The organism is Leptolyngbya sp. CALU 1928 (assembly GCF_056784215.1).
Genome location: NZ_JBXBCE010000006.1, coordinates 56,167 through 113,837, shown reverse-complemented (window position 1 = coordinate 113,837; position 57,671 = coordinate 56,167). Strand labels below are relative to the sequence as shown.

Below are 57,671 nucleotides of genomic sequence, written 5' to 3'. Positions count from 1 at the left end.
AATACTCAGCAAACTTCGTTAAAATTTAACGAAGCTGCTTTAGCATAGGCTTCCCATAATATTCTACTTTTATAGATTTTCTAGACGGGTAAACCTCTTTCTTCTCGAACAAGCCTTGCCAAAGATGCAAGTACCTCCAATGGAACCTCAACTGAGTGGGCTGCCTCTGAAACTGTCATATTTTCGGTTCGCATCAATTCCAGAAGCTGTCGCACTTTGGCAACAACAGGATCATCGATCGACGTGTAACCTCGCAGAATGGCAATGCTTAACCCGGTTTGAATGTTGTCCAGCGTTAAGTTGAGATTACCAACAGTGGGATAAGCTTGTGAACGGGCGATCGCAGGCAAAATCTGAACACCGACATAACGCGGATTACTGCTGTGAATAATATCAAACGTGTAGAGCCGATTCTGCCCTCTAGCATCTACCGTTTGCACCATCAGGTTGGTTACAGGCGTAGTGGTCGCTCCTGGAAAGCGAAGTGGTTGAATCACTCTCAAGAAAATAGTCTTTGCCCGCCCAGTCTCTAACTCAGCATCAGTGCTGTAGACTACCCGCGAGGCATCTGCCAGTAGGATATAGGCGATCGTTTCATCGGTCTGGCTCAAACTAATCGAGGTTGCCCTTCCAGGAGCCACCTGAACTTGAACCGCACTGGTGGTCGCTCTGTTGCGATCGACAACCTGATAGGCTGATGTTTGTGCCTGAACGGACAGCCCAGGAGATACCAAACCAATCAATAATGCTGTGCTAACTAAGGTCAGAGCAGGCAATCGTCTCATCGGTCTACCCTCAAAAAGCTATTGACCACCACAGAAACTTCGGTTCCTTCAGGAACAAACTGCACATTGGGTCGTTGCAAGAGTTCTTGCATCGTTTGATCAGAGCGGCGGGATATCCGTTCAGCAATAGGATTGAAGAAACCTTCCAATGCAGCCGCCCAAATCTGAGGTTCAGCACTCGAAGTGATCACGCTTTGATTAAAGTTACCTGCCGATGTGGTGGTGCTGGACTGGGTACGCGGTTGATTTATAATGGTTCCCACCCGACCCAGGCTGCTGAGTAATCCTGTAAACAGGTCTTGGCGAGCGATATCAGGTCCCACATCATTGAGCTTTTGGGCTATTAATGGTCGATTGTCTTGCCCCCGAATCTGAAGGCTATCGGGAGGTAAGGTTTGCTGACGAATTTGACCGCTGCGATCGCGATACACAATGGCGATCGCACTTGCCGATACTAAATTATTACCTCGCCCTACAGCACTGGTACGAATCACCAAAACCGTACCCGTAGGGAGTGCTACTGTGCCATTGGTGGCTTTCATATCTTCAACCAACTCTACGGCAAAGCGATTTTCTTGGGCAGATGCTGTACCACCTGTCGAATTATTGCTACCCTCGTCCCAAATCATCGGCATAATCACCCTGGCTTTAGTGAACGTTCCAAGCGCGACTTCCCTGAAACCACCCATTTGTCCATCAAGCTGCCCCGCCGGAGTACGGTTCAGAATGCCAATCATGCCAGGAGTCATGTCAGCACTAAACGTGGAACGCAATTCTGTAGGCGAAGCCACCCCAAAGGAGCTAGGAAGCATATCAGAACTGCTTGTCAGGCTAGATGATTCTGTTTCCGTCCTACCAATAGAGACTACGGGAATAACCGGGTTTTGCTGAGTTACTGATGCAGATGGATTAGACTGATCACCAAGGACACCAGAAGCTGTTCTCGAAGGCTCCATAGCACCGGGACTCACTCGTAGTTGTCCAACATTTGCCAGTTGTGCCCAACGCTGAAACGGATCGACTCTTTCGACAGGTTGAATCCTCTCTGGCGGAGTAACAGGTGATCTTACAATCACTGGATCTGGTCGAGAGGCTGTGATAGGAGGAGATACCGCAGTCGGAGTCGGGGCTGGAGCCGTTGACCTCGAAGCCACAGGTCTGGATGGGGCTGGAGCTTGAGATCTAGCAGCAGATTCAGGCTGGAGTTGTTGCTGCTGATCCTGGAACGCTAGACGGCTTTTCAGTTCAGCCGTCTCATCAAACGTTGGAGGCGTTGTCGGGGTTGGGGTGGGCGACTGAGTAACTTGTCGGGTTGGTGGGCGGGGTTGAAGGAAGCCAAACCACAAGACAGCTCCGGCTCCCATCACTGTTCCAACCACTGCCACGACGGAACCCAATCGAATGCTGGCACGTTCCGCCAGTGGACGCTCTACTGCACTTTCTTGGTCTTGCTTCAGTCGATATTCTTCTGAAATTAGCTGCGGAGTGGCAGGATTAAAACCCGCTAGCTGCTGTTCCTCCTCTGGAGTCAGATCATCATCAGCTTCCAAGCCATGCTGAATTGATGTTGTAGAAGTTTTGCCATTTCCGTTTAAATGATGAGTCGGGTTGGAAAATGCCTCAGACACCTCATCAAACTCATGGGATTCAAACTGCCGATTCGCATTCGTCATGATCATCCTCGCTGCACTACCGCTGTTGCTGGGGGTTAAACTCGACAATTCGGGTGATTTGCAATCCCGCAGCACGCATTTCGTAGATTTTGCGTTCTACCAGAGGTGCATCGGCTCCGAGGGGCGATCGCGGTACTTCAACCGCCTGCAACGTAAAGGTGCGATTGAAAGGAATGCGCTCATCCTTACCCGTCGTGCGATCGATTAGCACCCGCGTCGCCACCAGATCCACTTCCCATTCTCCGGGTCGAATTTCCCTCGGTTCCGACAGGTAGGAAATGATCGTCGTGCTACGAATTTGCCCTGAAAAAAGCGCCGGAGGAACCAATTCCGCAACCTTGGGCAGAGACGCTTTGGCAAACTCCGATTCCAGCAGTAAAGAAGCAAACCAAGCATTGGTCGGAATCCGTTTGTTATTACCAACTCGAACCCCCTGATCGGCTTCATTCGTGCCAGGAATCTTTTCATCCCAGTTGAAGGTCAAGGTCGTCCAATCACTGACGACTTTCTGGATCACCGATGGATAGCGCCAGTTCCGCTCTTGCTCCGAGACATAAATCGTTTCACCATTCACCAACTGAGCAAAGGTTGTCTTCCGTTCGGCAATGCGGTTCACTCGAAAGGCAGTGAATAGCGTTAAGACAAAAATCAAGCTGTTGAAGACAGTCAGGCAGATAAAACACACTGCCAGCAAGTTTTTTGCCTCTGGTAAGAGTGGAGCTTGAAGTCGTTTAATCTGCATAGCTACCCCCGTCGTATCAGCGCAATGCTGGTGACTGTACCGATCTCATTACTAAAAATGTCGATCAAACTTTTCACATTGGATGAAATGCCGTTGTAAAGCGCAAAGCCCCCACCACCCGCAACCAGAACCGCCAGTCCTGGTGCAAAGATGCTGAGGAAAAAGAGAAATGCCACATCCGACACCAGTTCTGCCCCAGACTTAACCAACACAACGGCGGTTAAGCCGACCACAATGTTGTAACCCAGTTGAATCCCGAACAGAGTGATGAACCCAGTTAGCCATGCCCAGATCGGACGACCTTGCAGCGGTAAAAGCGAGAGTCCGATCGCAATTGGTGCAAACAGCGCCGTTAGCAACAGTGCCGCTTCCAGAATATTGACGAATCCCCATTGCAAAGCGTAGAGAATAAACCGGATGATGGGAATCGCAGTATCTCGGAATACGCTACCAGGGTCCGTTGTTAATCGCACGGCTGTGCTGATTTGACCGGGCAATGATGCATTCCATAACGCCTGACCAAAGGCACGTAACGGTTCCAGGGGCGATCGCGCTTGTCGCTCTGCTTCAGCTACGATCGCTTGTGCCTGCTCTTGCTTTGAGTTCCAGCATTCCACCAGTTCAGTGCCAACCTTACCCTGACATTCGCTATAAAGACTTTCAAGCTGTTGTTTGGCGATGCCAGTGATCGTCACATTGGAAATGGCATCCCGAAAAGTCAGCTCACCCACCTGAAGTTGCAATACATTCTGCACTTGCGTATAGGAAAAGCCCCGGATAAACTTGATCGTACCCGCCAGGACATTGCCATTCGCACCCAAGAAAATCATAATCACCAACGGCCAGACGAAGATTGAAGCTAGCTCTGACCAGGACTGCTTATCGATAATGTCTTTACCCGTAGTCATCGCAATAAACAGAATGCTGGCAGCTCCCAGGGTAATGCCCAATTGGATCAGCCCAATCCAGAGTCCAGACGCAAGCGGGTCTAGCGTTACTAGCCAGACCGTGTTCCAGGACTCCACCGTGGCACGGGACAATTCCAGCGAACTGGTGATAATGTCCAGGGCATCGGATTCTCCGCCTGTGGTTGGAAAGGATTGAGCAATTAGGGACATCATGAGCATTAGCCGTCAAATCAAACCATTAAAGACATTACGATTGTTTCGAGTTGGGTTATTGATCGGAACCCAGCGTCACTCCACCTGGCATCATCAACAAACCACCTTGCTGACTGGCTGCATTGCCTGCGGAAATATTTTTGCGACGATCGGCAGTGGTAATCGCTGAAAGTTCACGGGCAGTTTGAGCCGACAATGTATTGCCGATCGCCCGATCGACCCGCGCTTGCTGTGCCTCTTGCAGCACCCGCTCATTCACCTGACTGTTAAGTGCAGTCTGTTGGGAAAGGTTTTGCATAATCCGTTGAGTCACGTCCAAACCCTGGGATTCCTCACCCAAACGCACACTTTCCTGCGTGTTCTGCTGCGTTGCTTGCCGTACTTGAGCCATCTGGGTTTGTGCTTCCTGACTCAAGGTGGACTGATCCGCTACTCCTGTAGCCGTGGATCTAGCAGCATATTTGCTCAGATCCTCGCGAATGCCGTAAGAACTGCGCCCAGTAGTCTTATTCTCTAAAGTCTCAGACAGAACCGCCCCCGGATCACGGCTGGCTGAACCACCCATAATTTGACTCCAGAGTTGAGATAGATCTGGAACCTGAAACGCACCCAGAGTCGATTGAATTAAATTGTTAACCGGACTCAGTAAATCGTTTTGCACAAAGTTTTGCACATCTCCCAAGAAATCATTGATTTGATTGCCTGTATTCGATACGTAAACATTGCTGCCATTTACCTGATCACGAATTGCTGCCTCAACCGGGTCCCTGCCCGTATCTTGAGTGCGTGCAAATGCCGAACTATTTACAGACCCAACACCTACGACTAGAAACAGCATCATGAGTCGAATTGTCATCCACTTGAGTCGCATAGTATATACCTCCTTAACGTGCAATAAGTGAGCGTTGATCATGTTCAACAGGATCACTGGGATAATCCTCCTGTTGGGGCGATCGCCCTGATTTCTCTACAGATAAACCCTGCCCGATATGACTAAACCCTTTGCCTTCCCGCAATGCTGGAATATATTCATCTGCAAACGCTTTCAAACCTATCAATCGACCTTTGGGAGTAGGAGAATACTGTGCCATGACTCGATCGCGCGCCTCGCGTTCATCCTGATTGTTGGCAACGCTGGCAAGCATCAATTCACCGGGATAGAAACGAGTCCTCCAGAAGCGACCACCCAGTTCTAGTAACCAGCAAGAGTAGAGATCACTGCTACGAGGCAAAAAAGCTTCTGTGGCGTTCTGACTGATGATGTTAGGGGGATAGCCAAGATACCGTTGAAAAGAGTTAATCCCACTGCTGGTAATACGTCCAGTAATCCGATAATTAATGTTCTGCATGATTTGCGAACCGGCTGAACACTCGCAAATGGTATCTGGATCTTGAGAGAGCAACAGCACGGCAATACCGTCTTTACGTCCCGTTGCACAGGTCTCTCCGACAATCTGGGCAAATCCATCTCTGCGAAGCAAGACCGAAAGCTCATCCCCTATGAACAAGCTGCGGGGATAGGAAAGTGCATTGCGGATACAGGCAGCGTGGGCATTAATTGCCATCAGATAAGCATCCTGTTCATTGGTCAAACCACTGAGGGCGAAGAATTTGATCGCAGGTTCAGGTGAGAAAGTGCTGGGACGGGCGATCGCCTTGCCCAAGCGTGAAGACAGCAACGCACTTACCTGGCTCTGAATCTGGTTAAGCGAGTGTCGATCCAAATCCTCAAACGAGCGGAGATTTAATCGTTCACGGGTACAGAATTTGATGAAGTCTGGCAAGGTTGGGATCTGTTGCCATTCGGGCGATCGCCAGCCCATTTCAAACGCTCGGTTATAACGAGTGATGATTTCTGGGTCACGCAGAAATACATCCAACGCTCTAATCAACAACGCATCTACCCGTTGTGCTAAGTGAGGATTATGGATTTTCCCCATGGCGATCGCGCTCAATGCACGGCGAATAAAGTCCTTCCAGGACTCCATACGGCGATCACGCTCCAACTTATCAAATCGGCGCAAGTCAGGAGGTTCCAGCAGGTTGCTGCTACCACTGGAGATGTCGTAATACGCTCCTTGATCACCTAAGAGTTCGATCGCCGTTTTGAATGTACTATTACCACTGGAAGAAATGTCCATCCCAACCACTGGAATGTTGTTCGCCAGAGCTTCCATGGCAAAGCGCCAGCCCAACACACTCTTGCCTGAACCTGACGTTCCGGTAATCAGCGCCCGTCCAATCTGATGATGAAATAAGTCAATGTAGATCGGCTTGCCACCGCGTCCGGTCAAAAACTCTACACCGCATCGATCGATATCCTTCGGCATCGTCAGGGGTAGAATTCCTGCCACTGTATGCGTATCGAGGGTCAGTCGGCGCTCATTCAGGTTGTTGCCATGCAGCAGACGCTTACAAGTAATCGGTAATGCCTGAAGCCAGATTTCCCAGGCAATATGGCGCTCTCGAATCACCTTCGCCGTTTCAAAACTGTTCGCCAGCAAATTGCAGGCATGGGTCAACTCCTCAGCACTGTTGCGATAGACCAAAAAGACTGGCGCACAGTGTAGCGCTTTCGTACCCTCATAGAGACGGCGCTGTGCCTCAAAGGACTCTTCCTGCTTAATTTCAGCCCCTACATCTCGCCCCTGCCCCTTCGTAACCGCAATAGTGCGAGCTGCCTTAGACTGCTTTGCCTGTCGTGCCAGGTTGTCCTGAATAAAAAAGTCGTTGCCACGGCTGATCTCAATCCAGGCTTCAGTATCATGCACATAGCTCGAAGAGAGAATTTTCCAGACCCATTTCAGATGTTCTCTGGTACTCGTCCAGCCCATCGGTGGATCGGTCATCGTCATTACGCCGCAGACCTTACCTCTTCCCGTCAGGTAAATCCGATCGTGATCACCTCGATGCTCCGGACAAGCAGAACGCCCTTGTGTTCCTTCAATAAGCAAGGTACACAGGTGCTTGTCCGTCGTCACAGTTTCGGTCAGTTCCAGTCCTGCTTCTGTCTCCTTTAAAGTAATGACCTGCGGAATGGGAGGCGCAACGCCCTGATTGAATCGGCTCCAGAGCCACTGCCACAGATCTACTGAGCTACAGGGCGTTACCTCCAGCCCCACTTTAGTATTGAGCAATACTTCCCATTGAATAAACCCCTGTTGAAACCCTTGTAGTAAAAGCTTTTTGAAAAATACTTCTTGATAGACCCGCTTATTTCCTGTAATCTGCTCGACTACCCAGGAACCCGTTTTTCTTAACCGCTCGATCAGTCCGCCAACCAAATCTTTGTGTTGTGTACCTGCTTCGTCATCACTCGTCCAGGTACAAAAAGCAAGTTGATTCCAGTTCTGCCGCGTCCCTCCCTGAGTAAGTTGCTGTACTCGTAATTGCTCATTGCGAGTCAGCACGGAAACAGGTTTTAATTGGCATTCCTCTGCCAGGGTAGACAGTTCTTCTTGTCGCGCTGCATCATCACTTGAACAACCTGTGCAGAAGGTAATCCGTTCCCCGATCGGCAACTCTTTCATCCCTTCTTCAATCGCATGAGCAAACGCATTCACTTCACTGTCGTACAGCACATCGTGCAGTCCAGCAACACGAAATCCAAACACAAGCTGATACTGAGATTTACCTTTCTCTAGCAACAGTGCTGCGACTTCACGATCATCTTTTTTGATTTCTGCAATACAGCAGATATTGACTTCATTCTGGAATGGCATAAACGTACTTTTGCCTCCATACTGATTGGGCACTTGCACTGGTTTCAGTCGAATGTTGACCCGTGCATCACCATAACGTTTGCGAATCCAGGTTGTTCTATGTTCTGGGATAGGCGAAACATAGATGTTGTTGCCGTTACACCACTCGGTTCCCGGTGGATTACGCCAGCGATCGAGAAATTGATGGGGTTGATTTCCAGTCAGAATCCACCAACTCGCAATCAACCAGAATGATGCTCCAAAGAACCAGCCAAGACCCAGGCTGAAGAAACCATTTGTGATGACATAACAAAGAATAACAATGGCAACCCAGGGACCGAGTTGATCTGCTGGAATGGGACCAATACTCGCTTGCTTGCCTAAAATTCGATTGACTTTGATGAATTCTCGATTGAAATCTCGTTCCATAATGCTTGCAATTCACGTTACCAGATCAACCACCAGCCGTTCCTGTACCATTCCCCACGAAGATAAACGTGACCACATCAATCGCAATCACGATCGCAAATGCCAGTCCTACCTGGGTTACGATCGGTCGCCAGTCGTTTCCTTGCTGCGCCTGGTTGTAAGCAAAAAGTGACGCAGCCGCCACCAGCAACAAAAATACCCCCCGAATTAAGTTGAAAATTAGCCCGATCACATTGGCATCCAGCGTGGCAGTGCCGCCACCTGCCTGTGAACTTTGCTGAGCCAGATTGACGAAAAATTGTTCTAATCCGCTGAGAAAGATAGCCTGGGCAGGTGCCGCGAAGGTGTTGAGCAGCGCCGTGATCGCAATAATGAGTGAGGCAATATGCCAGAAACGAATTCTGGCACCCAGGTATTTTTCCAGAATGGGTACTGTTTTGATCAAGTGCCAGAGACTGAGGAATACCACACTGGCACAACCCAGGATCGTTATAAGCAATGGCTCTTTGAGCAACAAATAAATAACAACAACTAGACAAAGCCCAATGAACAATAAATCAGGTTTGGTAAGGTTGAAATGCCCCCATTGTTGAGTAGAGGAACGACGTAGTTGAGTTAAGTGAGACTTAGTAACGGGAGTTTTAATGTTTTGCATCATCGGTTCTCCATCAATACTGATCCGGCTTGTTAATTAAACTTGCAATTCTTCGCGATTCGGTTTGGCAGACGCTTTACCAGAACGGCGATTCAGATGCTTTTCATCCGTTTGTTCAGGTATTTGCTCATTGATGGCTGACTCCATCTCTCGTATGGGAATACTGCAATGCAGGATGTCTGGCGATTGACCGGGCACCAACATGGCATCAAAAACCTGTTCATCCTTGTGGTTCGGGTCAAACCCTTGTAGCAACTGAGTCCCGTTCGGTAACGTCACAACTTCAAACTCATACTTAGCTTTGCCTTGATCTGTCCAGGTGAATACAGGTTCAGCCTCCCCATTGAATCGATCCGATAAGCGTTCCTGGAAGGTGGCAATCAATGCCTGGGCACTGGCTTTGGTAGCGTATTCCTGCTTGGACTGGGGAAGTTTAGCAATGGTAGCTTTCTCATCAGAACTGAGGTGATCTTCCGCGATCGCCCACTGTCCATCGGTGCGGTTGCCTGCAAAAAGGGTATTGCCCCGGTTGTTGTTAAGCGCGATCGCTACTTGATTCCCTTGCTCTTCAATTTGCAGCGTTTTGTTACTGGAAATCGTAATTCCGGCATCATCCAAGTCTGCATGAGCCGCTCTGGCAAACCCCACTAATGATTCTGCACAGGCAATTTGCTCAGGATCAGCTCGTCGCGCCATCAGTTGTTCCAGCACTTTAGACTCTGCGATCGCTTGTGCGGGTGCCGCAACCTGACTTTCTTCTGTATCCACCTCTGGCTCAACCATTGCGGAATTGGTTTGTTCTGCAATTTGCTTCTCTAAACGGCTCACCGCAATTTCTAACCGGTCAAGCCGTTTGGACAGCCCCTTCAGGTATGCCTCAATCTGGTCAAGCTGTTCGCTAATGCTAGCTTCCCGATCGATCTCCAGGGGTTGCCCTTTGTAAGTGGGGTCTAGTTTTACACCCAGCGTGTCTACCTTACTCCCCACTGTTGCAGCCGCATCTGCTAGAGGATTTTCACCCGCAACTGGTTCTGGTTCCGCCGATGGCGTTACCGTTAAGCGTCCGGTTCTTGCCTCTTGCAAACGGCTGGTTAGATGATCAACCTGCTCATTCTGCCGCTGAAGTTCTCGAACAATTCGTTCGACCCGTTCTTCGTCATCCTGAGCTGCCAGGTTCTCTAACACGCCCTGCCCAACCACAATGCCCAGGGCTGCCAGTTGCCCTGCCAGCCCTGCCACATTGACCCCATTTGTCTCGCGTCCATTCACAGCCGCCGAGGCACTCAGACGAGACGCTTCCTCTATCGGGTCGCGGTAGCGGAAGTCCCGACCATTAGCTTGACTAGCTTTGCCTTGAGTCTGCGCCTTAGATTGAGCATTGCTCTGAGCTTTCGATGATTTAGCTTGATTTTTAGCTGTCGGAACTGGAGCAAGCTCTTCATCCCCCAGATCCTCTAGATCCTCATCAAGGTCTCCGTCCAGCAGGGCATTCAGTGCCTCGTCTGGCTCTTCATCCAAGTCATCGTCCAGATCAAGGGCATCATCCAGGTCGGTATCCAAATCACCGAATTCTGCCTCTTCAAACCCAAACATCTCAGCAATGTTAGAGGGCGTAAAGTAGTTTTCATCCTTATCCGTAACGCCTTCCAGGTTCTTGATCAGATACTTGCCGCTAGTTCTTTGGCTGGGGTCGCTGGTGAGATAGAAACGGTAGCCCCGAATTTCATCATCACTGCCACCACCTTCACAAAGTTCAACGGTAATGGGAGCCTTGCCCGATCGCTCACTAAATGACTCGACAGAAGCCTTGAAGTCCTCATGAGACTCAATTCCTCCTTCCTGGAGCGCCTTAGTGATGGCTTTATCCAGGGTGTTTTCAAGATGGCGGAGTTTGCGGCGATCGGTCAGGTTCTGCCAAGATCGCTTTTGGGTACTTTGCCGCTGCTTGGGTCGGGTGGGTGTTTTGGTAGCCATAGGCAGCCCTGGAACACAAGTTAAGGTTGCTGTAGATGTCACCCTAACAAGGCGATCGCTCAGGTTACCTATATCCAATGGCAACTAATCAACTGTCCAGTTGGCTAAAATGTAGCAATTTAGAGAAGCATTCTTAGCAAGGAAGGAAATTTTGGATTGGTCTAGCTTTGATCTTCATGGCGATGCTCCTACACGTGCCTTTGAGTCCTTAACAGGGATACTATTTGAGCGCTGGTGCTACCAGGAATATTCCTCACAGATTAATCAGGTGATATTTGTTAATGGCGCTGGAGGAGACGGAGGTGTTGAAGCTTACGCAGAATTGATGAATGGTGATCTAATTGGGCTGCAAGCGAAGTGGTTTAGAGAATCGCTCCAATCATCTCAAATCAGTCAAATTAAAAGCTCTCTTAACACAGCTGCAACTCAAAGAAGCAGGTTAGTTCGATATGTAGTTGCTGTTCCCCGTGACTTAGGCGATGTGAGAAGAAGAGGACAGCAAGTTCATACGGAACGAGATCGCTGGAACAACTTTATTAGAGATGCTCAGGTAGAGCATACCAGTATAACTATTGATTTATGGGACGAAACCCGTATAGCTGAATTGCTGGCTGAACTAGGGAGCGAAGGGTTAAGACGCTACTGGTTTGAAGGTTCCGTTGCTGATCTACAATACCTCAGCATCCGACTCAACCAAGCACAGAGTGGCTGGCTAAGCACTAGATATACTCCTGATCTACATCAATCAGGGCAGATAGAACAGGATTTAGGAATTCGGTTAAATGGTCCTAGCAGCTATCCTACATGGCAACAAGAGGTTCGAAGAATTCTGTACCTCTTAGAGGAAGCAGATATTGCAATACAACGCCTAGAACGTTACCCAGAATTCATAGGTCTATCAGATGCTGAAGCCCTCATTCAGTCTGCTGAAGCCTGGTTGGCAAAAGCAATTGAAGAAGAGGTAGAAATAGAAAATTGTTTATCTTCAGGTAATGCATTCCCAATTCGTGCTTTTAGGAACGAACTTAATATCAATACTTCAGGCATACAGGATTTAATTAACATATTGTTAGCTGACGACGGATATTCTTCTCGTCATAATGCAGTTGAACCCATTGGCAAACAACTAGAGATCTTGCTTGAACACTGGTATAGGCGAAAAGCTACTCCTGAGAAGCTGCGAGTCTTTGGGTATCCAGTTATATATATTGGTGATCCTGGGGTTGGAAAAACTCATGCCTTAGCAAATGCAGTACAGCAACACTTGTCATTGAAAAAACCTGCTATTTTAATTCGAGCTAGAGACATTGACTTAGTGCAAAGCTGGGATTCCTTGTTAGCAAGTGCAATCGGTGAGACCGGGTGGAATTTGCGACAAGTTCTTGATGCCCTTGAAGCTACGGCAATTCAATCTGAAGTTCGTTCAATCAGTGAAATCGCTGGCGTGTCAAAGCAATTACCTGTTCGGGTGTTAATTGCAATTGATGGTTTAGATGAGACGACCAGAGCGGAGCGCTGGGCAGAAAAACTTGGGGAGCTAGTTGCAGTGGCGCTTCAACATCCACGGATTTTATTTGCATTCTCAGTTCGACCGAGTCTGATCCGGCAAATTTCTCTGCCTACCAACATTTCTCAGATCTGGCTGAGAGGCTCCGATGCACCAATTTCACAGATTTTTGAAGCATGTTGTCAAGTGAGCCGAATCCAGTGTCCACCTCTTTTAAGATGGGCATTGCGAACTCCGTTAGCAATTCGCCTTTTCGCTGAATTGTACCGTGAGCAGCATATTGGCACCTTTTCACTGCAAGAGTTTTCCTTGGTTGCATTAATTAACCAAAAAATTGACCATGCTGAGCAATCTATCAGAGAACGTGACGCGGAAGGCTGGCCCGCATCTATCAAACCAATCCGTACTTCCCTTCGTTCGATCGCAAAAGCCTGTTTTACCAAAGGAACAGCTTTGCTTGAAGAAGAAACGATACAAATTGTCGAATCAGCCCAATCAACTTCAGGCATTCTGACTCGTTTACAACTGCTGCAAATTCTCCATCAATGCCGTGATCAAGGACTGCTTTTGCACCGTAGCTTACCTTCAGATGATCCACTAGAGGAAGAGAGTTATACCTGGGAGCCAGCTTACGAAACATTAACAGATTTTCTCTTGGCATTGGAAGCACACAAAGATGCCGAAGCATCCCCCACTAATCCTGATTTGCCTTCATATTTGGTAGATCGGTTAGAAGCTGTTACGCTTGCAGTCTATTTACTTGGAGAAAAGAGCTTCAATTTCTTTACTTCTGAATTATGGAGCAACGATCTGAAAGGGCAAGGGCGTGAGGAGGTTCAACTCATAGCACTTTCGATGATGTCCTCTCAGCAGAGTGAAGCCTATCGGGATTGGGTACTTACCTTATTCAATCGAGATATGCCTAGTTGTCGAAGAGTTTTAAATGCTCTGATTGTTCCTGGACTGAGAATTCCTGAATATCCTTATGGCGCTAGATTTGTTCACGAGGCTCTTCTTCCACTGAGAGTAGCAGAACGCGATCTTTTCTGGTCTGGACCTTATCAGATACCTCATAATCATGGTGCTCAGTGGGAAGGCTACGCTCTAGGAGTTTTAGAAGCACTGGAGTTAGCTATCGATGATCCTTGGGATTCAGCCCCCTTGCTTTTAGCTTGGGCAACCACTACAGTTAATAATCGAAACAGACGGCGAATCCGCTCTGCTCTCGCAGTTTGGGGACATAGCAAACCAAGCCAACTTTTAACCCTTCTAGAGACTACCTTTCAAACAAATGATCCTCAGATGAAGGAGGATCTCTTAACAGCAGCTTATGGTGCTTCATGTCTTATTCGACCCACCGAAATATGGGTATCAATATGTGAATGGATTATTAACAGCTTCTTTATTCCTAATGCATCATATCAAACACACAATCTAATCATCAGACACTGCGCCCGTAGTTTGATTGAGAGGTGCCTTATATGTAATATCTTAATCACAGAAGATCTTTTAATTCATCTCTATAAACCATTTATAAATGCAGAAGAGTTACTTCCAATTAATGAAGAGGTAGTTAATCATGTCGATGAACATCACGGGATTGAGCCAGCTACCAGTGATCTTGCTTGGTATGTTGTACCTCAAGCAATAAAACCTTTTTTTGAGAATAGTCATTTTGCTCATGTGATTCACTCAGAGCAAGAAGAATCTTGTGAAGAGAGCCACAAAAACAACAAACTTCTTCAAGAGGTAGAGATTCAAGTGAATTTGTGGGATACAGAGAATGATCCTTCTGAATTTGAGGAAAAATCACAGTCTTCTCTAAACTACTCTAAATCGGCTCAAGCTCTCCTGGAAAAATATGCCAAAACTTATAATCTCCCAAATTTAACACCTAGGCGTCTTGCTTTTGGCTTTGTTAGAGCCTATGCCTTAAACCTAGGCTGGTCTGAAAATATTTTTATTGGAAATCCTCAGGGTGGAAAGCTTGGTGAAATTTTAGGGGCAGACATTGCTATTTTGCGCCAGCATGGCCCAGCATCACATGGAGAACAAAGTTCGATCTCGACTTTCGGTGAAAAATACGTTTGGGCTGCAACTCATGAACTTGCCGGTTTTCTAGCAGATCGCATCACAGCTTATGATTGGAATAATGAGCCTCACGAACCTCCCGTACACTTGGGGCTTTTGGCTGAAGTCAATAACCCAGCAACTGATATTGGGTATGGTCAGATACCTTCAAATGAGGCTTTAGAATTCTCAGAACTTACTCCAGATGTTGACTTAACTCAACCACTCCAGATCGATCGGGTTAATGAGTGGGTACAGGAAGCTCCTCTACCATCCATCGAGCCATTACTCTTAATTGAATCAAGCCAACTTCCCGACTGGGCAAAAAATCATGAGTGGTTAGTCTTAAGGGCATATGTGAAAAGACGCCATGTGGATAGTCAGGCTGAATCTATTTTTTGGACATCTAGTTTTGCGTTTCCCTCAGTTGCTATTCCCTTTATAGAAGATTGTGCACATAGTGGACAAATGCGGGATTTACATGAGTTCCGGGCGATCGTAGATTCACTGGAAACTTATCAAGATCCCTGCGAGGTGGTTTGGGCACCCTGGATTCGAGAAGCAGAAGGGATATTCTACTATAAAGTGCATGGTGCAGCCGAGAAACCAAAATTGATTCCTCTTCTAGCAACTACTTGTCAAATATATTGGCGAAGCCCAGAGGGAGAAACAGAAGAATGGGTCACTGGCAAGTGGCTTGGGAAATTGTTGGGGGTCGTTGACTTCCATGCAGGACGATTTTTAAATGCTTATGGAGAAGTTATAGGCTTCACAATTAAACAAGCGGGCGAAGCTTGGGAGAAACATCAGTGTCATCTTCTTCTTGCCCGTCGTGACATAGTTCTCTCTGCTCTAAACTCAAAGAATTTAAGTTTGGGCTGGGGAACTCGGCTGTACCGAGAACCATCCTATCCCCTCGTTATGTTATCAGGTGAAAAGAGACTATTCAGGGACTGGTGCACCACTACCTATTTTTCAAATAACAAGCTAACAACTTTTACACACAAAGATCTATTAAAACCTTGGTCTTAAAACGGAATCTATTTTCATAAGTTCCACTGATCCATCAACATAATTCACTAGCACCATAAGTATGGTGTTTTAAAGCTTGTCTTTTAAAATTTTTACCTACTCCTTCTTGCCTTAAAATCATAGTTTCTAATTCTTCCGCGTTTTTTTCTATAAGAGGAGCTATCTCCTCTCCAGAGTAAAGATTCCCTCGACATATCGTCCGCCTCGCTTCATTCCGAACAATAAAGTCACCTGTGGGTTGAACGTAAGCAGTCCACTGGTCACCCACCTTAAACTGAGCAATTTCAGCAGCACCTGACCGCCGCTGTTCATAGGTTGTGGCTACGGCTGTCACCAGTCCTGAAAACATCTCCTTACGCCATTGATCTCTATCCAGTTCAAAACTTTGAACAGCTTCCGCACCAGGGAGGACTGGCTCAGGCAGTTGAATGGAATCAGGGTTCAACTTCAGCACTACACTGGAACCTTCAGGACGTAGATTAGCTTCAAAAAAACTCCCGATCGGCAGCTTAGGGGTATCCGGTGAGAAGGTGCCCAGGTTCTTATCGTCGATCTGGACGATCGGGGTGCCGTTATAACGGTAGTACTCTGGATGCGATTCCGGCAGTTCAAACTCCCCTACCTGAATGCTCACAGTTTTATTGCGCCATTGCTTACTGGCAAAGTTCTCCCCGGCAAAGTCATTGTGGCGGATACCCAAAACCTTAATCTCATCGAACTGAAATGCCTGAAGCTGCTGACAGACTTCCTCAGTCAACAGGTTGTATGCCAGCGCCCCCACGCCTGAATCCTGCCGAGATTCCGCCCAAGTATGATCAGCGGGAGGAATAATCCGCAAATCATCGGGCACACGAAGCGTATCCAGCTCATTGACGTTCTGACCGAACTTAGCTTCTAGCTTTTCAACCAAACGGGGCGGCAGATCTTTGAGCGCAAACTCAATCATCGGTAGCTGCGGATGAATCATCGCATCAAATTGAATACCTTTTTGCTCTAAGGTTTCCTTCCACCGAATCGCATCTGCCCCAAACGGTACACTCAACACATAAGCATCTCTGGGTAGCGCTTCACTGGGTACTTCATAGCCATGCTGAAGGGCAAAGGTGATATCCATTTGCTCTGCCAATGCCAGACAATCCCGACGATGCCGATCCATTTCCGGGCGCGTGTGCTGGGTATACCAGAGTGCAGCGGCTCCCTCAAACCGTTCCTCTGGGGTCGGAAACAACTCATTAATTTCAGCACGATAGCTGTCGTAAAGCTTGCCCAATTCCTCATTGAAAGCATCCCGATCTTCCCCAACCCGCTCCTGAATTTCATCCCTGGCTTGCTGGAACCGGGTCTTCAGTTCCTCTGCCCACTCCAACGCATCCACAGACAAATCATCTTTCGGAAATAAATAGCGGAACTCGTGGCGATCGCGGCTCCGAATGCGGGTCGGCTCCCACAAAGGGTTGACGACTTCTCTGGCAAGCACATTGATCGAGCCAGGAGCATCGGCAGGCATCGCAAAACTCCGATAGAGGCGATCGTCCTTCTTAAAGTCAAAAAAGTGGCTGGGATGAGATTCTGACCAGCGTTTTGCATCCGAAAGCAGATTCTCCCCTTCGATCTCTTTGATATGCTCCAACCGTTCTGCACTTTTGGGTGAATCGACCTCGACCTGAAGTGCTTGAAACAGACGGTTAAGCAGTTTTCGTTGACGGCGCTCAAACCGCTCGACATTCTCCCCTTCCCCCGGCATCGACGATTGCACACGCCCAATGTTGGTTGCCACCAAACCTACCTTGTTCTGATTCGCCGCCGCCGCAATCTGAGCCAAATTCTGATACTTTGAGCCACCATCATCAGTTACAACTTCGCTGTAAGCCAGCTTGGGGCGTTGCTTTACTGCCTCAAACCGTCCTGGCTCGCCCGCTCGCAGCGTTTCTTTGGCAAGGTTAGGCAACTGGCTGGCAGGGCTAACCATGAGTTGATCGCCATCGAAGTCTGCCTGGTGATATTCCTCCGCATCTTTGGGGTTAATCCAAATGACACTGCGAGTTTTCTTCAGCTCCGGGTCGTGGCTGTTGCGGTAGAGGCGAATATTGTCTGAGTTAACGATCGGGTAGCGGGTCAGAATCACATCTCCTTCTGGCAGATGAGGCACACAAACCGTGCCACGCGGTAAGTCATCCGATGGCATCGCCATACCAGAACTATGGCTGTAGCCGCTCTTAATCGCTAAATCTCGCCATCTACCTGCCACATAATCCGTTGCAAACTTCCGAAACTTGGGAGTTTCAACCAATTGCCCATATTTATCGCTTCTTAGCAGTGAAATCCAGCGAGATTCCTGTACCTGACTATTGGCAGTCCCATCCATATCCTCAAATTCTTCTTCCGATCGCTCCTGTCGCCGTTGTTGTTCCTTGTCGTATTCCTGCACGATGTATCGTGCCAGTGCCAAAGGATGCCGCTGTAAAGCTGCCAAAACTTTGGCTTTTTGCTCCGTCGGCTGCTTCAAATCCTGCCGCACTGCATCCTCGGAATACCAGATGGTAAATTGCCAGCTATTGTCGTAACTGGTGGCTCTAGCATTGCCCCGGTTGCCCATGGCGGCTCGCGGAAACTCATAATCTCCACACGGAACCAGTTCGTCCAACCGGGCTTTTTTAATCCCCTTGATCGACGATCGATCCATGATGATGTCATAGCCCTCTGCCTCAGTCAGTCGGGCATCGGGCAGTAGCGTTCCCTTAGATAAGAAACTGAAACGCGGACAATTTTCCTCGCTTCCTTCTGCCCATTGCTTCCTCCAGGCAAACCGAAATTGAAACGGACAGTTTTGCTCGCCCCCCAGTTGACGAGCCAGCTGCGGCGAAATCTTACCGTGACAATCGCCAGTCTTGTAGTGGGCATACTCCGGGTCATTAAAATCCACAATTTTGACTCGCAGATTCTCCAACGTGTCAGACCCTTTGTAGCAGTTACTCACCAATAGAGAACCATACCGACAGGCAGTATCCGGCTCTGTCGCAAATAAGCGCCGGATCTTCTTACGCAAGTCGTCATCCGCAAAGTAGTAACTGTTGCCAGAACTAAATGTGAGTCGCCGCGAAGTGCCATCGGCAAAATTGCGCGCCCGCAGATGGTTCGCATTAGGATTACGATTGTCAATTTTTACGAGCAGCAGAGATTGCAGCTCCTCTGGCTCGAACATCTGTTCCAGCAAGGAGTTTTTAATAATCTCCGGCTCCGACAAATACCGTCCTTTCCCGTTGTTGTGCGCCCCATCAAAAATCGGGATACTGAGACCGGAACCCTCAATGACCCGCGTGGTCAGATCCATTACCTACGCTTCATGATATAAACGTACTATTATTTAACTTAGAAAGCGTTAGACTGTTTTTTGACCTTTACACAAAGCAGCACTGGCAAAATCAGCCAGGTGGCTATTCTTGAATTGAACAGCAAGGAGGTTAACAATGCCGTGGCACATTAAACGTCTGGAGAACGGTTTGCTGGTGCAGGCATACGATCAGGAACCCGATGATGAAAGCGAAGAACTCCTGACCCCAGATGGCAGAACTCAAGATGAATGTCATCCTCGGTTTGCCCATCTCAAGCCTGGGGAAAGTTTGGTACTACCCGATGAACCAAAAACCACGACTTCTGGTTCCTGGTATCCCAGCCAGTATGAGGATCTGGGCGAGTTTTTGAATGGTGATCCAGGGGCGATCGATAAGTTAGATAGCGGTAGCGGCTCTCGTCGCTACAACTGGCGCTATTACGAACCTGACGAATCTCTATGATTACAGGTAATACACGGGTTAACGTTGCATGAGCGATGAACCAAGCATTCAAGCTACCAATCCATCTGAACCACAAGCCAGTTTTGATGACCCTTGGAAAGAAGGGCTAGAGCTTTATTTTGAGCCATTCTTAGCATTTTTCTTCCCAGTCGTGCATGAACTGATTGACTGGAGCCGAAGCTATGAGTCGCTAGAGCAAGAATTTCAGCAGTTTGTTAAAGACAGCGAACTGGGAAAACGATTCACCGACAAGCTGTTCAAGGTTTGGCAACAGGATGGTGAAGAAACCTGGATACTCGTACATATAGAAGTCCAGTCTCAGGAGGACTCTGGCTTCGCAGAAAGAATGTTCGTGTATAACTATCGCTGCTTCGATCGCTATCGTAAACCTGTGATCAGCCTTGCTGTTTTGGGCGATGAGCGTCCAAACTGGCGACCCTCTTCTTACGGTTACGATCTGGGTGGGTGCCGAGTTGGAATTGAATTTCCGATCGCTAAGCTGGTTGATTATGAAGCCCAATGGGAAGCAATGGATCAGAGCCGGAACCCCTTTGTCGTTGTGGTTATGGCTCATCTAAAAACAAAAGCTACGGCTGGTCAGCCCCAGCAACGTAAGCAATGGAAATGGACGCTGGTTCGGAAGCTATTCGAGCAAGGCTATAGTAGAAATGATGTAGTAGAGTTGTTCAGGCTCATCGACTGGATGATGACCTTACCCGATCGCCTAGAGCGGGAATTCCGGGCAGAGTTAAGCCAGTACCAGGAGGAACGTCAGATGCCATATGTCACTAGCATTGAACGTCTAGCCAAGGAAGAGGGTATTCAGGAAGGAAGACTAGAGACCCTCCGGGAAACAATTATTGACGTTTTGAGGGTTCGATTCGCGACAATCCCTCCAACAATGGGTGAATTGTTGGCTAGTTTAGAAGATGGTACATTACTCAGACAACTCCACCTTCAAGCAATCACAATCAGTTCAATCGAAGAGTTCCAGCAAGTGTTAAGCCCGCATATCCAGGCTGATTTAGACAACCCAGGCTCTTGAAGGAATTTAAAAAACTTAAGGGCAACTCGGAAAATAGAGGTACTTATTGAAAATAACCCGGTATACCGTGGTTTACTTTCGCGATAAAGCAATTAATCAAGGTGCCCTTTAGCTGCAACTTTAATTACGTTCTTTCTCTCACTCAAGCATTTTCAAGTTGCGGACTGCGCCTTGATCGGCACTAGTAGCAAGCAGGGCATAAGCCTTGAGTGCTGCTGTTACCCGCCGCTGCCGGGGCTGTGCAGGCTTCCAAGCATCTTTGCCCTTTGCTTCCATAGCAGCCCGACGGTTGGTTAATTCCGCTGTCAATAGCTCCACATTAATGCTGCGGTTGGGGATATCGATGAGGATGCGATCGCCGTCGCGCACCAATGCAATGTTGCCTCCCGCTGCTGCCTCTGGAGAGGCATGACCGATCGAGAGTCCCGAAGTCCCACCTGAGAAGCGACCATCGGTCAATAAGGCACACACCTTGCCCAGATCTTTGGATTTCAGGTAGCTGGTTGGGTAGAGCATTTCCTGCATCCCTGGTCCACCGCGTGGACCTTCGTAGCGAATGATCACCACGTCGCCTGCTTCCACTTCATCGCTGAGAATGCCTTTGACAGCGGCATCTTGACTTTCATAAACGCGCGCCCGACCTTCAAACACACGGATGCTGTCGTCTACACCTGCCGTTTTCACAATACAACCCCGCTCCGCCAGATTGCCGTACAGCACAGCTAGTCCGCCCTCGGTACTGTAAGCGTTTTCGACGCTACGGATACAGCCCTGTTCCCGATCGCGGTCGATTGAGTCCCAGCGGGTCGATTGACTGAACGCTTGCTGAGTGGGAATCCCCGCAGGACCCGCTTTGAAGAAGGTGTGAACGGCTGCGTCATCAGTCCGCATGACATCCCAGCGATCGAGCGCGTCTTTCAGCGTCTGACTGTGGACGGTCGGTAAATCTGTATGAAGCAGTCCAGCTCGATCTAGCTCACCGAGAATGCCGGGGATACCGCCTGCCCGATGGACATCCTCGATATGGTATTTCTGCGTGTTTGGTGCCACCTTACAGAGTTGGGGCACTTGGCGCGAGAGCCGATCGATGTCGCTCAAGCTGAAATTGACCTCAGCTTCATGAGCAGCAGCCAGCAAGTGTAGAATCGTGTTCGTCGATCCACCCATCGCGATATCTAGCATCATGGCATTCTCAAACGCTTTGAAACTGGCGATCGAGCGTGGCAGTACCGAGTCATCATCCTGCTCGTAGTAGCGGCGGGTAATGCTAACAACGGTACGCGCGGCGTTGAGGAACAGATCTTTGCGATCGAAATGGGTGGCTAGCACAGTGCCGTTACCGGGTAAGGCAAGACCGATCGCCTCGGTCAGACAGTTCATGGAGTTGGCGGTAAACATGCCGGAGCAGGAACCACAGGTCGGGCAGGCAGAACGCTCATATTCATCAACAACTGCGTCGCTGATGCTGTCATTTGCGGCAACCACCATCGCATCCACTAAGTCCAGTTTGTGATCCGCAAGTTTTGTCTTGCCCGCTTCCATCGGTCCACCAGAGACAAACACGGTGGGAATGTTAAGCCGCAGGGCTGCCATCAACATTCCAGGGGTAATTTTGTCACAGTTGGAAATGCAAACGAGGGCATCGGCACAATGGGCATTGACCATGTACTCGACCGAATCGGCTATAATCTCGCGCGAGGGCAGACTGTAGAGCATCCCGTCATGACCCATCGCAATGCCATCGTCCACGGCGATCGTGTTGAATTCCTTAGCGACCCCACCAGCGGCTTCAATCTCACGGCACACCAGTTGACCTAGATCTTTGAGATGAACGTGTCCGGGGACAAATTGGGTAAAGGAATTGGCAACTGCAATAATGGGCTTCTCAAAATCCTCGGTCTGCATTCCGGTAGCACGCCAGAGCGCACGGGCACCCGCCATATTGCGTCCCTGAGTTGAGGTTTTGGATCGATAGGTTGGCATCGCACGTCTGGTTCGGCTAAGGGTTCTTAACAGTTTAGATTTTAGGGGGGAAATTTGCCTCATCGCAATGGGCTGTACTCATCCGAAGGACTGTGAATCTTGCCAAGGTTCGGGCCAAGGTTAGCGTGGTTCAGAACAAACAAAAACATCTGAATGTTGACTTTCTTCGTTCATGACTCAATAACATCCCGTCACCCATAATGGCAAGGTAAAGGGATTGGCGCTGACGAGCAGTTGCATGGGGATAAATCTAGCTGCCCTCAAACGGAAATTTTTTAGATCGCTATTTCTCAGCCCAACTGCTGACGATTGCCACCTCCGCCTTCACTGGCACCTTTCTTAAATACTGCTGTCCAGCCTGCTCCATCACTTGCTGAAGAATCTGTGCAGCCTGTTCTGCTGAATCTTCTGGAGCTTCCAGCAAAATTTCATCATGCACTGTGCCAATTAACCTGGCTCCCGTTTCTTTTAAAGCAGTGGGAAGTGTTGCTAGGGCAGCCTTAGTAATATCTGCGGCAGTCCCCTGAACTGGCGTGTTTAGCAACTCTGTCAACTTTGGTTCATCCTGCCAGCGTCGGAGGCGATCGCCCATCGTCCTCATCTCCTTTGGCAATCTTCGCTTAATCGCCCCATGCCAGCGGGCAATCCCCTGATACGACTCAAAATAGCGCTTACGAAAGGTTTCTGCCTGCTTTAGGCTCATCTGCACCCCATAGTTGTTGTAAGCGTACTCAGCTAATCCTTTAGCACCCATCGCATAGATCAGCCCGAAGTTGACGGCTTTGGCTGCTTGTCGCTCTGATTTCTCAACTTGATCCAAGGATTTATCGGCAATCAGGGCAGCGGTGAGCCGATGCAGGTCTTCATCATTCTGGTATGCCTCAATCATGCGGCGATCGCCACTCAGTTCTGCTGCCACCCGCAGCTCAATCTGAGAGTAGTCTGCCACAACCAAGCGATAGCCTGGAGCCGGAATAAAACAACTGCGAAAGATTTTGTCTCTGGGAATCTGTTGCAAGTTGGGGTTACGACAGGACATGCGCCCAGTAGCAGCCCCCATCTGTTGATAGTCTGGGTGAATGCGTCCGGTAATGGGGTGAACATGCTTGGGCAGGCTACTAGCAAACGCCTGAACTGATTTTGCTGCTTTGCGGTAGTCCAGCAATGCTCTGACGGGCGGATGCTCTTCTGCCAGCGGAATCAGAGAAAGTTTGCTAGTGTTCTCTACGGGCACACCCATCTGCTGTAGCGCCTCTAATACCTGCGGCTGACTGTCCAAATTGAGAGACACCTCATTTCCCAAGAGATCGAGCTGGGCACTCAGCAAGGCTGGCTGAAACTGTTGTCGCAATGCACCCGCCATTTGGTCTCTTTTTTGTTCCAGTTCTTGTCGTAGGGAAGCCCAACGGGAGAGATCGAGCAGCATTCCATTAACTTCCATTTGGGCGATCGCTCCCAAACAATCAAACTCCAATTTGGCAGTTTCCACCAAACGAGCACCTGTCAGCTTGGGCTTCATCACCTCGCGTAACCGCAGTAGAATCGCTGCATCTCGCGCTGCATACTCTAACTGCTCAGAAGAAAGACTGGGATGACTCCAGTCACTCCGCTGCTGTTCTTTGGAGAGTTCTTCTCCCAGATAGACCTTGACTAGTTCCGCCAGGTTGTATCCGTGCGATCTCACCCCTGCATCCAGCAATTGCGCCGCTATCATCGTGTCGAACAGTTTGCCAGCAATAGGAAGCCCTGCCTGTTGCAGGAATTTCAAGTCAAATTTAGCATTCTGCAAAACTTTGATTGGAGTACCTTGAAGCAGTTCGCGCAGCGGATCTAGCGTTTCCTTCGCAACTTTAAACAGGTCAATGATAATAACGGGTTGATTAGCCGCAGCAATTTGCACTAAACGAATTCGATCTTTTAAGGGATCAAGTCCAGTTGTCTCTGTGTCAACCGCGATCTCCTGACAACTTTGCAAGGGCTTAAGTACTTCTGCAAGCTGCTGTCCATCTTCAACAAACTCATAACTCACAGCAGCATGAGATGAATTAGAATCTGCTTTCTCATCTATGAAATCTTCTAAATCTAGTACAGATACGCTTTCTGTAGCAGCGATCTGGGCTATTTCTCGTAGTGGTATCAAGCAATCTGAATCGATCGACTTCAAACCAGAAAAAGCATCACTACTACACCAAACACACCAAATATTTTGATGCTGTCGATAAACATTGACATACATCTCCTGAACCACCAGCACAGCATCAATTGGAATACCAGATGGTACACGCTGAGAGTCTGGACGGAGAACAACTTGTTGACCAATCTCAAAACTGTCGTGGTTTGGAAACGATGAGGCTGTGGAACTAGGGGAGGGAAGAGGTTTGGTTTCCTTGACTTCCTCTGTTTCTATTTTTCCTCCCACCTCTTGATAGAGAGCATAGGAAACAATAGCTTTCTGTTTGGCAATCCGCGATGGTAGAGGCGGTGGAGTGTACCAGGTTTCAATCCAGGCATCGCTTGCTGATGGTGTTTCTGATTCAGCAGTTGCAGCTTTAATAGGCTCACTACTCTGTTGAACCCGATTCCTCAGAAACTGCCGTTTCCGAGCTTTTGCCCAATCCATTAAATCCTCATACAGTGGATCAGCAGCCGTAGAGAGATTGGAATTTGCTTCTACACCATTAACATTGGGGCTAGAGATCTTCACGGTCATTGTCCTCTCCTAAATCCAAATCAACCGGAATGAAGCGGTGGTAAGCCCGCTCATAGACAAACAATGGCTCTGCTGTGACACCACCCCGATTTTTGAGAATGCTAAGTCGCGCATAGGTCGCCTTCGCTTTTTCATTAAGCGGATACTGAGCGCGCACGTCTTGAATTTGCCGGAGTCTGAGATAGTCTCCGGCATAACGTTCTTCCAGCAGGTCAAGCTGATCTCTAGGCTGGTCATTGCCTCGCTGTGCCTTCCCCGTCTGAAGCAGCATAATGCAGTCTGCGGCGTGGGCAATCTTGAACGAGTCCCGTAACGCACCCATATCTAACGTTCCAGTCCGAAGCGCTTCCTGGTAGGCGGCTTTATTGATATCACTAATTGCCACCACAGCAGCACCTGTGTCCCGCGCCAGTTGTTTTAAGCCCGTCGCCACCCGCGAGACTCGTAACACTTCATTGGCACCAGAGTCGAGTTTTTCATCACCACAACACATCAGCTGCAAGTAATCGACAATCACCAACACGGGTGCTGTTTTATCGAGTTCTGCAATGCGCCGAATTTGAGCGATCGTCCCTTTCAAATGCGCGACTGTGACCTCTGGACCTGCTTCTAAAACCGTCAGATATTCTGCAATCTGCTGGTCATATGCCCGAATTGCCAGCGCAGTCTGTTGTTTCAGCCATTCGGTATGGGCATAGTCGGCATTCATCCAGTGCTTTGCTTCAATCAAGCCGGAGTTCAGCCCACCCATCCGCGACAAAGCGTTCACCCAGAGTTGCTGCTTCCCCATCTCAAAAGAGACATACAGCACGGGGATTTTAGCTTTTGCCGCTTCATCCGCGCACCAGGCGCACCAGGTCGTTTTTCCGGAGCCGGGAGGAGCACCCACGACATAAAGCCTGCCAGGATGTAACCCACCATTGAGAGAACGATTCAGCCAAGGAGCAGGGGTAGCGATCGCCGTTTGCGGTTGCCCAAACAATTCTCGGATCAAATCTTGAGTGTATGCCACCATTGGCATGACTTCTGAGGCATTCCGTTGCTGAAGATGTTGAGAGTGGTGAATGAGTGTTTCCAGCGTTTCGGTCACGGGATGTAAGGGGCTGTTCAACAGTTCGGATGCAGTAGCAGCCTGCTCTTTTGCCAGCGATCGCAAGCCGGTATCTCGCACTCTCATGAGGAGTTCTGTAAACGTCTCCCAACCACAGGGAGCCAGATTCAAAAGCTCATCCAAATAGGCAGCGATTTGATTCAGAATCGGTGTCGGTAGGGGAGAGCGCTCCATCACCATTTTCTCCAGCCGTGAGAGAACGAGACTGGGCGTTAACTCTCTCCCTTCTATCTCCAGGCTTACAAAGCATTCCCAGAGCCTTTGGTGGAGATAAAACGGCTTTGAATCATCGCCTTTGGGCATAAACGTGGCAATAAAGCCCTCAACGGGTAAATCCACACCTAAGGCTTCCTGCATCCCTGCTTCAGGGTGATGCAAGATGTAGGCCAGCAAATCTCGTTCAACTCGTCTAGCAACCTCGTTGTCACCCTCTGGCTTCTCCCATTGCCAAAAGGGGCAGGCATAGCCTGTACAGCCTCCACAGCGGACTAACTCACGGCTGTTGCGAATGTAGCTGCAACTCCACTGATAGTCGTGAGGATTTCGTTTAACTGAAGCATAGGTGCTGTGGAAATTTCTTAGCCTGGATTCAACCGTCGTTTTACTGGTTGGATGATGATCAGACGCTCGTGCCATTGCTTCTGCCAGGGGTTCTGCCTGGTTATGTTCCCATCCCCTGGTGATGACATAGCGTGACAGAGTTAAGTTGACTGAGTTGTAGTCCTGATCGGTTGGCGCACCCTGGCTCATCAGATAGTGAATGCAAGCAGGATGCTCATCGGGAGCCAGAATCGAAAAATCTGTAGATTTTGTGGCGGTAGTCTGCTGAACGGTTGAACTCCCAGCAAACCCCAATCGCTCCTGAAAAGCATTGCCCTTTTGATGCCCATTTTTACTGATCGCACTGCTGAGGCTCACTTCAAGTGCAGCTAGTTGAGCCAGTTGAGCCACAGGAGTCTGCTGAAAAGATGCCATCAAACCAGCCTGATCGTCGGGCACTACCGGAAATCCTTCAGACCAGTTCACTGGCTCATTTAAGAAACCGCTCCACTTACTGCTGATTTGGTGCCTGCCACAGGGCAATTTAATCGGTCGTCCTGATGCTTTACCATCGATTGCCGTTGTTGCTGTAGCAGGATAAATCTCCTTTGGCTTGTAATCAGCTAAATAACAAAGGTTCTGCAATGCCTTGACCCAAGTAGCACCAGGTAGCGGCATGTCAGCAAACAACCAGAGATGAAACCCACGACGACCACTAAATTCCAGATAAGTAGGGAATCCTTGACTAGTAGCGACTTGTTGTACTCGTTGAGACAGACTCAGCACCTCACGCAGAGTCTGCTCATCACTACCATCTTTCGGGGCATCAAAATCAATGCAGCCTGCTTTAGCCAGGTTTGTACCCGGTTGGAGGAGACGCACTGAGATAATTGGGTTGCCTTGAAGATGCGCTTCTACCACAGCGGGCGTGAGAGCCTGATCGTACTGTGACTGTAAAATATCAGCGCTTTGCCACACGCTATAAAGCTGCTGATGTTCATGGAGAATCAGGCGGTAAAGCTGCTGTAAAACAGTGGTGGTTTCTGGCATGTGGTTCAACTAATCAAGTCGGTAATGATGTCGTGAATGTGTTCATCCACTTGGGCGAACCAAAGACGATCACTGGGATAAATTGCAAAACAGGGGTGGCGGGTGAGTTTTTGTCTTTTTGCGTTTAAAGCGTAACCCCCTGTTTCCACAAAACAGGGGGTTACAAGCTGATCGATCTTATTGATCTGATCAGACGTGTAACCATCCTGGAATAGCTTGCTCCATAACCATTCTGAAAATTTAAAGTCACAGTAAGAGGAAGGTAAAGTCATCTGTAGGGGAGACTGAAGTCACGCTAATAGGAAATTAAAGTCCCATCCAGAGGAGCTTATTACCGCAGATTTGTAACCAAAATGATCTGGAATCTAGATCTGATGCTAGTTACAGGAGAGTTACAACTGCTTGGGACTTGAGGCTAACTGGCAAGTCACGAGTAGGGGAGACTGATGTCACGAGTAGGGGACTGTAACTATCAGTGATTGCAGCTAAAAGCCTTTTATAGCAATGGTTACAGCGGAGTTACGATCAGGTTACAGGGACATCAGAACAGCAAGTTTTGGTTTCTAGGTTTAGTGGCATTGTTTTAATGCGCTGCTGTATTTGGCGTAGTTCAATTGCATTATTGCTGTATGTAGCGGATGTTTTATTTGAGTATCGCTAGATGTGGTTGTAACCAATTCTCCCAAGACTTAGTCTGAGTAGTACTCAAGTCACCACTAGGGGGCATTGATGTCATCAAAAGGGGAAGCTTAAGCTGACTAATCTGGCTGAAACCTTTTTATATCAGTGGTTACAGAGGGTTACAAGGAGAAGCGATCGCCCAACTCGCTGAATTAAGTCACCGTAGGGGGATGCTAATGTCACAACTATGGGACTTTAACGGGGGGTACATAAGCTTAAAACCTATGTTTATCAGTAGTTACAGTAGGGTTACAGGCTTTGTAACCAAGTACGATTGCATTACTGGATGCCAAGAACCTGACGGAGCAAGCTTTGATCTTCATCAACGGCACGACGGCGATCGCTCTCAACTAGCTTCACCCAACTGACACTCTTGCCGATCGTGGTGGCAAGTTGGGCTTGAGTCCACCCCTTTGCTTGACGGGCGGCTTTCACCGTCATGCCATTTAGTTCAGCCGCAGGCAGTAGTGCTTTAGCTGTGGTACCCTTAACGGTTCTATTAGACTTATTGCGCGTAGAACTGCCACCTGATGAGGCTCGACTGGTCTTTTCTGTTCGTCTGGTTTCAAGCTCATCCAAACACTCTTGGATCTGCATGGGCAACCGGAAGGTGAGCTTTGCCGGAAACCAATGCTTGGAAATGTAGCTATCCGGCAGCCATTTTGCCCCTAAAAGTTGCTGGTTTCGCTCTTTTGTTGGCAGGTCTGCTATTTCATCGGGTAGGCTCCAGACGGGTCTGAGCCAGAGGGGATAGGTTTCATCATCGAAGTCGATGTCAATCTTGAGATTGTCTTTGAGGGTGAGCAGGGCATTATCTACCGATTCCTTCAATTTCCACCCGTAACGGCGGTCAGACAGCGCTTTCTCAATGTCACTGCTGGGCAAAACACTTTCCAGCAGACTTTCAACGGTATAAACCCCATTCGGGCGGGAACGGCTATTCTGAATCAGATACAGCGCCATGCTGGTCGCCATTTTGCGCCGGTGGGGATCGATATCAAAGACTTCTTTGGGGATCAGTCCATACTGATACAGGGCTTTTCGCTGTTGTGCGCCCTCCCGGTTCAGGAAGCTATGGGTCCAGAGTCCCGGTTGCACCCGGATCACCACTTCATGCAGTTCCTCGGATTCCCCGTCAACATTGGGTTGGGTGTATTCCTGGACACTGACGATCCACAGCAAGCTCCGCTCCCGCACACAGAGATCCATGTCGCCTTCAAACCAGTGGATGACCGCACCCAAGGTTCCCACAACCCACGCTAGGTCAGCGACTGCCTTGAGCTTCTGTGACTTGGTGAACTTGTTGCTGTTGTGAACCTTGAGCGTTTTGATCAGGTCTGTACCGAGCAGATGAAACGGCTCTTTCCAGGGTTCAGACTGCAAGGAAGCGTAGGTAGCAAAGACAGCATGGAGGCGAGCTGCCATCACCCCGTACTGCTCCAGGATTTCACGCTCTGCTTGCGTAGAAATCGACTCTGCCTGGTGCTTCTGCTTGTTCAGGACGTAGAACTCGATGTAGCGCCCTTTGCCAAAGTGCTTTTGGAAGTAAAGGCGTTCCTGCCCATACTCGCTCCAATCTGGAGGCTTTAAAAAAGCCTGCGTCGCACTGATGACAGGTGCTCCACTGGCAATCATCTCCATTGACTTGGTGGTGAATAGCGGTGGTTCTGTTCGAGGTAGGTTGCGCGGTTTGCGGATTTTAGTCCGGGTGGACTGAGAGGGCAGAACTTCCACTTCAGTTAATTCTAACTGGGTGGAGGCTTCGAGGAGGGGAGCGCTGTCCTCGCGATCGTTAGGTTTGGGTTGCATCATGGCTCAATCGTTGAAAAGAACTACATGGAACCAAAACGCCATACCTAGATTCTTACGAGGTAAGAACCTCTGCCCTTTTCAAGGATCAAGTAATTTGCTAACCTGTCAGTAATGGGCAGGTCGCAACCTCTCCAACCGGGAAGGGCATATCGTTGATATGGTCGTTCTGGCTTTAACCGAAGCATCGAAGGCACCAGGAGTTCACCCGCCAAGACGATTTCCTGGTGTTTTCAAGCTTTAAAGGGCATGGATGGGTTTTTAGAGTCTCCATCATAAATTTGGGTTTACTCGATTCCTTGTACGGAAAGCATTCCCCGAGCAATGCGCTCGATGAATTCGGAACGAGACAGAGAGAATGCAGCGGCTAACTCATCCAGCTTTTCAACTCCGGTGGGAGTGAGTGCAATCATGGTCGGCTTCTTAAGTTCCCCATAGAGCTGATCTCGTCCTTTCCGTTTCGGTTTTTGAGTCTCCATAGCTGCGGTTACTAATCTTATATAAGAAATTACCACGGACTGCCAAGAATAATAGACCAGAACTGCCCATCTGGATATAGTTGTTCCCTAATTGCGTAACCACATGGCTAGTGGTTTCGTAGGGGTGGAAGGTAGAGCGATGGTACAGCTCTCAGATTGTTACAGCTTAATTTATAAACATCTGTACTAAAACAGAACTCAATTGAATTGGGTTACTGAAATTGGGTTTGCTGATTTCGAGAAGACCGAAAAAACCAGCTACCGCTGCGCCAAGCCGATTCATGGATGACATTAGCGGAATCGTAATGATGCAAACCCTTCCTGCTTCCTCCCCGGCTGTCTCTTTCCCCTTTCAACTGACTGAGCAACAGCGTCAAGCTCTGGATGCAATGTGGACGTTCCTGCAACCGGCTGTCACGGCTGCCCTGTTTCTTTTAGTTGGCTTTGCTGGCACAGGAAAATCAACGATCGTTTTTCAATTGGTGAAAGTGCTAGTCAGCAACGGGAAACGAGTCGTTCTGACCGCACCTACCAATAAGGCTGTCGGTGTGTTGCAACGCATGGCGCTAGAAAACGGGGTGACTGGCGTAGACTTCTTCACAATTCATCAATTGCTGGGGCTGGGCATGGTTTCCAGAGGTAACGAGAAAGTGTTGGCACCGACTGGAACGTCGTACATTGGGCTGTTCGATGTTGTGTTCATTGATGAGTGTTCCATGATTGGAGAGCAGCTCTGGCACTGGATTGAGGAAGCTTCCAAAAGAACATCAACGTGGCACCCGCTCAAATTGATTCTGATGGGCGATCCGGCTCAGCTTAATCCGGTGAATGAAGGCAGATCGCCAGCCTTCACCATACCCAATAAAGCCGTGTTGACTCAAGTGGTACGCCAGGGCACTGACAGTCCGCTGTTGGAATTTATCACCGCTTGCCGTTATGCAGTGGCGAAGAGCAAAGCACCCTTTGAGCCATTTGCAAAGTATCTACCAGATAAGAGTAACGGTGCATTGCTGGTGAAGCGGCGATCGCTCCTCAAATATGCCTTCAAGAAAATCTCTGGCGAGTTTACCCAGAACCCTGATTGCTTCAGAATTTTAAGCTGGACAAACGCGCAAGTGGATTACTACAACCAGCAGATTCGCAATCATTTGTATGGCAAGACTACCTCTCGGTTTATTTCGGGCGAACGGTTGATCACGCGCGATCCAGTTTTGGCTCCTGATGGTAAAACGATTATCCTCTCCACTTCAACGGAGTTCACGGTTCAGGAGTTTTCAGAAGATCGGTACAGCAATTACAAAGCCTGGAGGCTAAAGGTTGCAACGGATGATGGCGTATCACGTCAAATCTATGCTTTGCATGAAGATGAGCAGAACCGGTTTGATGGAGAAGCTCGTCGGCTGATGGCGATCGCCAAACGTAATCCATTTCTATGGCGTGACTACTATCACCATTTAGAACAGTTTGCTAATGTGCGAAATTGCTTTGCTATTACGGTTCACAATAGCCAGGGGAGTACGTTTCTAGAATGTGGTGTCGATGGACAGGATCTAAGCAAACGGCTTAACCCTGAACGTGGTGATACGGCAAAAGACTTGTTGGCAAAGGTGAAAGAGCACAATCGCTTATGGTATGTCGGAGCCAGCCGTGCTCGGCGGCGGATTCTGGTTGTGCCATAGGTCTTTTACTTAGGGAATGCTTTTAGACAGAATCACCTCAAAGTATTTCCTAAGTAAAACCAACTGCCAGAAGCTACGTATCGGGTTCACCCAAAATGAGTTGCTTCCAACAACCTTGTTGACTTAGGGAATACTTAACGGCGTTTTGGCTTCACACTATACCCTAAGTAATTTGACCATTCTGCCAAGAAGCTTGAGCCATAGGGTCTTTGGCATTTTTCATCTGCTAACGCAGGCATCCTTCGACGACCATTCAATCAGAGACACTGATCATGACTCAAGCCTTACAACGATCGAGGGGCAAGACTGCGAGACAAACAAAGCAGACTGAGCAACCGACTTCTGAAACTGCGATCGCACAACGTGTCCCTAGGGCACTCACTTCTTTAGAGCAACCTACCGACACACCAGAGGCGAGTGAAGCGGAAACAACAGTCGATGAGCCTGAAAATTCTGCTGAGCCTGAAGTATCGGCGGAGCCTGTGCCCAAGAAGTCAGCGAGAAAACGGACAGCTAGATCGCAGCCAAAGGACACACCTACAACGGAACAAGGGATGCAGGTGATTTGTTCTCAAAGTCAGTTTCATGATGCACTGGCGATCGCAAGTTGTGCTGCCCCAGCAAAACCTAATCATCCAGTGCTGGCAAATGTGCTAGTGGTGGCAGATGCTAACGCTCAACAGGTTCATCTGACGGTAACCGACTTAGCAATGACGATTCAAGCAAGCTTTGAGGCACAGGTGCTTTTGGGCAGTGAGATTACGGCACCTGTTGAGATGCTCTCAGGGATGGTCAAGCAGTTTCCAGCAGGTAGCATCACGCTCAAGAGTCAGGCGCAGGTCACAAAGCCAGCGTCGGAAGAGGAGCAACTGACTAAGACTTGCTCCATTACGCTGTCGGATGCCGATGGAAAATATGAGATTCGAGGGATTCCGGCTGAGGAATTTCCGCCCATTGCAACACCCAAAGCGGCTCCAGTTTCCCTACCGACCAATGTGTTGAGAGAAGGACTGAAAGGGGTGCTGTACGCGATTAGCACGGATGAAACTAAGCGTATTTTGACAGGCGTTTATATTCAGATTAGGCAAAATGCCCTGAAATTCATTGCAACAGACGGTCATCGAGTGGCGATAGCAGAATTATCAACGGAGGGCATTAGCAGAAAGCGACGCAAGCAATCGGGAGCCGATGAACCTACCCAGTTTCCGATTTCCGGCAAAGCGCTGAAGGAACTGATTCGTAACCTGGCTGATTCAGTTGAGTCAATTCAACTGCTGTACGATGCGGAGGCAACCCGCGCTAGTTTTGCATGGCAAGACATTATTTTGAGCTGCCAGTGCATTGAAGGGCAATATCCAGACTGTGAACAACTGTTGGCACGCTACAGTTTTGACCAAGAAGTGGTGCTGGAGAAATCAGGACTACTCAAGGCATTGGAACGGCTATCGGTGCTGACTGACAAAAAGGAAAGAGGAATTCAGTTTCGCTTTGATGGAGCGACCCAACAAATTCACCTTTCGATCGAAAGGGAGTTTGGCAAGGGAGATGAGACGATTAATGCTCATGTCCCTACAGATATGACGTTGGATATCCAATTCAATCTTAAGTATCTGGGAGAAGCGGTTAAAGCGATTCCTAGTTCTGGGATCAAGATGCATTTGAAGCAACCGGATTACCCGGTAATGCTGGTTCCGGCTGGAGATTTCAACAATCCGGAGCTAGAGATGGACATGCGCCACTTTCTCTTTCCTCTCTATAAGCAATCAGAGTAAGTTGTTGCAGCCATATAGGGGCCAAGGATCGAGTGGACTGTGACGTGCACAGTCCACTCGATCCAAAACGTGCGTATAAATTATTGTCTTGACTCCTTGTGCCCCATTAATTCCACTTCGACATGCAAAGGCAGCCAGACCCATGTGACGCTGCTGTCTCGCCTGTCTCTGTCTAGGATTGCTGTTGAGCAAGTCAACTTCCTGGCTCGAAAGCGTAGCCCCTCTCCTGGGTGGAGGCTGCCTTTGTCTGCGGTTCAGGGCACGGCACCAATATTATCTGTTGGCTTCGATAAGAAGATGGTTCGGTCTCCCGCCAAGGAAAATTTGGATAGTGCCGCAGTCAATCTGGGAGGTTAGGCTAAGGTGGAGGGAATAATTAGCTTGGTAAGTTAAGCACACAGCCATGCCTCGTATCATTAACGATCGCTACGTCTTATTTCCCAATCCACGTATAGGCGGAATGGCTGATGTTTACAAGGCGACTGACTATCAAAGAGATGGTTGCCAAGTCGCAGTCAAAGTCTTTAAACATGGACAAATTGACGTGGGTATCTTGGCAGAATCCTTTAGACGCGAGACTCAGGCTCTTAGAGAGTTAAAACATCAGAGCATTGTTGAGCTTTCTGATTCAGGAAAAGATAAGCAGACGGGGGAATATTTCCTAGTACTGGAGTGGATGGAGCGAGATTTGGCGGCTCTCCTTAACCAATCCCCCCTAGAGGGATGGGACTCATATTGGGAAAGGCTAGCTCTTCCGATTCTGAATGCTCTTGCGTTCTCTCACGAAAGAAAATGCGTTCACAGGGATCTCAAGCCGAGCAATATTCTAATTGGTGCCGATGGTAGGTTAAAACTTGCTGACTTTGGTATTTCAAAACTTAGAGGATATTTTCGTCCAACGGTAACGCTGAGAGAATTTGTCTCGCGCCCCTTCACACCACCTGAAGAAGATGATGGGTCATACCCATATACCCGTGATGTATTTAGTTTTGGGGTAGTGACACTAAAATGCTTGACAAATGTTGATCTCGTTGACTATAGAAGCCTTCAGAGAGCGATCGCTGATCTTGATGCACCACCTGAAATTATCGAGATTATTGAACGTTCTATTGCAACTGATCCTGCCGAACGGCAACCAAATGCAGAAGTGCTATTGGCAGAGTTAGATGCTATTCAGCAGAAGCGATCTCGTTCACAACTGACCCCAAAGTACACCTGCTACCTTCAGCTGACTCGTAGCGCTGTGAAAAATCTCCAGAATGAGTTTCAGATATCTGAAGAAGAGATTGAGAAAGTTTTACTTGAAGATTTAAATGCGGGATGCGCTGTTTCCAAAAAAGTTGGTGATAGAAATAATGGGCGATCTCCTGATAATCAATACTCTATTTTTGGTTTCTCATACCGATATTTGGTTGCAGCAGAGCAGGATCATTTGGTCATAATTAATGCTCAGAGCTTTTCCAGTGCCATACTTGAACAGAATCGTGAACGTTCTTATCAACCACCTTATGAATTCAGATTTGGGAGACCTTTAGTCAGATGGGAAGCAGAAGATGTTATTCGGGAACTCAGGCTATCGATTGAAGAACACGAGGCAAACTTAAGGCAATCAAGAGCTGAGGAAGAGAAGCAGCGAATATTTCGGGTTTGGTGGGATATTCTGAGAGCAAAGACTGATTGGGAACAGCAGCGAGAGAAAGCTCTTAAGTATCTTACCTTCAGTCCTGATGGTAATCGAGTAATTTTCCAACTAGCAGAATTACCTGAAGATGATATTGCTGGGCAGTCTCGTCATGTCAAAAACTCTAAGGGATTTAGCCTCTTGGGTGGAGATGTTGTAGAGGTGGTTGGTGATGAACTACACCTGTATGTCAAGGACGGAAAACTAGATCGTTTGCCTCAAGTCGGTGAACTTCAGCTTGACACTCGATTAGCTGAGAATGCTCTTAGGCGGCAGAAAAGTGCGTTAGATGCCATTCGATATGATCGAGCTGTTCGTTCTGACCTGCGAAATCTATTAATTAACCCTGATGAGATTCAAGTTCCTACTTTAGAGTTCGAGGTTCAGTTCGTCCAGGACTTGAACGAGTCACAAAAGGAAGTTGTTAGCTCTGCCCTCTCAATGCAAGACTTTCTGCTAGTGCAAGGACCACCAGGCACAGGTAAAACAACTTTTATTACTGAAGTGATTTTGCAAACGCTTCAACAAAACCCTGAAGCACGAATTTTGCTCAGTTCTCAGACGCATGTTGCGTTAGACAACGCATTAGAACGGATTCAAACCAAGAACCCAAATTTGAAGCTCATCCGAATTGGCAATCATGAAAGAGTTTCCGAAGGTGTACACTCACTACTTTTAGAGGAACAGATAGAGAAATGGCGTGAGGATGCACTATCCAAAGGTCGAGATTTCCTAACTCATTGGTCAACAAACAATGGAATATCTCAAGAAGATCTGGAAAAGGCAATTTTGTTCCAAGAGTTAAAAAATATTGTACTAGGTCTAGAAAATCTGCGAGTGGAACTGGAGAGCCGAAAGCAAGAGAGAGAAGACAATTTCCCTATAATTGAAACCTTAAGTGAACGTCAAGCGCCACGAAAGTCTACAAAAATAAAATTAGAATTTTTACATACTGAACTTAAAAAAAGGGAAGGCATATCTCAGTCAGCGAATGTAGGAAGTTCTAAAGAAAAGCAAAAGCGAAGAATTTCGGCAGCACAGGAAGAAGAGTTTAAACGCTTACAAGAAGAAATCGAAGAATTAGAGAAAAAGACAAAAGCCTTGCGGGATGAACAGAAGCAGAAAGTCAAACGCCTTCAGGAAATAACTCAAATCAAAGTCGATGAATTATTAAGGTTGACAAGTATAGAACTAGAGAATCGGAGCAACAATCTGATTGATCCAAACGCACCGAATGCTAAATTACTACAAAAACTTATAAACCTGCAAACAGAATGGTTTGATCAGTTTGGTCGTAATGAACGATTTAATAATCCATTAATTAAGCGATCACAAGTTGTAGCTGGAACTTGTATCGGGATTTCCAGAGAAATTCATGACGCTGAATTTGACCTTTGCATTGTAGATGAGGCTTCAAAGGCAACTGCGACGGAAGTCTTAGTACCAATGTCGCGTTCCAAAAAGTGGCTATTAGTAGGAGATCCAAAACAGCTTCCACCCTTTCAAGATGAAGCCAGTCGAAATACTGAATTTCTTGAGCAATACGAATTGACTCCAGAGGATGTTCAGGAAACTTTGTTTGATCGTCTTTTAAGAATCTTACCGGATGGATGCCAGAAAATGCTGGCTACTCAGCATCGAATGGTAGAACCAATCGGCAAGATCATTAGCACCTGTTTCTATGAGGGAAAATTAGAAAGTAGTGGACCTGAAATTGATAAGGTTTTGAGCAAAGTCTTACCAAGACCCGTTACGTGGCTAACGACATCAAAGCTTCCTAACAGTCGTGAGCAAAATGCTAATTCTAGCTTTAATAATTCCTGCGAAGTCACTGCCATTTTTCAATGGTTGAAGCAATTAAACCAAGTAGCTATGGAAGCCCAGAGGAATTATAAAGTAGCAGTTTTAAGTGGTTATGCGGGACAGTTGAAATTGTTGAAGCGCAGCTTAGATGCAGAGCAAAGTGGCTTGCAGACTTTAGCAATTGAGTGCAATACAGTTGATGCCTTTCAGGGACGTGAGGCTGATATCGTGATTTATTCTGTCACTCGCTCCAATAAAGATGGAAAAATCGGCTTCTTACGCGATGAAGCTAGGTTGAATGTTGCATTATCCAGAGGTCGAGTTGGTCTTTTGATTGTGGGTGATCATCAGTTTTGCCGATCATTGAGTTATAGCCCTTTGAGTGACGTTTTACACTACATCGAACAACACCCAGAAGACTGCATTTGTAAGGAGCTAAACTTATGAACTGGGAATCAGAGTTTGTCTCTCTCTCTTCTGAGGATCTTCGTCGCTATGATAATCGTCCTGGCTTTGACTTAGTTAGTTGCCAAGAAGTTGGTTTGCCTGTTTATAAAGTTACCGTTGATGTTCTCACTCAGATTCGCAAGCCAATTCCGCCAATTGAGGAGTTTGTTCTAAAATCGATTGATGCTGGATTGTCGTCTGAAGAGGAAGTTGCAGGATTTTTAGGTTTGGAAATCTCAACAACTAGAGAGGCAATGGTGAATCTTCGACTGAGCGAAGATATTGATTTGATTGCTCCTGATGCGTCGCAGTTTCAAATGTGGAGATTGACTAAGAAGGGTGAGAGGACTTTAAGAGAAGCTAAAATTATCGTCCCAGAGGAACGAACCTTCGACATTAATTTTGATGGACTTCTACGAACCCCGCGTTGGTATGCTCAATTTGAGAAGAGTTTACTGAAGCCAAAAGATTTACGAGATGAAGGCGTTTTGGAAATTGAACCTTCACCTAAGCGTCCTCCAGAATTATCTGATTTAAAAATCAAGGATATTGATGCAACTATCAAGAAAATTGAGAAATTCAGAGAAAGAAGCTCTAAAAATTCGCAAGAACAGGATTTATTAGCATTAAAAGCAATTGAGCGAAGGCAAAGATTTTTTCAGCTGTCTACTGCGCTTGTTTACAAGGCAAAAGATAGTGATGAAATTCAAATTGCCTTCATTGTTGATGATATGCTCTCAAATGAGCATGAAGCTGCTTTTGCCCGTTCAACCGGAGCCAAGAAAATCCGAAATCAGATTCTTAATGCCTTACAGAAAAATGAGCCACTTAAATTTGCAGAAGACCTTTTAGGGCAAGAATTTGTATCAGCAAATCTAGTTGATCCGGATACTATAACTGCAAAAGTAACTGAAGTTAAGGCAGAAATAGAAGCGCAAATTGAAGTAGCACAAGAAAAACTAGATCAAACAGACAATGAAGATGAAAAGAGTGAATTGATTCAACAACTTGAAGAGAAAGAACAGCAGATTTTACAGCTGCAATCTCGAATGGAATCTATGCTTGCCTCAGTTCCTATGCGCTGGCTAGAGATGTATGAGCATCGTCCTTTGTTAGAGCAAGCCTTGAAGGATACCCAGGAACGCTTACTGATTATTTCTCCATGGATTCGGGCTAATTCTGTCAACCGATGGTTTCTCCAGCAATTTGAGAATCTGCTGAAACGAGGAGTCCAAGTTTTTATCGGGTATGGTTTGGGAGAGAAAGACGAAAACCGTTATCCAAAAGATATTGAGGCTGAAAAAGCTCTACAAAAGTTGGCAACTCAGTATTCTAAATCCTTTATCCTCAAGCGATTGGGAGATACTCATGCCAAAATCTTGATATCAGATACCAGGTTTGCAGTTTCTACCAGTTTTAACTGGTTGTCTTTCAAAGGTGAACGAGATCGCACTTTCCGCGATGAGCGTGGCACATTAGTTTCTGATCCTCAGAAGATTGATGAGTTGTTCAATAATTTGCTTAGACGACTAACGGAGGAATTGTAGTTTAGGCTTAAGTCTGAGTGGCGGTGCAGTATAACAATATGCCCTAAGCCGATTGCACCCTAACCGAAGCAAGTTTATTGGTTGGAAATTGAAGCTAGTAATGGTGGGTGAACGGAGTAGTTAGGCTTATCTTGAAAATTTTTCCCAGGACAAGAATACTATAGTATTCTTGTATCTATAGAGATCACCTGATCGGGTGCCAGAATACCTCCGACTGTGACCACTTCCAGTTTTCCAGTTTCCTGGGGATGCTGAGTTTTGACCTTAGCGATCGCTTCCTCAATCCCTGCTGCCTGAGCAATGTAGATCTGCGTCTCGCTTCTCAGTACCCAAATCGGACTAGCCCAGGTATGTCGGGGTCGAAGGACGGCTTTGTGGATGATCTGATGGCTAAACTGAATCAGTTGTTCTAAGGCAGCTTCGGAACAAAACTCGGCAAGCTGTGACTGAAATAGTTCTTTGAGCGCTTCTGTTGGAATATGTGTGGTGACGTTTGTTGAAGCTGGCGGAAGCTCAGAACCCAAGGACTGACTCGCAGCCGGAATGAGCAAAGATTCAATCTGGCGTTGAATCTGAGTGGCGATGGCATCAAAATCTGGCTCCATCAAAATGTGTCCTAAATGCGCTTGCAAGAAACGCTTCAGTTTTTCGTCTTCAAGCGCCATTTCACGGGTGCTGAAATAGCCTGAAATACTGTTTCCCAAATCTCGTCCACAACCAACTTCTCCATTGGCAGCGTCCTCTGCTTCAATCAACTCCATGAGGCGCTGATGGCGAGTCCCTTCATTCGGTGCGGCTTTCGGCTTGGCAGGAATCGATTGAGTCATGGGTCATCCATCCGTAAAGTCTCGAAGTAAACGAGGTGATCGGGTTCTTCAGGATCAGGACCGCAATCGAGCAGTCCAATTCTCAGCTTTCTGTAAAATCCTAGCGCACCCGGCAGGGCATGTAACCCTATGCTGCCTTGATAACCCAATTCGTAGCTGCGGGCGACTGCGAAATCCACCAAATTACCCCCAACGCCTTTGTAGGTCGGAGGGTTTGTGATGACAGGTCGGTTCCAAGGGGCGGTTGCCAAAGCACTGATGTAGACTAACCGCCGTCGTAACTGAGATTCAATCAGACAGCGTTTTTTTAAGACATCAAGCATCATCAGCCCTTGGGTGATCCCTTCGCATTCGATCGCGTACAACTCATCGCCTGGGAGTAACTTAGATCGACGGCTCTTGCCTACCCAATTCCAATACTCATCGTCTTGACCGCTCCCTTCCAAAATTGGCTCCCACAAAGTTCTGGCATCCTCAAGGTGCTTGTCAGTCACCTCTGTCAGGATGGCATCGATGACCTGCTGGTCTTGAACTTGAAGAAGCTGAATGGTGCGATTCAACGGAATAAAAAGATCCAACAACGGATCTCATCATAAGGTTTTGGAGCTGGGGATTTGTTCATCATCAAAAATCCAAGCGCCTATTTTTTACCAACTTGCCTAAAATTAAGAACAATTGTACTATAAAACCAACTTAGCTACTTCTATCAAATGCAGCGCCCCTCTCCTCACCTAAGACTCCTTGAATACTTGGAAGCCTACAGTCAGCTTCACGATTATTCTCCTGCTATTGATGAAATGATGGCGGAGATGGGAAAACCTCGCGGTGCAATCCAAAATAGTCTCAAATATTTGGAACGAGAGGGCTATATCAAACGGCAGTTTGGAAAAGCTCGTGCTATCCAATTTCTTAAATTAAACCGAGGTGGCATTCCAATTTGGGGGACGATCGCCGCAGGCTATCTTAGTGAGGTATTCACTGATACTCAGGATGTGCTGTCAATCTCCAGTCCAAAACTGAAACTGGGGGATTTTGCACTCCAAGTGGCTGGGAACAGTATGATTGGCGATCACATTACGGATGGTTCATTTGTGATTATGCGTCCTGTCTCTGATCTTACTGCATTGAAGGCTGGAGAGATTGTGGCAGCGTGGGTAGAAGGTAGGGGTACAACGCTGAAGCACTTTTATCGTGAGGGCAATCACATTTCGCTGATTGCATCTAATCCTAACTACCCACCCATCACAGTTAATGCAGAAGAATGCCAAGTAGAGGTGCAAGGTGTCTTGTTATGGGTTTTGCGAGAGTGGAGTGGTCTCTAATTTACCTCCACTAAAGCAAGCTGCCCCTGACTAGGGGCGATCGCCATGATGATTAAACTACTATCACCATGCCGACCATCGCCTTGCATCAAAAATATCGCCCGAAAACCCTGGCAGAACTGGTTGGACAACCCTACGTCCAAACCGCTTTGTCCAATGCCATCGACCAAATGTATGTTGCCCCGGCATACCTCTTCACAGGTTCCAGAGGAACTGGTAAAACCTCTACTGCGCGTATCTTTGCTAAATCTCTCAACTGTTTAAGCTTTGATGGACCTACTGATGAACCCTGTGGTACCTGCCAATCTTGTCGCTCTATTGAAGCCAGTAACAGCCTGGATGTGAGTGAGATTGATGCAGCTTCTAACAATGGGGTGGATGATGCCCGTGCTTTGATTGAACGCAGTAGCTTTGCTCCAGTTATCGGACGTTACCGAGTTTTCCTGCTTGATGAAAGCCACATGTTAACCACACAGTCTCAAAACGCTCTGCTTAAGTGTATTGAGGAGCCACCACCCCATGTGGTCTTTATTCTTTGCACCACAGAAGTGCATAAGGTATTGCCGACGATTGTAAGCCGCTGTCAGGTGTTTCACTTTCGGACACTGTCGATCCAGACGATCGCCCAGCACCTTCAGGAGATTGCGGATGCCGAAGCGATCGCTGTCAGTGCTGACGCTTTAATGGCGATCGCCCGTTTTGCAGAGGGAGGCTTACGGGATGCCCTTCAGCTTTTGGGTCAGGTTAGCCTGCTCGGTGAAGCAGTGACCGCGAATCATGTGATTGAAATGACGGGTGGCGTTACGGCAACAGACCTGCTGATAGTGCTGGAGGCGATCGCCACGAACGATACCTTTCAACTCCTTCAATCAGCCCGAACGTTGGTTGATTCTGGCAAAACACCCAAATTGATTCTCAGCAGCTTGCTCCAAACCTACCGAGATCTGCTCATTCTCAAAGCGGCTCCCCAGGCAGCAGATCTACTTACCAGCCCTGTCAACTATAGCCAATTGAAGGCGATCACCGCTCACTGGGATTTCGACACACTTAACCAGTCTCTGGTTCAATTACAGAAAGCAGAGAGCTATCTTCGCAACACGACCAACGCATCTGTCTGGCTAGAGACGTGTCTGCTGAACTTGATGCCGATGTTGAGATCGATTCCCTTTAGCTCTCCAGATGTGAAGCAGGCAGTGGGCAAAAATGGGCATAGCCGTAAAGCAATCTCTGAGACAGCTTCGGTAACCGCAGTTCACAAGCCTACTGATTTAGCAGCTCTCTGGCAAAAAGTTGTAGCCTCGGCTAAACCAGGAACTCAAAAGTTGTTGGCTCAGGCACGCCTGACCAAGCTACAAGGAACGAAGGCAATTCTGGAAGTTGCCCCTGCGTCGTTTGCGAAGTTTGAAGCGAATCAACAGGCGATCGCTCGAATGCTTCAGCGAGTTACTCATAGCCCGAAGCCGATGACTGTATTGATCAGAACGCTCACAGCCAGCAAAAATGGGAGATCAGTATGATTATTCTGTTGCCTGGAGACGATCAATTTGCCATTCGACAAAAGCTGGAGCACTACAAAGCAGAACTTGACCCGCAGTGGTTAGAGCTTTGCTATCATCGCTTCCCTGCCAGTGCTTTGGAACAAGCCATGAGTGCGGCACGAACACCCTCGCTCAGTGGTGGTAAACGGCTTGTGGTCGTAGAAGACTGCAATTTTAAGCAATGGGGTGATGCCCAGTTAGAAAGTTTGCAACAAGCTGCTCAGGTGCCAGATTCTACAACTCTTGTATTTGTGGCAACCAACGTAGACAAACGGCTCAAGATCTACAAGCATTTGCTCAAGTACGGTCAGTGTCTCGAGCTTTCATTAATTCCGCCCTGGCGTACAGATCTGATCGCAGAGGCGATCGCCACTCAAGCAAAGCAGATGAAACTACGACTGCCCAAAGATGTTGTTGAATATCTGGCAGCGGCGATCGGCAATGACATGACCCGTGGTGCTTCAGAACTCCGCAAACTGGCAATCTATACGAATAGTCAGCCCGTCGGTCTTGCTGAAGTACAAAGCCTGATTCCTTGCCAGACTCAAAGCAATTTGCAATTAGCGGAGGCGGTTCGCAACGGGGAAAGTGAAGCAGTCGTGCGTCTGATCGACGAATTGCTGGCTCGCTCTGAGCCAATGCTGGTGATGGTTGCGACTCTACTGACCCAGTTTAGAACCTGGCTATGGGTTAAAAGTGCGCTTGCGAGTGGTATCCAGAACAACACTGAAATTGCTCAACTGTGCAACGTGGGGAATCCCAATCGGCTTTACTATTTGCGGCAAGAGGTCGCAACCATGCCCCTCAGAGCCTTGATTCAGGCAGTAACCAAACTGGTGGATTTGGAAATGTCGATTAAGCAAGGTGCTGTGCAGGCAAACGCCATCTTGCCATCTCTGCTGGCGATCGCGCGGTTGTTCAAGTCCATTTGACTGGGTACACAGCTTACAGCAATGGTGTGGACTGGTATGGACTGGTATGAGGCGATCGCCCTTCGCTATTTCCTATACCAGTTCTGTGGCTGTCAACAGTACCCAACTCAATTATGACTGGGCGGCAGGCTGCTTTATGGATGAGTGAAAGCTGATACTCGATGACAATGTTCAGTTCCGAGCCTTATAGAGCGGATTTGACATCTTTACAAGCATGATTTAGGGTGCTCGTAGCCCTATCATCTGACCGCTATGAGCTATTCGAGCAGCCTTACTGATGGAGAATGGGAAATCTTTGAACCCCTGTTGGTTGAGGTGTTGCCCCAGAAGAAACGAACCCGTCCTTGCAATTGGACAAAACGAGAGATTTTCGATGGCATCCTCTATCAACTCAAAAATGGCTGCAATTGGGAAGACTTACCCAAAGACTTTCCCCCCTACTCGACGGTCTACTGGCACTACAAACAGTGGCGCACTGCTGGAGTGTTCGAGGAGTTGATGCGGATGCTGCACGAACAAGTGCGTGAACAGGTTAAAAAAAAACCGAAGTGGACAACGCTGATCATCATCGACTCGCAAGCGGTCAAGAATACCTGCACTGCCGGAGTAGCCTCTAAAGGCTTTTGTTTCTACAAAGCGACCAATGGCATCAAACGGCATCTGGCTGTCGATACGCTTGGGTTTCCCTTCTTTACCCACTGCACAAAAGCCAATGTTTCCGATGATGCAGGATTGATTGAGATGCTGAGTTTGAACATTGACTATTTCAAGTCGAAACCCGTCAATATTCCCAAGATCACCCTCTTGTTAGACCACGGCTATCACATCGACCATCTGACTACCGAGTTAGAGAAAGTGTATCCTCAGATCATGACGAAAATCAGATTTCAATTGTCTACCAAACCCTCAAAGCAGGAGAATGCGGCGCAAGGAAAATCGGGTTTTGTGCCAGCGGTTGCTCGCTGGGTAATTGAGCGATCCAATGCTTGGATGGAGCGGTGTAAAATCTTGGTCAAGAACTTTGAACGAACTCTTGATAACGCAACGACCAAAATCAATCTCTGCTTTGTCAGGCTTATGGTTAAGCGCCTTGCTGCCTCTTCTTAAGATCTCAAATGGGTTCTATACTAAACTTCTACGGTTAAAGCTTATTTCAATAAAAATTGAATTAATAAAACTTGATGAGACGAGCATCCATACTATCTGCCAACTCAGTTGCAGCAAGCTTTCATGCACTTTCCGAGCCGCTTCGAGTGCAAATTCTTGATTTGCTGCGGACAAAAGAACTCTGTGTTTGTGATCTATGTAAAGCGTTAGAAGCGACTCAATCCAAGCTATCATTCCATCTCAAGGTTTTGAAGGAAGCTGATCTAGTTAGATCGCGTCAAGAAGGACGCTGGATTTACTACAGTCTCAATCTGCCCCAGTTTGTTGTTTTGGAGCAGTATCTAGCGGAATATCGTCGCTTCAGTCCAATTATGCCTGCTCCTCCCTGTGACGATTAGCCTGCGTAGCTTGGCAGTTCTTCTAGTCCTACCAATTCAATAAATTTTGTTACATCTTTCCTGATTGGTTGAGCTTTTGTACAAATACATCAATTAAAATTGATGTATCAATACTTTTAAATATAAACGTGGAACCTTGGACTACAGCTTCTGATACCAAATTTTCACGCAATTGGAGGCGTATGGTTTTTCAAGTCAACAAAATGCTCAAAGTTCAGGCTGTTCTTACCTTGCTTGCTCTTACTCTATCAGCGTGTAGTGCGTCTACTCAATCAAATAGTGCTAGCCAAACCCAAGCCAGTCCAGTTTCTCAAAAGACTACATCAATCAAAATTGATGGCTCCAGTACCGTTTATCCCCTGACTGATGCCGTTGCTAAAGAATTTAAGCAGACAAATTCAGGGACGGAAGTAGACGTTGCCTTTTCTGGAACGACAGGTGGCTTTAGAAAGTTCTGTGCAGGTGAAACGGACATCAATGATGCCTCTCGTCCGATCTCAACCGAAGAAATTGCAGCCTGTCGGCAGGCAGGGGTTCGGTTTATTGAAATCCCCGTTGCTTTCGATGCCTTGACAGTGGTGGTGAATCCCCAAAACACTTGGGCACAATCGTTGACTGTCGAAGATCTCAAGAAGATATGGGAGCCTACTGCCGAAGGGAAAATCAAAACCTGGAACCAAATTCGCTCCGATTTTCCGAACCGTCCCCTATCTCTCTATGGTGCTGGTGGGGATTCTGGCACTTACGACTACTTTGCTGAAGTAATTACTGGTGGAGCAAAAACCCGTAGCGATTACACCGGTAGTGAAGATGACAACGTTCTGGTACGCGGTGTTGAAACCGACCCCAATGCATTAGGATTCTTCGGTCTGGCTTACTATGAGCAAAATCAGAACAAACTGAAAGCCGTTGCGATCGACGATGGGCGAGGCAAAGGTGCGGTTGCTCCATCACGTGAAGCGGTTGAGAAAGCTCAGTATCAACCTTTATCTCGTCCTTTGTTTATCTACATCAATTTGCCAAAGTCTCAACAAAATGAAGCTTTACGTGATTTTGTGACGTTCTACATGGACAATGTGCAGCGCATTGTTCAAACCGTTGGCTACATTCCATTACCCGCAGAAGCTTATGACATTGGCAAAGTGCATCTTTACAAAGGCGAACTTGGCACAGCGTATGACGGCAAGCCCCAGCCTTACCTGACTATCAGAGAAGTCCTTCAAAAAGAGCAAACATTTTAGATCAATCAACGCCCGTTTTGTTTATCTAACCAGAACTTGAGTAATTATCTTTAGCCCTTATAAGGATCTCGATGAGCCAAGCTATCAATCAATCGGTTTACAAGCGCCTCTCCTTTCTTGACCGTTACCTCACACTGTGGATTTTTCTAGCAATGGCAATCGGAGTGGCATTAGGCTACTTCGTTCCCAGCGTGGAACAATTTGTTCATCAGTTTCAGGTAGGTACAACCAACATTCCGATCGCCATTGGCTTAATTCTAATGATGTATCCGCCACTAGCTAAAGTGCGGTACGAGGAATTAGGCGATGTCTTCCGTAACGGCAAGATTTTAGGGGTATCCCTACTGCTCAATTGGGTGATTGGACCCATTTTGATGTTTTTGCTGGCAATCACGTTTCTCAGAGGCTATCCAGAATATATGGTGGGACTGATCCTGATTGGATTAGCCCGTTGCATTGCAATGGTTGTCGTCTGGAGTGATTTAGCACGAGGTAACACCGAGTACACAGCTGGACTGGTTGCCTTTAACAGCATTTTCCAGGTGATCTTCTATAGTCCCTTTGCTTGGTTCTTCTTGACCGTATTACCGCCTTTGTTTGGCTTGCAGAGCAGTGTTGTAAACGTGAGCATTGCCGAAATTGCCAAAAGCGTATTCATTTATTTGGGTATTCCGTTCTTAGCAGGATATTTTACTCGCTTCTTCTTAGTCAAAGCGAAGGGCAGAGCTTGGTATCACGAAGAATTCATTCCTAAAATTAGCCCAATCACGCTGATTGCCCTGTTGTTCACGATCGTAGTGATGTTTAGCTTGCAAGGGGAAAAGATTGTTCAAATTCCGCTTGATGTTTTACGGATTGCAGTTCCATTAGTCATCTACTTTGCCCTCATGTTCTTGGTCAGTTTCTATATGGCATGGCGGGTTAAAGCAGACTACTCGAAAGCTGCTAGTGTTGCGTTCACCGCGGCGGGCAACAATTTTGAGTTGGCGATCGCCGTTGCTGTCGCGGTGTTTGGAATTAACTCTGGCGCTGCCTTTGCCGCCGTTGTCGGACCGCTAGTAGAAGTGCCTGCTTTGATTGCGCTTGTCAATGTTGCGTTTTGGTTTGAACGGCGTTACTTCAAAGGGGCTAAATCGATCAAACTGTAACTCTATTTGGGAGAAATTTAACGATGAAGCGCGTAATGTTCGTTTGCAAGAAGAATTCGGCTCGCTCTCAGATGGCAGAGGGGTTTGCCAAGCACTTAGGAACTGGCGTGATCGATGTGACGAGTTCAGGCTTGGAGGCAAGTCAGGTCAGACCCGAAGCGATCGCCACGATGAAAGATGCTGGGGTTGATATTAGCAATCAAACCTCAAAACCTTTGAGCGATTTTAATCCAGAAGATTTTGATGTGGTTATCTCTCTCTGTGGATGTGGGGCGAATTTGCCACCTGAATGGGTTACACGGGAAGTGTTTGAAGATTGGCAACTGGATGACCCAGCAGAGCAGCCAGAAATTTTTCCGAGAGTGCGGGATGAAGTGAGAGAACGGGTGACTCGATTAATTGAATCCCTTCAAACGGCTCTTGTTAAATAAGGATCATTGCAATGGAGCTAACAATTAGTCAGCCAATCCAGGAGAATCTGTGGTGGATCATTCCAGGCAAATTAGCAGGTGTCCGAATGCCCACGTCGGAAGAATTGCCTGAGTTGCAAGCAGCGGGAGTTGGGGCGATTGTCTCTGTTTTTCATAACTCTGACAATTTGAGTCTCTATCAGGAAGCAGGTATCCCTCATCTGTGGTTGCCCATAGAAATTGATTCTGTGCCCAACCCAGTACAGATTCAGGAGTTTCAACACTTTGTTGAGAGTCAAAATCGTTCGGGTCACGCTGTTGCTGTGCATTGCAGCACTGGAAAACACCGGACAGGGACAATGTTAGCGGCATATCTGATCGGAGTCGGTTTGTCTTACGAGAGTGCAATGAAAACCATCCTGGATGCGAACCCCAGTATTGAGCTACCAAAGAACCAGGCTATTTTTCTCCAGGAGTTAGCACAGATCAAGAAATCACCCATGGAACAACCGATCGTAGAAAACCTGTGGTGGGTTATTCCAGGCAAATTAGCAGGAGTGCGGAAACCAACCGCAGAGGAAATTGCTGAGTTGAAAGCAACGGGAGTTGGGGCGATCGTGTCTGTGATGGATGATCCCTCAAATCTTGACCTGTATGAGCAAGCAGACCTACCTTACCGTTGGCTGCCCACAAAAGGAGGAACTGCACCCAGTCCGGAACAGCTTCAGGAACTGCAAAAGTTTGTAGAGCAGCAAAATCAGATTGGCAATGCGGTTGCCGTGCATTGCACCACTGGTAATCGCCGGACAGGAACCATGTTGGCAGCTTACCTCATTATTACAGGTTCATCGTATGACAACGCGACGCGTGTCATCCAAACTGCCAACCCCAATGCTGAGTTGCGAGCGGCCCAAACTACGTTTCTACAGGAGTTAGTAGGAGAAGTATCAGGTGACAGCATTTGATCATCCCCCTCGAATTTTGTTTTTGTACGGCTCCCTGCGTGAGCGTTCCTACAGCCGGTTGCTAGCAGAAGAAGCAGCTCGAATTATTCAAGAGTTTGGTGTAGAAGTAAAGTTCTTCGACCCACGAGAACTGCCGATTTACGGTAGCGTTCCAGATACTCATCCCAAAGTGCAAGAATTACGTGAGTTAAGCCTATGGTCAGAAGGACAGGTTTGGTCTAGCCCAGAAATGCATGGGCAGATCACAGGCATTATGAAAAACCAGATTGACTGGATTCCGTTGAGCATTGGGGCAGTGCGCCCCACGCAAGGGAGAACGCTAGCTGTGATGCAGGTCAGTGGCGGCTCTCAGTCTTTCAACGCAGTTAACACCTTGAGACTTTTGGGGCGTTGGATGCGAATGTTCACGATCCCCAACCAATCTTCCGTTGCTAAGGCTTATCAAGAGTTCAATGATGATGGCACGATGAAGGACTCGCCGTATCGCGATCGGGTGGTAGATGTAATGGAAGAACTTTATAAATTCACGCTGCTACTGCGGAATCAGGTCGATTACCTCACCGATCGCTATAGTGAACGCAAGGAGAAAGCTGTTAAACAAACAGTCGATGTCGCAAATAAGGCACTGGAGATAAATTCTAGCCAATCATCTTCCAAATCCCTTACAACATAAACACTTCTCAGTTCATCTAGAGTGATTTTTGACAATTCAGGCGATCGAGGCGATCGAATGCCTGTAACTGTGCAGGCATCTGCCTTCCCCTATGGGGGATGTTTGGGGGCATTGAGCGAAGCCAACGACCATGACAACGACACCGAACTACGGTGCTCTGCTCCAAAGCTTTTGGACACCACCGACGACTTCTATTGCAGAAAATCCTGATTCAACGAGCGATAGCCCCTCTGAACCAACTGATATCATTGAATTCTTGGGAGAAGACTTGCTCTGGCAGCAAACCATTCCTGCACAAGAGCCAGATTTGAAAGAGATTCCTGCTGATTTGCCGCCTGAATTGGTTGAGGCTCTTCATGCTCAGGGGATTCACCAGTTCTACTCCCATCAACTCAAGGCTTTGCAAGCCATTCGTGCAGGCAAAAGTCTGATTCTCACCTCTCCCACTGCGAGCGGCAAAACACTCAGTACCTACCCTGGTATTTTGGAAGGTTGCATGAATGAAGGGTACCGGGCATTGGCATTTTATGGACTCCGTGCACTAGCGCTGGATCAGTTTCATAAAATTTCGGAGCTGCTTTCAGGTATACCTGTTGTCTCCCGCCCTGTATTGGCAATGATGACAGGGGATGTGAAGACCGAGGAACGGGAGCAAATTCTCGCATCCGATCCCCACATTCTGGGGGTCACGCCAGAACTGATTCACTTTCAACTCAAGCAAGCCTGGAAATCGGAGCGTTGGGCAACTTTCTATCAGCAATTACGTTACGTGCTGATCGACGAAGCACATACGCTTTCAGGCAGCTATGGAGCCAATATGGCTTGGCTGATCCGTCGCATTCGGCTAGCAGTGGATCACTATGGCGGTCGCTCCAGAGAGCTGCAATTCATCTTTCTGAGTGCAACTTGTGGCAACCCGAAACAGCTTGCCCAGAAGCTGGCGGGACTGAAGCCAACTAAGCGTGATCCAAAACCTCTCATTTGGATTCATAGGAGTGGAGCTGCGGTACCCCATCGCCAGGTGGTTGTGACTCAACCCAGCTACAACCTTACGGCTGATACAGCTCGTGTTATTCAGTTCTTGTTAGCTCAAGAGAAGTCTGGGATTGCCTTCTGCAACTCGCGCCGGAGTGTCAGGGATCTAACGGGATTGCTGAAGTCAAAACAGGTGGCTGCTTTCTATGGCGGCATCAGTCCAGAGCGTCGGGCTGAAGTGGTTCAACAACTCCAGTCCGGCATCATTCAATGGATTATTGCGACGGAAGCCTTAGAAGCTGGCATTGACCTACCTGAACTGGAGTGCTGTGTTCTACGGGGCTGGCCCGGCTCCAAGATGGCATATCAGCAGCGCAGTGGTCGAGCCGGACGTGTCAAACCGGGAATGACAGTGCTGATTCCCAATGCTCTTAATCCGATTGATCGCTACATCACAGAGCATCTAGAACTGTTGATCTCTGGTGAAGCGGAGGACGTTTTCTTCAATGACGAATACCCCATCTTTGTGGCTAAACATCTGCTTTGTGCCGCAGCAGAAACGGGCATTCCCACCAGCAAAATCAAACATTACTTTGGGAGTGCTGCGATCGAGGTTGCAAAACTTTTAATGGCTCAAGGACATCTCAACAAAGGGCGTAAGGGTCTATGGGCGCGGGGCTACCCGCATAAAGATGTCAACTTTCGGGGAGGTGTGTCTCAAACGACCGTCAAACTGATGGATGCTGAGTCGGGCCAAGCACTGGAGGAAGTGTCGGAGGACATTGCCCATCGGGAAGTGCATCCCCATGCCATCTACAAACGGCAAGATGGCGACGGACAAATATTGACGTATCAGTGCATCTCGCTCGACTTGACCAGTAAGCAGGCAATTCTGAAACAAGTGCCGGAAAGTCCCCTGTTCACGGTTGCTTTTACTCAATCGGAAACCAGCAGCTTGAAGGCTTTAACCAATCCGGTCGCCTTACCGTTAAAATTTCCCAGTGCGGAGGGGAATGCTGATTTACCTGCCGTCCTAACGCTTGAACTCAGCTATGGGCAAGTCAGCCATATCACTAGCGGTTACAGTTTGATGACACAGCTCTATGAACAGACCTGTCTGAACCGACGGTGTTTGAACTACAAAGAGCCGTTACCAGACGATCGCCGCTGTCCACTTTGCAGTAAGCCAACCCGCAAGGCACTGCTGATCAAGACCCTGTCTGAAGAAAGTTTTGAGCAGCCCTACCGCACTCAATTTTCAGCCCCCATTGTCAAAGTGGCGATCGACTCCACTGCACAGGACTATCTCCAAACCTTTGCCAGGGAAGCAAGAACTAGCTTGAGTCGTAGTGGGCAGCCAATTCCACCCGGCTATCAGCAATTATGGGAGCATCCCAGTAGCCTGATCGCCATACACAGCTTTGGGCATCAAATCCTGCGATCGCTCCAATTGTTTGCCAGGGTTGACCCCAGAGAAGTCAACTTTTCAGTGGTTAAGGAAGCTGGCGATCGCAACCAGTACGCAGGCTATTTCTACGACACTAGCGACGGCGGAAATGGGGCTTCTGAAGCCGTATTCAAACATATGGCTGAACTTGCGAGTACTGCTGCTGCGATCGCCCGTGGCTGTGATTGTGATGCGGGTTGCGCCAAGTGCTTGATTCAACATGGTTGTCCCGATGGCAACACGGCTTTGCTGAAGCAACTGGGGTTAGTGTTGTTGGATGCGTTGGCAGAGCCTCTGGTTGAGAAAAACGCTTTACCCATCGCACAGACTGAGACAGAAGTTAGCCCGTGATCAACTGATCAACCGTCAGCTATCGCTGCACATCCACCGATCTTCAGAAATGGAGGTCGGTTGTTCATTCTTGAGAACGATGGCTAACAAACTGGTAAGCAAAAAATCGGATCTAGAGCAGACCCTATCAACGATCAACCGGGAATTTGGCAATGGTTCCATCATGCGCCTGGGGGATGCCAGTCATATGAGCGTGAAAACCTTCTCCAGTGGCTCAACTGAACTGGATGTGGCATTGGGAGGAGGCTATCCGAGAGGACGCATTATCGAAATTTATGGATCAGAGAGTAGCGGCAAGACCACACTGGCATTAAAGGCGATCGCCCAAATGCAAAAGCTTGGAGGTATTGCTGCCTTTGTCGATATGGAACACGCCCTCGATCCACTTTATGCCGCTGCGATCGGAGTCGATATCGATCAAATGTTGGTCAGTCAACCTAATAGCGGTGAGATGGCAATGGAAATAGTTGAACAACTGGTGCGTTCTAAGAGTGTTGATCTGATTGTGGTGGACTCCGTGGCTGCATTGGTTACAGAGGCAGAACTTCAAGCAGAGATGGGTGATTTCCCAACAACTTCCATTGCCTGGTTGATGAGCAAAGCCCTCCGGCGCTTAATGAATTGCCTGCATAGTCAATGCACCGTGATTTTTCTGAATCAACTGCGTTTCAAGATTGGTGTAGTTTACGGTAATCCTGAAACAACCACAGGAGGTCATGCACTCAAATACTATGCTTCACTGCGATTGGATACTCGCCGGATTCAGACATTGAAGCGAGGGAGTGAGGAATACGGCATTCGGGTCAAAGTTAAGGTGGCGAAGAATAAAATTGCTCCACCCTTTCGAGCGGCAGAAGTTGACATGATCTTTGGCAAAGGTATCTTCAAAGGCAATACTCTCAACGGACTTGCTGCAACCAACGGGCAATTAGACAGCGATTTACTGTTGTGTCGCTGATGATTTCAATCAAAACCAACCGCAACCTAAAACTGGATTACAACGATCTCCCACAAAAACGACAACTTCCCGAACCACAACGTTGTGGTTCAAATTTCGATCCACTTTATGCTGTCTGAATTCAGGCAGTATTTTTTCTCCCCTACCGGGGTAAATGGGCAGTTCTGATATCATTTTCAGCAACACTTATGGAACCTACTCAATTTCATCAACTCAGAAAAGCCCTTGGCACCTTCTACTGGGATAACGGATTTGAAACTTTCTGCCATGTAACCGGGTTTGATCCACAGTTCCAACATGCTCAAGAGAAGTGGCAGCAATTTTCAGCTTGCATTCAAGCAATGGGACAACTGGACGATCGCACATGGGAAACGCTTTTAGAAGCCAGTCTTGCTGCTCAACAAATTGAGCCTTTACTACCTAGATAGAGAATGCAGCGGCGACAAACGCCGCATAGGTAGGATAGTTATCCCTTCTTACCTATGGCACTTTTTACCCTGGCTGATCTGCATCAGGTTCATCAACATCAACAGCCTCTTTTGGGGTTACGCACTCATGAATCAGAATTTGCATTTGGTCCAGCCGATCCAACCAATTTCCAGTTGTTGATGAAACAGCTATTTCTGGGACTGCCAGTACAACCTCTTTTGAACGCCCACCCATTGATGGCTCGATGGGTCGCTGAAGTCCAAGAACTGGTTCCAGAGCTTTTCCAGGCTAGGAAAAAACTCTGGCTTGATGTACCAATGGTTGCTCCTCTGAGGACTGGGGACGCTCCAATTTTCATTCAAATTCAGGTTAACTATGGTCTTCGACGAGGGATGCCCAGACTTTATGAATGGGCGATTCGCTCTGCAAAACCAACCTGGCAAGATGCTGTAAAACTTTGGGTGATGGCTGTGCATTACGCCATTCCACCAGAGAAGTTATCCCTGATTGTTCTGGCACTTCATCCATCTCTACCAGCTCAAAAACTCCGATTGCAGTGGGATCAAGAACAACAAGAGCAAACGCAGCAGTGGTTAATGCAGCTTTTAACTCAGTCAACCAGTCCTCCCTGTCTTGATGTTCACAAAGAAGACGACTATTCCTTGCTACTGAACTTAGATGCGATTCCAGAAGTGCCTCTGTAGCAAGGAATTAACAGTATTTCACATCCATTTCTGCATTTAAGATAATGCGAGGTGTTTACTCATGACAACGCGATCGCCTCAATTAAACGATCCTACGCGTGCAATTCCAGTCTTGCATCCAACTGTGCCAATGCCAGAATTCTCATTCTTCCAAATTGTTAAAGTCAGGACAACCAAGGAAGTTGGAACAGTTGTTGGAATGTGGTGTGTACAAACGGAAGGACACTCCTATCAATGGCTTTATCGATTAGAAGGATTGACAGAGCGTAGTACAACCTGGTGGCAAGAATTGCAGATTCGTAGTTTGGATCGTAGACAAAATCGTTGATATGTTTGTCTTGATAACAGAGCTATTCTTGCAAACCCGGTGTCGTAAAAGTTCGTTTAGGGAAATGATTGAGTGCATCAGTCTCAACACCACTTTTTGATGACGATGCTGATGCTTCTCCTTCATCTGGAAGTGGCAGCATACGCTCTGCTTCTTCAATCCGTTCATACAAAGCTTGCGTTAATGCATCTACGTTTGGTAGAGTCACTTGACTTTCCAAAGCGGCTCTCACTTGTGCTTCCCATAGACTTTCACTTTCCTTTGCTCGTTTCTCATCCGCTTTAGAAACAGGAATAATCAGCGGATAAGGAATGGATGCCTGTCCGCCTGAACTATAGCCAGGGCTGGTGATCACGCATTTGCCTTGAGGGAATTTGAGAATCTCATCGGCGCTGATCACCGGCATTTTTTGCAGATTCTCACTCCAACTAATTGAGCGGCTCATTTGTCCACCGAGCGATCGCCCTGTCGTTCGATTCTTAATCAGCACTTCTTTTTCGCCGTACCGTTTCGAGTAATCCTCAGCCGTTTTATGATTGCCGGGATTAAATAGGACGTGAGTGCTACAGGCAGAGGCGATCGCGGCACCCATTTTGTCTCCATAAATGTCATAGAGTTGATCCAAACTTTGAATGCCCAGGATGAAGCAGGCTCCATTGGAACGGTATTCGTTAATCCACTGAGGTAGGCGATCGAGTTTGATCGAGGGCAACTCGTCTAGAGAGATAATCAACGGGTCTTTGCGGGGTGTGCTGAGATTGCCCACAATCATTAGGTGAATTGCAGCAGCCAGTAGCGGACCCACCACACTGCGACGCTCATCATCCAACTTGAATACTACGATGTCCCGTCCTTCCAAACGAGTTGGAATCGTGGATTTGCCGATAAAGGCTCGGAGCAAATCTGCTTGAATGAATGATGAGAAGGTGCCTGCGGCAGTTGTTAGGATACCAGAGATTGTTTTTTCAGCGTCCTTCGCACTGAGGAACTGCACAAAAGAGGTAGCAACCCATTCATCCAACTGTTTGGATTGCACCGCATAATCGATTCGATGCACTAAGTTGGGCAGGCGCAACACGGCGTAGAGCATTGCCATATCGGGATAGCGAGAACCTTTGACCAGTTGTAGCAATGCCTTTGCCAGCAAGTCTCCTGCCTTGGTGAAGAATTCATCGCTCCGCCCGCCATCACCCTCTCTGGCGTTGCGATTAATGACTTTACCGATTTCCCCTGCCATCACTCCATCTCGTGCATCCCGCATGTAATCCAACGGGTTAATCACGCCACTGAAAGCTTCTCCTGGTGCAAAGACTCTGACCTGATACCCATAACGCGCTGCCAAAGGTGCATGGAGGCGCATCTGATCACCCTTTTTGTCGTAGAGCAGAATGGGAAAGCCCTGTTGCATAGCACTTTCCAGCATTCGATCGATTGTGGAGTACGTTTTTCCAGAGCCAGGAGCGCCAATGACTAATGTACCTCGTTCAGAACTGGGAAACCAAACCGTTGGGGATGCTCCCAATGTCGTTTGTATTGTTGTCATCAACCCGCGCCATGCTCCTTTTGCCCAATAACGAGGTGTGCCAGACCAGAGCGTTACTTTGTTGTGTTTGCGTTCCCGAATCTGTTTGAATGACAGGCTGGTTGCAGATAGTTTCTCCGCAGTGTCGCATAGCTTGCCCGTAGTAATTTTGCCCTTACCCGATCCACTGATGCGGAGCAGCAATAATACGACCACCAACCCACCCAGCATCATCCAGCCCTGGGGATTGTTGTATTGCTGAAACATTTTGCCAAAGTCGATCGCTGCCAATGGTTGGGAATAGGACGGCACCTGAATCAAAGCAGTAGATGGGGGACTTTTACTGCCAGAAAGAGAGTTCCAATGGGTCGGCAAAGGGAGAGGCATAGCAAAAGGCTGAGATTCTAGCGAAAATCCTAACGATTGCAGGTTGGTGATTGGATCAGCTACCTGGATATTTTTTAGGGGGTGAGGCAATGCGATAGCTTGTGCTGACTTGTCAGTTCGCGATTTCCCAAGGCTCAATACCCAAATTCTGTTTCAGATAGCGTCTCAGGCTAACGCCTCAGCGTTGGG

Annotated in this window: 39 protein-coding genes; 22 read left to right on the top strand and 17 right to left on the bottom strand. The window is 47.8% G+C overall.

The window, feature by feature from the left end:
• Positions 1–80: 80 nt before the first annotated feature.
• Genes AC1S5B_RS21550 through AC1S5B_RS21515 form a run of 8 tightly spaced genes read right to left on the bottom strand, consistent with a single transcriptional unit; the run spans position 81 to position 11,080 of the window.
• Positions 81–785, bottom strand: a complete 705-nt coding sequence (locus AC1S5B_RS21550) for a hypothetical protein (RefSeq protein WP_482037755.1) — start codon at positions 783–785, stop codon at positions 81–83.
• Positions 782–2,458 (bottom strand): hypothetical protein, encoded by a 1,677-nt coding sequence (locus AC1S5B_RS21545; RefSeq protein ID WP_482037754.1) that lies wholly within the window; start codon positions 2,456–2,458, stop codon positions 782–784. Before AC1S5B_RS21545 ends, AC1S5B_RS21550 begins: the two co-directional genes overlap by 4 nt.
• Positions 2,459–2,474: 16 nt before the next feature.
• Positions 2,475–3,200, bottom strand: coding sequence for a hypothetical protein (locus tag AC1S5B_RS21540; RefSeq protein WP_482037753.1), 726 nt, complete (start codon positions 3,198–3,200; stop codon positions 2,475–2,477).
• 2 nt (positions 3,201–3,202) lie between these two features.
• The gene (locus tag AC1S5B_RS21535) at positions 3,203–4,321 is read right to left on the bottom strand and encodes a hypothetical protein (protein WP_482037752.1); all 1,119 of its coding nucleotides are present in this window, start codon (positions 4,319–4,321) and stop codon (positions 3,203–3,205) included.
• A gap of 55 nt (positions 4,322–4,376) precedes the next feature.
• Positions 4,377–5,192, bottom strand: coding sequence for a hypothetical protein (locus tag AC1S5B_RS21530; protein ID WP_482037751.1), 816 nt, complete (start codon positions 5,190–5,192; stop codon positions 4,377–4,379).
• A gap of 13 nt (positions 5,193–5,205) precedes the next feature.
• On the bottom strand, positions 5,206–8,451 hold the full coding sequence (locus AC1S5B_RS21525) for a hypothetical protein (protein ID WP_482037750.1): 3,246 nt from the start codon (positions 8,449–8,451) through the stop codon (positions 5,206–5,208).
• 25 nt (positions 8,452–8,476) lie between these two features.
• Entirely contained in the window at positions 8,477–9,109 is a 633-nt protein-coding gene (locus AC1S5B_RS21520; protein ID WP_482037749.1) for a hypothetical protein, read from the bottom strand.
• A gap of 33 nt (positions 9,110–9,142) precedes the next feature.
• The gene (locus AC1S5B_RS21515; protein ID WP_482037748.1) at positions 9,143–11,080 is read right to left on the bottom strand and encodes a hypothetical protein; all 1,938 of its coding nucleotides are present in this window, start codon (positions 11,078–11,080) and stop codon (positions 9,143–9,145) included.
• Between the two features lie 151 nt (positions 11,081–11,231).
• Between AC1S5B_RS21515 and AC1S5B_RS21510 the strand changes: the two genes are divergently transcribed.
• On the top strand, positions 11,232–15,689 hold the full coding sequence (locus AC1S5B_RS21510; protein WP_482037747.1) for an ATP-binding protein: 4,458 nt from the start codon (positions 11,232–11,234) through the stop codon (positions 15,687–15,689).
• 34 nt (positions 15,690–15,723) lie between these two features.
• Here the strand turns inward: AC1S5B_RS21510 and AC1S5B_RS21505 are convergent, their stop codons facing one another.
• Positions 15,724–19,020: a hypothetical protein gene (locus AC1S5B_RS21505; protein WP_482037746.1), complete on the bottom strand. Its 3,297-nt coding sequence runs from the start codon at positions 19,018–19,020 to the stop codon at positions 15,724–15,726.
• A 136-nt stretch (positions 19,021–19,156) separates the two neighbouring features.
• Here AC1S5B_RS21505 and AC1S5B_RS21500 point away from each other — a divergent pair, with 136 nt between their 5' ends.
• Positions 19,157–19,483 (top strand): hypothetical protein, encoded by a 327-nt coding sequence (locus AC1S5B_RS21500; protein ID WP_446869987.1) that lies wholly within the window; start codon positions 19,157–19,159, stop codon positions 19,481–19,483.
• Positions 19,484–19,511: 28 nt separating this feature from the next.
• Positions 19,512–20,528 (top strand): Rpn family recombination-promoting nuclease/putative transposase, encoded by a 1,017-nt coding sequence (locus AC1S5B_RS21495; RefSeq protein WP_482037745.1) that lies wholly within the window; start codon positions 19,512–19,514, stop codon positions 20,526–20,528.
• 138 nt (positions 20,529–20,666) lie between these two features.
• On the opposite strand, the gene ilvD is transcribed toward AC1S5B_RS21495, so the two are convergent.
• The 5 genes from ilvD to AC1S5B_RS21470 form a co-directional block, all read right to left on the bottom strand.
• Positions 20,667–22,511 carry a dihydroxy-acid dehydratase gene (gene ilvD / locus AC1S5B_RS21490; protein WP_482037744.1) on the bottom strand — a complete coding sequence of 615 codons (1,845 nt, stop codon included), beginning with the start codon at positions 22,509–22,511 and terminating at the stop codon, positions 20,667–20,669.
• Positions 22,512–22,794: 283 nt separating this feature from the next.
• On the bottom strand, positions 22,795–25,221 hold the full coding sequence (locus tag AC1S5B_RS21485) for a bifunctional 3'-5' exonuclease/DNA polymerase (protein ID WP_482037743.1): 2,427 nt from the start codon (positions 25,219–25,221) through the stop codon (positions 22,795–22,797).
• Positions 25,202–27,922, bottom strand: a complete 2,721-nt coding sequence (locus AC1S5B_RS21480) for a DnaB-like helicase C-terminal domain-containing protein (RefSeq protein ID WP_482037742.1) — start codon at positions 27,920–27,922, stop codon at positions 25,202–25,204. The genes AC1S5B_RS21485 and AC1S5B_RS21480 overlap by 20 nt, the downstream gene beginning before the upstream one ends.
• Positions 27,923–28,882: 960 nt before the next feature.
• Complete coding sequence (locus AC1S5B_RS21475) at positions 28,883–30,415, bottom strand: helix-turn-helix domain-containing protein (protein WP_482037741.1); 1,533 nt, start codon at positions 30,413–30,415, stop codon at positions 28,883–28,885.
• A 284-nt stretch (positions 30,416–30,699) separates the two neighbouring features.
• Positions 30,700–30,891, bottom strand: a complete 192-nt coding sequence (locus AC1S5B_RS21470; RefSeq protein ID WP_190574472.1) for a ribbon-helix-helix protein, CopG family — start codon at positions 30,889–30,891, stop codon at positions 30,700–30,702.
• Positions 30,892–31,172: 281 nt separating this feature from the next.
• Here AC1S5B_RS21470 and AC1S5B_RS21465 point away from each other — a divergent pair, with 281 nt between their 5' ends.
• The 4 genes from AC1S5B_RS21465 (at position 31,173) to AC1S5B_RS21450 (ending at position 39,820) form a co-directional block, all read left to right on the top strand.
• The gene (locus AC1S5B_RS21465; RefSeq protein WP_482037740.1) at positions 31,173–32,570 is read left to right on the top strand and encodes an ATP-dependent DNA helicase; all 1,398 of its coding nucleotides are present in this window, start codon (positions 31,173–31,175) and stop codon (positions 32,568–32,570) included.
• A 272-nt stretch (positions 32,571–32,842) separates the two neighbouring features.
• The gene (gene dnaN, locus AC1S5B_RS21460) at positions 32,843–34,342 is read left to right on the top strand and encodes a DNA polymerase III subunit beta (RefSeq protein ID WP_482037739.1); all 1,500 of its coding nucleotides are present in this window, start codon (positions 32,843–32,845) and stop codon (positions 34,340–34,342) included.
• A 403-nt stretch (positions 34,343–34,745) separates the two neighbouring features.
• A complete protein-coding gene (locus AC1S5B_RS21455; protein WP_482037738.1) occupies positions 34,746–38,273 on the top strand; it encodes an AAA domain-containing protein in 3,528 nt (1,175 codons plus the stop codon).
• Positions 38,270–39,820 (top strand): phospholipase D-like domain-containing protein, encoded by a 1,551-nt coding sequence (locus tag AC1S5B_RS21450; RefSeq protein WP_482037737.1) that lies wholly within the window; start codon positions 38,270–38,272, stop codon positions 39,818–39,820. The genes AC1S5B_RS21455 and AC1S5B_RS21450 overlap by 4 nt, the downstream gene beginning before the upstream one ends.
• Positions 39,821–39,978: 158 nt before the next feature.
• Here the strand turns inward: AC1S5B_RS21450 and AC1S5B_RS21445 are convergent, their stop codons facing one another.
• The gene (locus AC1S5B_RS21445; protein WP_482037736.1) at positions 39,979–40,647 is read right to left on the bottom strand and encodes a hypothetical protein; all 669 of its coding nucleotides are present in this window, start codon (positions 40,645–40,647) and stop codon (positions 39,979–39,981) included.
• Entirely contained in the window at positions 40,644–41,228 is a 585-nt protein-coding gene (locus AC1S5B_RS21440) for a hypothetical protein (protein WP_482037735.1), read from the bottom strand. Before AC1S5B_RS21440 ends, AC1S5B_RS21445 begins: the two co-directional genes overlap by 4 nt.
• Positions 41,229–41,357: 129 nt before the next feature.
• On the opposite strand from AC1S5B_RS21440, the gene lexA reads away from it, so the two are divergent.
• The 15 genes from lexA (at position 41,358) to AC1S5B_RS21365 (ending at position 55,573) form a co-directional block, all read left to right on the top strand.
• Complete coding sequence (gene lexA / locus AC1S5B_RS21435; protein ID WP_482037734.1) at positions 41,358–41,969, top strand: transcriptional repressor LexA; 612 nt, start codon at positions 41,358–41,360, stop codon at positions 41,967–41,969.
• Positions 41,970–42,037: 68 nt separating this feature from the next.
• The gene (dnaX, locus tag AC1S5B_RS21430) at positions 42,038–43,486 is read left to right on the top strand and encodes a DNA polymerase III subunit gamma/tau (protein ID WP_482037733.1); all 1,449 of its coding nucleotides are present in this window, start codon (positions 42,038–42,040) and stop codon (positions 43,484–43,486) included.
• Positions 43,483–44,439 carry a DNA polymerase III subunit delta gene (holA, locus tag AC1S5B_RS21425; RefSeq protein ID WP_482037732.1) on the top strand — a complete coding sequence of 319 codons (957 nt, stop codon included), beginning with the start codon at positions 43,483–43,485 and terminating at the stop codon, positions 44,437–44,439. The genes dnaX and holA overlap by 4 nt, the downstream gene beginning before the upstream one ends.
• Before the next feature lie 252 nt (positions 44,440–44,691).
• A complete protein-coding gene (locus AC1S5B_RS21420; protein ID WP_482037731.1) occupies positions 44,692–45,546 on the top strand; it encodes an IS5 family transposase in 855 nt (284 codons plus the stop codon).
• A 74-nt stretch (positions 45,547–45,620) separates the two neighbouring features.
• Positions 45,621–45,944, top strand: a complete 324-nt coding sequence (locus tag AC1S5B_RS21415; RefSeq protein ID WP_482037730.1) for an ArsR/SmtB family transcription factor — start codon at positions 45,621–45,623, stop codon at positions 45,942–45,944.
• A gap of 182 nt (positions 45,945–46,126) precedes the next feature.
• On the top strand, positions 46,127–47,185 hold the full coding sequence (locus tag AC1S5B_RS21410) for a PstS family phosphate ABC transporter substrate-binding protein (protein WP_482037729.1): 1,059 nt from the start codon (positions 46,127–46,129) through the stop codon (positions 47,183–47,185).
• 71 nt (positions 47,186–47,256) lie between these two features.
• The gene (gene arsB / locus AC1S5B_RS21405) at positions 47,257–48,333 is read left to right on the top strand and encodes an ACR3 family arsenite efflux transporter (RefSeq protein ID WP_482037728.1); all 1,077 of its coding nucleotides are present in this window, start codon (positions 47,257–47,259) and stop codon (positions 48,331–48,333) included.
• A 23-nt stretch (positions 48,334–48,356) separates the two neighbouring features.
• Positions 48,357–48,764, top strand: a complete 408-nt coding sequence (gene arsC / locus AC1S5B_RS21400) for an arsenate reductase, glutathione/glutaredoxin type (RefSeq protein ID WP_482037727.1) — start codon at positions 48,357–48,359, stop codon at positions 48,762–48,764.
• Between the two features lie 11 nt (positions 48,765–48,775).
• Positions 48,776–49,708: a phosphatase domain-containing putative toxin gene (locus AC1S5B_RS21395; protein WP_482037726.1), complete on the top strand. Its 933-nt coding sequence runs from the start codon at positions 48,776–48,778 to the stop codon at positions 49,706–49,708.
• A complete protein-coding gene (arsH, locus tag AC1S5B_RS21390) occupies positions 49,695–50,381 on the top strand; it encodes an arsenical resistance protein ArsH (RefSeq protein ID WP_482037725.1) in 687 nt (228 codons plus the stop codon). Before AC1S5B_RS21395 ends, arsH begins: the two co-directional genes overlap by 14 nt.
• Positions 50,382–50,511: 130 nt before the next feature.
• Positions 50,512–53,154 (top strand): DEAD/DEAH box helicase, encoded by a 2,643-nt coding sequence (locus AC1S5B_RS21385; protein WP_482037724.1) that lies wholly within the window; start codon positions 50,512–50,514, stop codon positions 53,152–53,154.
• A gap of 79 nt (positions 53,155–53,233) precedes the next feature.
• The gene (gene recA, locus AC1S5B_RS21380; RefSeq protein ID WP_482037723.1) at positions 53,234–54,112 is read left to right on the top strand and encodes a recombinase RecA; all 879 of its coding nucleotides are present in this window, start codon (positions 53,234–53,236) and stop codon (positions 54,110–54,112) included.
• Positions 54,113–54,300: 188 nt separating this feature from the next.
• Complete coding sequence (locus AC1S5B_RS21375; protein ID WP_482037722.1) at positions 54,301–54,540, top strand: hypothetical protein; 240 nt, start codon at positions 54,301–54,303, stop codon at positions 54,538–54,540.
• A 54-nt stretch (positions 54,541–54,594) separates the two neighbouring features.
• Positions 54,595–55,245, top strand: a complete 651-nt coding sequence (locus tag AC1S5B_RS21370; RefSeq protein ID WP_482037721.1) for a hypothetical protein — start codon at positions 54,595–54,597, stop codon at positions 55,243–55,245.
• A 61-nt stretch (positions 55,246–55,306) separates the two neighbouring features.
• Positions 55,307–55,573, top strand: coding sequence for a hypothetical protein (locus tag AC1S5B_RS21365; protein ID WP_482037720.1), 267 nt, complete (start codon positions 55,307–55,309; stop codon positions 55,571–55,573).
• Positions 55,574–55,595: 22 nt separating this feature from the next.
• Here the strand turns inward: AC1S5B_RS21365 and AC1S5B_RS21360 are convergent, their stop codons facing one another.
• A complete protein-coding gene (locus AC1S5B_RS21360) occupies positions 55,596–57,482 on the bottom strand; it encodes a type IV secretory system conjugative DNA transfer family protein (protein ID WP_482037719.1) in 1,887 nt (628 codons plus the stop codon).
• Positions 57,483–57,671: the final 189 nt, after the last annotated feature.

Excerpts from the sequence above, each read along its gene's own strand:
- AC1S5B_RS21550 (WP_482037755.1), bottom strand. The coding sequence starts at position 785 with ATGAGACGATTGCCTGCTCTGACCTTAGTTAGCACAGCATTATTGATT.
- AC1S5B_RS21545 (WP_482037754.1), bottom strand. The coding sequence starts at position 2,458 with ATGACGAATGCGAATCGGCAGTTTGAATCCCATGAGTTTGATGAGGTG.
- AC1S5B_RS21540 (WP_482037753.1), bottom strand. The coding sequence starts at position 3,200 with ATGCAGATTAAACGACTTCAAGCTCCACTCTTACCAGAGGCAAAAAAC.
- AC1S5B_RS21535 (WP_482037752.1), bottom strand. The coding sequence starts at position 4,321 with ATGATGTCCCTAATTGCTCAATCCTTTCCAACCACAGGCGGAGAATCC.
- AC1S5B_RS21530 (WP_482037751.1), bottom strand. The coding sequence starts at position 5,192 with ATGCGACTCAAGTGGATGACAATTCGACTCATGATGCTGTTTCTAGTC.
- AC1S5B_RS21525 (WP_482037750.1), bottom strand. The coding sequence starts at position 8,451 with ATGGAACGAGATTTCAATCGAGAATTCATCAAAGTCAATCGAATTTTA.
- AC1S5B_RS21520 (WP_482037749.1), bottom strand. The coding sequence starts at position 9,109 with ATGATGCAAAACATTAAAACTCCCGTTACTAAGTCTCACTTAACTCAA.
- AC1S5B_RS21515 (WP_482037748.1), bottom strand. The coding sequence starts at position 11,080 with ATGGCTACCAAAACACCCACCCGACCCAAGCAGCGGCAAAGTACCCAA.
- AC1S5B_RS21505 (WP_482037746.1), bottom strand. The coding sequence starts at position 19,020 with ATGGATCTGACCACGCGGGTCATTGAGGGTTCCGGTCTCAGTATCCCG.
- AC1S5B_RS21500 (WP_446869987.1), top strand. The coding sequence starts at position 19,157 with ATGCCGTGGCACATTAAACGTCTGGAGAACGGTTTGCTGGTGCAGGCA.
- AC1S5B_RS21495 (WP_482037745.1), top strand. The coding sequence starts at position 19,512 with ATGAGCGATGAACCAAGCATTCAAGCTACCAATCCATCTGAACCACAA.
- ilvD (WP_482037744.1), bottom strand. The coding sequence starts at position 22,511 with ATGCCAACCTATCGATCCAAAACCTCAACTCAGGGACGCAATATGGCG.
- AC1S5B_RS21485 (WP_482037743.1), bottom strand. The coding sequence starts at position 25,221 with ATGACCGTGAAGATCTCTAGCCCCAATGTTAATGGTGTAGAAGCAAAT.
- AC1S5B_RS21480 (WP_482037742.1), bottom strand. The coding sequence starts at position 27,922 with ATGCCAGAAACCACCACTGTTTTACAGCAGCTTTACCGCCTGATTCTC.
- AC1S5B_RS21475 (WP_482037741.1), bottom strand. The coding sequence starts at position 30,415 with ATGATGCAACCCAAACCTAACGATCGCGAGGACAGCGCTCCCCTCCTC.
- AC1S5B_RS21470 (WP_190574472.1), bottom strand. The coding sequence starts at position 30,891 with ATGGAGACTCAAAAACCGAAACGGAAAGGACGAGATCAGCTCTATGGG.
- AC1S5B_RS21465 (WP_482037740.1), top strand. The coding sequence starts at position 31,173 with ATGGATGACATTAGCGGAATCGTAATGATGCAAACCCTTCCTGCTTCC.
- dnaN (WP_482037739.1), top strand. The coding sequence starts at position 32,843 with ATGACTCAAGCCTTACAACGATCGAGGGGCAAGACTGCGAGACAAACA.
- AC1S5B_RS21455 (WP_482037738.1), top strand. The coding sequence starts at position 34,746 with ATGCCTCGTATCATTAACGATCGCTACGTCTTATTTCCCAATCCACGT.
- AC1S5B_RS21450 (WP_482037737.1), top strand. The coding sequence starts at position 38,270 with ATGAACTGGGAATCAGAGTTTGTCTCTCTCTCTTCTGAGGATCTTCGT.
- AC1S5B_RS21445 (WP_482037736.1), bottom strand. The coding sequence starts at position 40,647 with ATGACTCAATCGATTCCTGCCAAGCCGAAAGCCGCACCGAATGAAGGG.
- lexA (WP_482037734.1), top strand. The coding sequence starts at position 41,358 with ATGCAGCGCCCCTCTCCTCACCTAAGACTCCTTGAATACTTGGAAGCC.
- dnaX (WP_482037733.1), top strand. The coding sequence starts at position 42,038 with ATGCCGACCATCGCCTTGCATCAAAAATATCGCCCGAAAACCCTGGCA.
- holA (WP_482037732.1), top strand. The coding sequence starts at position 43,483 with ATGATTATTCTGTTGCCTGGAGACGATCAATTTGCCATTCGACAAAAG.
- AC1S5B_RS21420 (WP_482037731.1), top strand. The coding sequence starts at position 44,692 with ATGAGCTATTCGAGCAGCCTTACTGATGGAGAATGGGAAATCTTTGAA.
- AC1S5B_RS21415 (WP_482037730.1), top strand. The coding sequence starts at position 45,621 with ATGAGACGAGCATCCATACTATCTGCCAACTCAGTTGCAGCAAGCTTT.
- AC1S5B_RS21410 (WP_482037729.1), top strand. The coding sequence starts at position 46,127 with ATGGTTTTTCAAGTCAACAAAATGCTCAAAGTTCAGGCTGTTCTTACC.
- arsB (WP_482037728.1), top strand. The coding sequence starts at position 47,257 with ATGAGCCAAGCTATCAATCAATCGGTTTACAAGCGCCTCTCCTTTCTT.
- arsC (WP_482037727.1), top strand. The coding sequence starts at position 48,357 with ATGAAGCGCGTAATGTTCGTTTGCAAGAAGAATTCGGCTCGCTCTCAG.
- AC1S5B_RS21395 (WP_482037726.1), top strand. The coding sequence starts at position 48,776 with ATGGAGCTAACAATTAGTCAGCCAATCCAGGAGAATCTGTGGTGGATC.
- AC1S5B_RS21385 (WP_482037724.1), top strand. The coding sequence starts at position 50,512 with ATGACAACGACACCGAACTACGGTGCTCTGCTCCAAAGCTTTTGGACA.
- recA (WP_482037723.1), top strand. The coding sequence starts at position 53,234 with ATGGCTAACAAACTGGTAAGCAAAAAATCGGATCTAGAGCAGACCCTA.
- AC1S5B_RS21375 (WP_482037722.1), top strand. The coding sequence starts at position 54,301 with ATGGAACCTACTCAATTTCATCAACTCAGAAAAGCCCTTGGCACCTTC.
- AC1S5B_RS21370 (WP_482037721.1), top strand. The coding sequence starts at position 54,595 with ATGGCACTTTTTACCCTGGCTGATCTGCATCAGGTTCATCAACATCAA.
- AC1S5B_RS21365 (WP_482037720.1), top strand. The coding sequence starts at position 55,307 with ATGACAACGCGATCGCCTCAATTAAACGATCCTACGCGTGCAATTCCA.
- AC1S5B_RS21360 (WP_482037719.1), bottom strand. The coding sequence starts at position 57,482 with ATGCCTCTCCCTTTGCCGACCCATTGGAACTCTCTTTCTGGCAGTAAA.